54 protein-coding genes and 1 riboswitch (1 of these 55 cut by a window edge) are annotated in these 56140 nt (G+C 68.9%); of the genes, 38 read left to right on the top strand and 16 right to left on the bottom strand.

Going from position 1 to position 56140, the window contains the following annotated elements; translation table 11 throughout:
- On the bottom strand, nucleotides 1–101 hold the 5' end (the start) of the coding sequence (locus ACESK8_RS07885) for an MATE family efflux transporter (RefSeq protein WP_372968076.1). Its footprint begins 1219 nt before the window's first position; the window shows 101 of its 1320 coding nt (coding positions 1–101); its start codon is at nucleotides 99–101; its stop codon lies beyond the left edge, outside the window.
- A 74-nt stretch (nucleotides 102–175) separates the two neighbouring features.
- On the opposite strand from ACESK8_RS07885, the gene ACESK8_RS07880 reads away from it, so the two are divergent.
- From ACESK8_RS07880 to ACESK8_RS07865, 4 genes are all read left to right on the top strand, one after another.
- Nucleotides 176–736: a DUF1992 domain-containing protein gene (locus ACESK8_RS07880; RefSeq protein WP_372968075.1), complete on the top strand. Its 561-nt coding sequence runs from the start codon at nucleotides 176–178 to the stop codon at nucleotides 734–736.
- A gap of 49 nt (nucleotides 737–785) precedes the next feature.
- On the top strand, nucleotides 786–2750 hold the full coding sequence (locus tag ACESK8_RS07875) for a M13 family metallopeptidase (protein ID WP_372968074.1): 1965 nt from the start codon (nucleotides 786–788) through the stop codon (nucleotides 2748–2750).
- A gap of 112 nt (nucleotides 2751–2862) precedes the next feature.
- Entirely contained in the window at nucleotides 2863–3786 is a 924-nt protein-coding gene (locus ACESK8_RS07870; protein ID WP_372968073.1) for a serine hydrolase, read from the top strand.
- A gap of 14 nt (nucleotides 3787–3800) precedes the next feature.
- Nucleotides 3801–4196, top strand: a complete 396-nt coding sequence (locus ACESK8_RS07865) for a hypothetical protein (protein ID WP_372968072.1) — start codon at nucleotides 3801–3803, stop codon at nucleotides 4194–4196.
- Nucleotides 4197–4202: 6 nt separating this feature from the next.
- Here ACESK8_RS07865 and ACESK8_RS07860 read toward each other — a convergent pair whose 3' ends face one another.
- Together ACESK8_RS07860 and ACESK8_RS07855 are read right to left on the bottom strand one after the other, a co-directional pair.
- Nucleotides 4203–5645 carry an MFS transporter gene (locus tag ACESK8_RS07860; RefSeq protein ID WP_372968071.1) on the bottom strand — a complete coding sequence of 481 codons (1443 nt, stop codon included), beginning with the start codon at nucleotides 5643–5645 and terminating at the stop codon, nucleotides 4203–4205.
- Between the two features lie 35 nt (nucleotides 5646–5680).
- A complete protein-coding gene (locus ACESK8_RS07855; protein ID WP_372968070.1) occupies nucleotides 5681–7144 on the bottom strand; it encodes a peptide MFS transporter in 1464 nt (487 codons plus the stop codon).
- Nucleotides 7145–7227: 83 nt separating this feature from the next.
- On the opposite strand from ACESK8_RS07855, the gene ACESK8_RS07850 reads away from it, so the two are divergent.
- From ACESK8_RS07850 to ACESK8_RS07835, 4 genes are all read left to right on the top strand, one after another.
- On the top strand, nucleotides 7228–7926 hold the full coding sequence (locus ACESK8_RS07850; RefSeq protein ID WP_372968069.1) for a GNAT family N-acetyltransferase: 699 nt from the start codon (nucleotides 7228–7230) through the stop codon (nucleotides 7924–7926).
- 95 nt (nucleotides 7927–8021) lie between these two features.
- Nucleotides 8022–9407 carry a glycine--tRNA ligase gene (locus tag ACESK8_RS07845; protein ID WP_060928310.1) on the top strand — a complete coding sequence of 462 codons (1386 nt, stop codon included), beginning with the start codon at nucleotides 8022–8024 and terminating at the stop codon, nucleotides 9405–9407.
- 1 nt (nucleotide 9408) lies between these two features.
- A complete protein-coding gene (locus tag ACESK8_RS07840; protein WP_372968068.1) occupies nucleotides 9409–10194 on the top strand; it encodes a hypothetical protein in 786 nt (261 codons plus the stop codon).
- A 322-nt stretch (nucleotides 10195–10516) separates the two neighbouring features.
- A complete protein-coding gene (locus ACESK8_RS07835) occupies nucleotides 10517–12163 on the top strand; it encodes an ABC-F family ATP-binding cassette domain-containing protein (RefSeq protein WP_372968067.1) in 1647 nt (548 codons plus the stop codon).
- A 57-nt stretch (nucleotides 12164–12220) separates the two neighbouring features.
- On the opposite strand, the gene ACESK8_RS07830 is transcribed toward ACESK8_RS07835, so the two are convergent.
- The 4 genes from ACESK8_RS07830 to ACESK8_RS07815 all read right to left on the bottom strand — a co-directional run bounded on the left by ACESK8_RS07830 (nucleotide 12221) and on the right by ACESK8_RS07815 (nucleotide 15195).
- Entirely contained in the window at nucleotides 12221–12646 is a 426-nt protein-coding gene (locus ACESK8_RS07830; RefSeq protein ID WP_372968066.1) for a DUF1801 domain-containing protein, read from the bottom strand.
- On the bottom strand, nucleotides 12643–13215 hold the full coding sequence (locus tag ACESK8_RS07825; RefSeq protein WP_372968065.1) for an HhH-GPD-type base excision DNA repair protein: 573 nt from the start codon (nucleotides 13213–13215) through the stop codon (nucleotides 12643–12645). Before ACESK8_RS07825 ends, ACESK8_RS07830 begins: the two co-directional genes overlap by 4 nt.
- 30 nt (nucleotides 13216–13245) lie before the next feature.
- A complete protein-coding gene (locus ACESK8_RS07820) occupies nucleotides 13246–13743 on the bottom strand; it encodes a hypothetical protein (protein ID WP_372968064.1) in 498 nt (165 codons plus the stop codon).
- A 144-nt stretch (nucleotides 13744–13887) separates the two neighbouring features.
- Entirely contained in the window at nucleotides 13888–15195 is a 1308-nt protein-coding gene (locus ACESK8_RS07815; RefSeq protein WP_372968063.1) for a glutamyl-tRNA reductase, read from the bottom strand.
- 61 nt (nucleotides 15196–15256) lie between these two features.
- Here ACESK8_RS07815 and hemE point away from each other — a divergent pair, with 61 nt between their 5' ends.
- The 11 genes from hemE (at nucleotide 15257) to ACESK8_RS07760 (ending at nucleotide 24665) form a co-directional block, all read left to right on the top strand.
- Entirely contained in the window at nucleotides 15257–16279 is a 1023-nt protein-coding gene (gene hemE, locus ACESK8_RS07810; RefSeq protein WP_372968062.1) for a uroporphyrinogen decarboxylase, read from the top strand.
- 95 nt (nucleotides 16280–16374) lie between these two features.
- Nucleotides 16375–16713, top strand: a complete 339-nt coding sequence (locus tag ACESK8_RS07805; RefSeq protein WP_372968061.1) for a metalloregulator ArsR/SmtB family transcription factor — start codon at nucleotides 16375–16377, stop codon at nucleotides 16711–16713.
- Between the two features lie 58 nt (nucleotides 16714–16771).
- Nucleotides 16772–18358, top strand: a complete 1587-nt coding sequence (locus ACESK8_RS07800; RefSeq protein WP_372968060.1) for an NAD(P)/FAD-dependent oxidoreductase — start codon at nucleotides 16772–16774, stop codon at nucleotides 18356–18358.
- 145 nt (nucleotides 18359–18503) lie between these two features.
- Nucleotides 18504–18926, top strand: a complete 423-nt coding sequence (locus tag ACESK8_RS07795) for a hypothetical protein (RefSeq protein ID WP_372968059.1) — start codon at nucleotides 18504–18506, stop codon at nucleotides 18924–18926.
- 1 nt (nucleotide 18927) lies between these two features.
- Nucleotides 18928–19335, top strand: coding sequence for a phage holin family protein (locus ACESK8_RS07790; RefSeq protein ID WP_372968058.1), 408 nt, complete (start codon nucleotides 18928–18930; stop codon nucleotides 19333–19335).
- Nucleotides 19322–19603, top strand: coding sequence for a hypothetical protein (locus ACESK8_RS07785; protein ID WP_372968057.1), 282 nt, complete (start codon nucleotides 19322–19324; stop codon nucleotides 19601–19603). The genes ACESK8_RS07790 and ACESK8_RS07785 overlap by 14 nt, the downstream gene beginning before the upstream one ends.
- Before the next feature lie 103 nt (nucleotides 19604–19706).
- Nucleotides 19707–20384, top strand: a complete 678-nt coding sequence (gene hemQ, locus ACESK8_RS07780) for a hydrogen peroxide-dependent heme synthase (RefSeq protein ID WP_060926337.1) — start codon at nucleotides 19707–19709, stop codon at nucleotides 20382–20384.
- Nucleotides 20385–20391: 7 nt separating this feature from the next.
- Nucleotides 20392–21408 (top strand): hydroxymethylbilane synthase, encoded by a 1017-nt coding sequence (hemC, locus tag ACESK8_RS07775; protein WP_372968056.1) that lies wholly within the window; start codon nucleotides 20392–20394, stop codon nucleotides 21406–21408.
- Complete coding sequence (locus tag ACESK8_RS07770) at nucleotides 21405–22196, top strand: uroporphyrinogen-III synthase (protein ID WP_372968055.1); 792 nt, start codon at nucleotides 21405–21407, stop codon at nucleotides 22194–22196. Before hemC ends, ACESK8_RS07770 begins: the two co-directional genes overlap by 4 nt.
- Entirely contained in the window at nucleotides 22193–23170 is a 978-nt protein-coding gene (gene hemB / locus ACESK8_RS07765) for a porphobilinogen synthase (RefSeq protein WP_372968054.1), read from the top strand. The genes ACESK8_RS07770 and hemB overlap by 4 nt, the downstream gene beginning before the upstream one ends.
- Before the next feature lie 115 nt (nucleotides 23171–23285).
- Nucleotides 23286–24665, top strand: coding sequence for a glutamate-1-semialdehyde 2,1-aminomutase (locus tag ACESK8_RS07760; protein WP_372968053.1), 1380 nt, complete (start codon nucleotides 23286–23288; stop codon nucleotides 24663–24665).
- Nucleotides 24666–24760: 95 nt separating this feature from the next.
- Here ACESK8_RS07760 and ACESK8_RS07755 read toward each other — a convergent pair whose 3' ends face one another.
- Entirely contained in the window at nucleotides 24761–26203 is a 1443-nt protein-coding gene (locus tag ACESK8_RS07755; RefSeq protein ID WP_372968052.1) for a DUF222 domain-containing protein, read from the bottom strand.
- A 145-nt stretch (nucleotides 26204–26348) separates the two neighbouring features.
- Between ACESK8_RS07755 and ACESK8_RS07750 the strand changes: the two genes are divergently transcribed.
- The gene (locus ACESK8_RS07750; RefSeq protein ID WP_372968051.1) at nucleotides 26349–26798 is read left to right on the top strand and encodes a hypothetical protein; all 450 of its coding nucleotides are present in this window, start codon (nucleotides 26349–26351) and stop codon (nucleotides 26796–26798) included.
- A gap of 87 nt (nucleotides 26799–26885) precedes the next feature.
- Here ACESK8_RS07750 and ACESK8_RS07745 read toward each other — a convergent pair whose 3' ends face one another.
- The gene (locus tag ACESK8_RS07745; protein WP_372968050.1) at nucleotides 26886–28775 is read right to left on the bottom strand and encodes an ATP-binding cassette domain-containing protein; all 1890 of its coding nucleotides are present in this window, start codon (nucleotides 28773–28775) and stop codon (nucleotides 26886–26888) included.
- A gap of 121 nt (nucleotides 28776–28896) precedes the next feature.
- Between ACESK8_RS07745 and ACESK8_RS07740 the strand changes: the two genes are divergently transcribed.
- From ACESK8_RS07740 to ACESK8_RS07730, 3 genes are all read left to right on the top strand, one after another.
- Nucleotides 28897–29958, top strand: coding sequence for an enoyl-CoA hydratase/isomerase family protein (locus ACESK8_RS07740; protein ID WP_372968049.1), 1062 nt, complete (start codon nucleotides 28897–28899; stop codon nucleotides 29956–29958).
- Nucleotides 29959–30182: 224 nt separating this feature from the next.
- Nucleotides 30183–31910: an ABC transporter ATP-binding protein gene (locus ACESK8_RS07735; protein WP_372968048.1), complete on the top strand. Its 1728-nt coding sequence runs from the start codon at nucleotides 30183–30185 to the stop codon at nucleotides 31908–31910.
- Nucleotides 31907–34153, top strand: a complete 2247-nt coding sequence (locus ACESK8_RS07730) for an ABC transporter ATP-binding protein (protein WP_372968047.1) — start codon at nucleotides 31907–31909, stop codon at nucleotides 34151–34153. The genes ACESK8_RS07735 and ACESK8_RS07730 overlap by 4 nt, the downstream gene beginning before the upstream one ends.
- Nucleotides 34154–34301: 148 nt before the next feature.
- On the opposite strand, the gene ACESK8_RS07725 is transcribed toward ACESK8_RS07730, so the two are convergent.
- Entirely contained in the window at nucleotides 34302–35840 is a 1539-nt protein-coding gene (locus ACESK8_RS07725; protein ID WP_372968046.1) for a D-alanyl-D-alanine carboxypeptidase family protein, read from the bottom strand.
- Nucleotides 35841–35921: 81 nt separating this feature from the next.
- A riboswitch (TPP riboswitch) is annotated at nucleotides 35922–36031 on the top strand.
- Between ACESK8_RS07725 and ACESK8_RS07720 the strand changes: the two genes are divergently transcribed.
- From ACESK8_RS07720 to ACESK8_RS07685, 8 genes are all read left to right on the top strand, one after another.
- On the top strand, nucleotides 36025–36681 hold the full coding sequence (locus ACESK8_RS07720; RefSeq protein WP_372968045.1) for an ECF transporter S component: 657 nt from the start codon (nucleotides 36025–36027) through the stop codon (nucleotides 36679–36681). Its footprint overlaps the riboswitch before it by 7 nt.
- On the top strand, nucleotides 36678–38171 hold the full coding sequence (locus ACESK8_RS07715; protein WP_372968044.1) for an ABC transporter ATP-binding protein: 1494 nt from the start codon (nucleotides 36678–36680) through the stop codon (nucleotides 38169–38171). Before ACESK8_RS07720 ends, ACESK8_RS07715 begins: the two co-directional genes overlap by 4 nt.
- The gene (locus ACESK8_RS07710) at nucleotides 38168–38965 is read left to right on the top strand and encodes an energy-coupling factor transporter transmembrane protein EcfT (protein ID WP_372968043.1); all 798 of its coding nucleotides are present in this window, start codon (nucleotides 38168–38170) and stop codon (nucleotides 38963–38965) included. The genes ACESK8_RS07715 and ACESK8_RS07710 overlap by 4 nt, the downstream gene beginning before the upstream one ends.
- Nucleotides 38966–39153: 188 nt before the next feature.
- A complete protein-coding gene (locus ACESK8_RS07705) occupies nucleotides 39154–40206 on the top strand; it encodes a TerC family protein (RefSeq protein ID WP_372968042.1) in 1053 nt (350 codons plus the stop codon).
- 94 nt (nucleotides 40207–40300) lie between these two features.
- Entirely contained in the window at nucleotides 40301–41614 is a 1314-nt protein-coding gene (locus ACESK8_RS07700; RefSeq protein WP_372968041.1) for a hemolysin family protein, read from the top strand.
- A gap of 138 nt (nucleotides 41615–41752) precedes the next feature.
- On the top strand, nucleotides 41753–42508 hold the full coding sequence (locus tag ACESK8_RS07695; protein WP_372968040.1) for a hypothetical protein: 756 nt from the start codon (nucleotides 41753–41755) through the stop codon (nucleotides 42506–42508).
- Between the two features lie 39 nt (nucleotides 42509–42547).
- Entirely contained in the window at nucleotides 42548–42991 is a 444-nt protein-coding gene (locus ACESK8_RS07690; protein ID WP_372968039.1) for a hypothetical protein, read from the top strand.
- An 87-nt stretch (nucleotides 42992–43078) separates the two neighbouring features.
- Nucleotides 43079–43552: a hypothetical protein gene (locus ACESK8_RS07685; protein ID WP_372968038.1), complete on the top strand. Its 474-nt coding sequence runs from the start codon at nucleotides 43079–43081 to the stop codon at nucleotides 43550–43552.
- 924 nt (nucleotides 43553–44476) lie between these two features.
- Here ACESK8_RS07685 and ACESK8_RS07680 read toward each other — a convergent pair.
- Entirely contained in the window at nucleotides 44477–45202 is a 726-nt protein-coding gene (locus tag ACESK8_RS07680; protein ID WP_372968037.1) for a phosphotransferase, read from the bottom strand.
- A gap of 140 nt (nucleotides 45203–45342) precedes the next feature.
- Here ACESK8_RS07680 and ACESK8_RS07675 point away from each other — a divergent pair, with 140 nt between their 5' ends.
- The 3 genes from ACESK8_RS07675 to ACESK8_RS07665 all read left to right on the top strand — a co-directional run bounded on the left by ACESK8_RS07675 (nucleotide 45343) and on the right by ACESK8_RS07665 (nucleotide 47860).
- A complete protein-coding gene (locus ACESK8_RS07675; protein ID WP_372968036.1) occupies nucleotides 45343–45942 on the top strand; it encodes a hypothetical protein in 600 nt (199 codons plus the stop codon).
- Between the two features lie 237 nt (nucleotides 45943–46179).
- Nucleotides 46180–46941, top strand: coding sequence for an SDR family NAD(P)-dependent oxidoreductase (locus ACESK8_RS07670; RefSeq protein WP_372968035.1), 762 nt, complete (start codon nucleotides 46180–46182; stop codon nucleotides 46939–46941).
- 85 nt (nucleotides 46942–47026) lie between these two features.
- Nucleotides 47027–47860: an SDR family oxidoreductase gene (locus ACESK8_RS07665; RefSeq protein WP_372968034.1), complete on the top strand. Its 834-nt coding sequence runs from the start codon at nucleotides 47027–47029 to the stop codon at nucleotides 47858–47860.
- Between the two features lie 4 nt (nucleotides 47861–47864).
- On the opposite strand, the gene ACESK8_RS07660 is transcribed toward ACESK8_RS07665, so the two are convergent.
- From ACESK8_RS07660 to ACESK8_RS07650, 3 genes are read right to left on the bottom strand one after another with little or no spacing between them, the layout of a single operon-like run.
- Nucleotides 47865–48614, bottom strand: coding sequence for a sulfite exporter TauE/SafE family protein (locus tag ACESK8_RS07660; RefSeq protein ID WP_372968033.1), 750 nt, complete (start codon nucleotides 48612–48614; stop codon nucleotides 47865–47867).
- A gap of 24 nt (nucleotides 48615–48638) precedes the next feature.
- Nucleotides 48639–49277 (bottom strand): bifunctional 4-hydroxy-2-oxoglutarate aldolase/2-dehydro-3-deoxy-phosphogluconate aldolase, encoded by a 639-nt coding sequence (locus ACESK8_RS07655; RefSeq protein WP_372968032.1) that lies wholly within the window; start codon nucleotides 49275–49277, stop codon nucleotides 48639–48641.
- A 52-nt stretch (nucleotides 49278–49329) separates the two neighbouring features.
- The gene (locus tag ACESK8_RS07650; protein WP_372968031.1) at nucleotides 49330–49884 is read right to left on the bottom strand and encodes a ribosomal protein L7/L12; all 555 of its coding nucleotides are present in this window, start codon (nucleotides 49882–49884) and stop codon (nucleotides 49330–49332) included.
- Between the two features lie 70 nt (nucleotides 49885–49954).
- Here ACESK8_RS07650 and rlmN point away from each other — a divergent pair, with 70 nt between their 5' ends.
- Entirely contained in the window at nucleotides 49955–51244 is a 1290-nt protein-coding gene (gene rlmN / locus ACESK8_RS07645; protein ID WP_372968030.1) for a 23S rRNA (adenine(2503)-C(2))-methyltransferase RlmN, read from the top strand.
- Here rlmN and ACESK8_RS07640 read toward each other — a convergent pair.
- Nucleotides 51193–51843: an NAD(P)H-dependent oxidoreductase gene (locus tag ACESK8_RS07640; protein ID WP_372968029.1), complete on the bottom strand. Its 651-nt coding sequence runs from the start codon at nucleotides 51841–51843 to the stop codon at nucleotides 51193–51195. The two genes, rlmN and ACESK8_RS07640, sit on opposite strands and share 52 nt — an antisense overlap.
- Nucleotides 51844–51909: 66 nt before the next feature.
- On the opposite strand from ACESK8_RS07640, the gene ACESK8_RS07635 reads away from it, so the two are divergent.
- The 3 genes from ACESK8_RS07635 (at nucleotide 51910) to ACESK8_RS07625 (ending at nucleotide 55308) form a co-directional block, all read left to right on the top strand.
- The gene (locus ACESK8_RS07635) at nucleotides 51910–52479 is read left to right on the top strand and encodes a TetR/AcrR family transcriptional regulator (protein ID WP_372968028.1); all 570 of its coding nucleotides are present in this window, start codon (nucleotides 51910–51912) and stop codon (nucleotides 52477–52479) included.
- A gap of 87 nt (nucleotides 52480–52566) precedes the next feature.
- Nucleotides 52567–54216 (top strand): DUF4407 domain-containing protein, encoded by a 1650-nt coding sequence (locus tag ACESK8_RS07630; RefSeq protein ID WP_372968027.1) that lies wholly within the window; start codon nucleotides 52567–52569, stop codon nucleotides 54214–54216.
- A gap of 78 nt (nucleotides 54217–54294) precedes the next feature.
- On the top strand, nucleotides 54295–55308 hold the full coding sequence (locus ACESK8_RS07625) for an aldo/keto reductase family protein (protein WP_060926316.1): 1014 nt from the start codon (nucleotides 54295–54297) through the stop codon (nucleotides 55306–55308).
- A 78-nt stretch (nucleotides 55309–55386) separates the two neighbouring features.
- On the opposite strand, the gene ACESK8_RS07620 is transcribed toward ACESK8_RS07625, so the two are convergent.
- The coding region (locus ACESK8_RS07620) for a carbohydrate ABC transporter permease (protein WP_372968026.1) at nucleotides 55387–56140 on the bottom strand (754 nt) is incomplete at its 5' end.

Raw genomic sequence — 56140 nt, 5'->3', positions numbered from 1 at the left:
AGTGCCGCGTCGACGATGAGGAACGCGGGCTCGGCGATCAGCGCCCCGAGAGCGGGGACGGCGAGGCGCAGGATCTCGCGGTTGAGAGTGCGCTCGGTCATCCTCCGAGCCTATGGGCTGGTGACGCGAGGCGGTCGTACCCTGGAAGGGAACCCGGACGCGACGGAGGTGCATCATGACGGATCCCCGAGAGGCCGCGGCGAGGTATCGCGCGCGGCAGCGGAGCAGGAGCGCGGGTGAGGAGGATGCCGAGGAGACGGCCGAGCCCGGCATCGCGGCGGCCACCGACCGGGCGGCCTTCATCGAGACCGCGATCCAGGTCGCCATCCGACGCGGCGACTTCGACGATCTTCCCGGGGCGGGGAAGCCCCTCGAGGGGCTCGGCACCCACCACGATCCCGACTGGTGGATCCGGCGCAAGATCCAGCAGGAGAATCTGACCGGTCTCGGTCCGCCCGCGATCCTGCTGCGCACCGAGGACCGGGAGCTCGACGACCAGCTCGACCTGCTCGGCCGCGAGTCCGACGTGCGCGACGTGCTGGAGGACTTCAACCGTCGTGTGAAGGAGGCGCGTCGTCAGCTGCAGGGCGGTCCACCCGTGGTCACCTCTCCGCGCGACATCGACGCGGAGGTCGCGGCGTGGGCGGAGCGCAGGGCTGCGCGGTTCGCCGCACGGGCGTCGGAGGACCCGGAACCGCAGCGGCGCCGTCGGTTCGGCCTGCGCCGCCGAGCCTGAGCCGGGCACGATCCCTGCCGGATGTCGGAGGGCCGCATAGGCTGTTCGCATGACCGACGCGCTCCCCTCTGGCCTTGAGACCTCCGAGTTCAGCTCCGACATCCGCCCGCAGGACGACCTGTACCGCCACGTCAACGGCGCGTGGCTCGCGCGCACCGAGATCCCCGGCGACAAGGCGCGGTGGGGGTCGTTCCACCTGCTCGCGGAGCAGGCCGAGAAGGACGTCCGCGCGATCATCGAGGAATCGCAGGATGCGGAGCCCGGCACCCTGGCGCGCAAGATCGGCGACCTGTTCGCGAGCTTCATGGACACCGACCGCATCGCCGCGGCCGGTGTCACCCCGCTCGCGGAGACGCTCGCCGAGATCGAGGCGATCGACAGCATCCCCTCGTTCCTGCGCACCGTCGGCACGTTCGACCGCGACGGACGCGCGCACCTGATCGGGTTCTATGTCGACGGCGACCCGGGCAATCCGGAGCGGTACGTCCCCGTCGTCGTGCAGTCAGGCCTGTCGCTGCCCGACGAGAGCTACTTCCGCCTCGACACCTTCGCCGACACGCGCGCCGCGTACCGTGCGCACCTCGAGCGTCTCCTCGCCCTCGCCGGCATCGCGGATGCCGCAGCGACCGCAGAGCGCTCGATCGCGCTGGAGACCGAGCTCGCCGGACACCACTGGGACAACGTGCGCAGCCGCGATGCGGTCGCGACCTACAACCTCAAGACGTGGGCCGAGATCCAGGAACTCGCAGGGGTCGACCTCGAGCCGTGGCGCGACGCCGTCGCTCCCGCCCACCCCGAGGCGTTCGCCGAGGTCGTCGTCTCGCAGCCGAGCTTCCTCGAAGGCCTCGGCTCCCTCCTCGTCGCCGAGCGGCTCGACGACTGGAAGGCCTGGCTGCGCGCTCAGGTCGTGCATGCGGCCGCTCCGTATCTGACCGACGACTTCGTGCAGGAGAACTTCTCGTTCTACGGCACCGAGCTCACCGGCGTCCCCACGATCCGGGAGCGCTGGAAGCGCGGCGTCTCCGTCACCGAGGGTGCGCTGAGCGAGGCCATCGGCAAGGTGTACGTCGAGCGCCACTACCCGCCGACGGCGAAGGCGGCGATGGACGAGCTCGTCGATCACCTCATCGAGGCCTACCGACAGAGCATCACCGACCTCGAGTGGATGACGGCCGAGACGCGCGAGCGCGCCCTCGCGAAGCTCGACTCGTTCACGCCCAAGATCGGCCACCCCGCCGTCTGGCGCGACTACTCGAGCCTCGAGATCGACCGATCGGACCTGTTCGGCAACGTGCGTCGCGCGGCGATCTTCGAGCACGACCGCAACGTCGCGAAGGTCGGCAACCCGATCGACCGCGACGAGTGGCACATGCCCCCGCAGATGGTCAACGCGTACTACAACCCGTCGATGAACGAGATCGTGTTCCCCGCGGCCATCCTGCAGTACCCGTTCTTCGACGTGGCACGCGACGCCGCGGCGAACTACGGCGGCATCGGCGCGGTGATCGGCCATGAGATCGGTCACGGCTTCGACGACCAGGGCAGCCGATACGACGGAGACGGCAAGCTCCAGGACTGGTGGACCGATGCCGATCGCACGGCATTCGAGGAGCGCACCAAGGCTCTCATCGCGCAGTACGACGAGCTGGTGCCCGAGGGTCTCGACGCCGAGCACCACGTCAACGGCGCTCTCACGATCGGCGAGAACATCGGCGACCTCGGTGGACTCGGCATCGCCCTCAAGGCGTACGAGCTCTCGCTCGGAGGTGCCGAGGCTCCGGTCATCGACGGCTACACGGGAGTGCAGCGCCTGCTGCTGTCGTGGGCGCAGGTGTGGCAGCAGAAGAGCCGGGATGCCGAGACGCTGCGACTGCTCACGATCGACCCGCACTCGCCGAACGAGTTCCGCTGCAACCAGATCGTCCGCAACATCGACGCGTTCTACAAGGCCTTCGACGTGACGGAATCCGACGCGCTGTGGCTGCCGCAGGACGCGCGCGTGACGATCTGGTGACCAAACTCCGCAGTATGTAGGGCATCCTCACCTGCGAGGGTTACGATATCCGTGCTGCGGGGGATGGACCCCGCAGCATCCCGCCAATCCAACCCCCCTTTAAGGATCACGCGTGGGTGCTTCGGAGCCTGTCGATGGGCCGTCACTGGCCTCGCTGCGCCGGTCTCAGCGGACCAGCCGGCGCTTGCCGCGCCGCGCTGCCGCCGGGCGCCGGTCGTTCACCTCGACGCTGCGGGCGCTCGAGCAGTTGGCGGATGCCGGGGCTCAGGTGTCGGTGCACGTGGTCGACCTCGACAACCATGTGCACGTCCTCGCGGGCGACGACCACGTCACGATGCCCGTCGCGGGGCTGGGTGTCGTCCCGCTCCTGATCGAGGTCGCGGCGGCCTTCGACAACGGCACCCTCGATCCGCTCGAGATCGTCGATCGGGCCGCGGTCGAGTCCGTGTCGACGTCGGGGCTGTGGCGTCACCTGCATGCTCCGGCCCTTCCGCTCGAGGACCTCGCCGTGCTCGCGGCGACGGCCGGGGATCCGATCGCGGTGAACGCGCTGCTCCAGCGGGTCGGGCACGACCGCGTGCGGGAGCGGATCGAATCGCTGGGGCTGCGTCGCACCGCACTGCTGGACCGGTTCCGCGACGAGCGAGGGCCGGACGATGCGCCGCAGGTGGCCGTCGGGTCGGCGCGCGAGCTCGCCGGGCTGTTCTCGGCGCTGGTGAACTCGCAGGTCGTCGACCCTTCCGTGAGCGCCCAGGTATCGGAATGGCTCAGCCTGAACCAGGATCTGAGCCTCGTCGCCGCGTCGACGGGCCTCGATCCGTTCTCGCACGACCACGACGCTCACGGCCTGCTCTTCATCAACAAGACCGGTCGCGACCGGGGCGTGCGTGCCGAGGCCGGCGTCCTCGCCGGACCCCGTGCCGGCGTCGCCTACTCGCTGATCGTGTGCTTCGACGACCTGTCGATCACGCACCGCCTGCGCGCGCATGACGCCTTCCGCGTGCTCGGCGTCGAGCTCATGGAGTACACCCACTGATCTAGCATCGAGGCATGCCGCGAACCGACTGGACTCCCCATCGCCGCGACGACGGCGAGCTGCTCGGATGGATCCACCCCGACGGCGACGCCTGGGTCGCGGTCGACGTGCTCGGCCGTCGGGCGTCGGACGCCGTCGACTGGCTGGATGCCGAGGCGGCGCTGGAGGAGCACGGGATCGGCTGGCTGGCCGACCCGTGGATGCTGGAGGGCGAGGGCGACCGCGCGCTGCGCGTCCGCATCCTCGAGGTGACGCCGGATGAGGAGGGCGTGCCGGGACGCATCCTGGTGAAGGTCGACGACTTCGGAGACGTCACCCGACCGCAGACGCAGCAGTTCTCCCTGCCCTGGCCGATCCCCGAGCGCCTGCGCGCGCCGTCGGAGGGCGACCCCGACCCGCGCGTCTTCTGATCCCGCTCAGCCGGGCAGTGACGGGTGCTGCTCTGCGGAGCGCTGACGAGGGATGAACAGCGACAGCACGAGGGCGACGATCCCGGCGGCGATCGCCAGCCAGAAGCACAGGTCGAACGCCGCCCGCGACGGCACGGCGACCCCGTCGACGTCGATGCTCATGGCCGCGAGCACTCCTCCCATCACGGCGGAGGCGCTCGAGGTGCCCACGGACCGGAAGAGGGCGTTGAGGCCGTTGGAGGCGCCGGTCTCGTTCGCCGGGACCGAGCGCATGATGATCATCGGCATCGCGGCGAAGGTGAATCCGATGCCGACGCCGATCAGCAGGTTGCCGACCAGGATGTGCCAGACCTCGCTCGACCACAGCAGCACGAAGACATAGGCGAGCACGATCGCCGCCGCGCCGACGGTGAACAGCGGGCGGGGGCCGACGGTGCGCTCCAGCCATCCCGACAGCGGCGAGATCACCATCATCACGAGGCCCGCCGGCATGATCACGAGCGAGGCGGCGACCATGTCGAGACCGAACCCGGAGCCTGCGGCGACCGGCATCTCGAGGAGCTGGGGGAAGGTCACGTTCGACGCGAACAGCGCGAATCCCATGCCGATCGCGGCGATGTTCGTGAACAGCACCGCGGGGCGGGCGGCGACGCGCAGGTCGAGCAGCGGATCCTTCGTGCGCAGCTGGTACCAGCCCCAGACGAGGAGCACTCCGACGCCGCCGATGATGCAGGTCAGGGTCAGCGGTGCGGTCCAGCCCCATTCGGCTCCACGCGAGACGAACAGAAGGATGCCGGTGAGGCCGATCGCGAGGCCGATGGCGCCGATCACGTCCAGGCGCCCGGGGAAGCGCAGCACGTCTTCCGGGATCACGAGCAGCACCAGCGCGAGTCCGACGCCTCCGAGTGCGGCGGCGAGCCAGAAGAGCCAGTGCCAGTCGGCGTTCTCGGCGAGCAGCGCCGCGACGGGCATCCCGATCGCACCGCCCACGCCCATCGTCGCGCTCATCAGGGCCACGGCGGTGCCGAGTCGTTCGGGAGGGAGGACGTCGCGCATGATCGCGATGCCGAGCGGGACCACGCCCGTCACCGCGCCCTGCAGTGCCCGCCCGATGATGACTCCGACGATCGAGCCGGAGAGCGCCGCGATCAGCGATCCGACGATCAGCAGGGCGAGCAGCACGATCACCACGCGGCGCTTGCCGTACATGTCGCCGAGCCGGCCCGAGATCGGGGTGGCGACGGCGGCGACGAGCAGCGTGATCGTGACGACCCAGGTCGTGTCCTCGCGCGAGGCGTTCAGCAGTCGGGGCAGCTCGGCCTGCAGCGGCACCACGAGCGTGAACATGAACGACGAGCAGAGGCCGGCGAAGGCCAGCACCGCGACGATCGCCCACTTCGGCGATGTCCGGGAGAGCCGTCGGCGTGCGCGATCCTCGTTCTCTCCCATCCCTCCAGGCTATCGGCGCCCGCGACTCCCGAGGGTCAGCTCACACCCTTCATGAGTCGGAGGACGGGCTTGACCGAGAACAGCAGCCCTGCGCCGACCAGGATCGCGATGCCGCCGAGGATCGAGAAGTACGGCACCTCGTTCGTCGGGTCGTAGAACTGCACCAGCCAGCCGGAGATGGCCGTGCCGAGGGCGATGGACAGGAAGAACAGCGCGACCATCTGGGTGTGGAACGCCTTCGGGGCGAGCTTCGTGGTGACCGACAGCCCGACGGGGGAGATGAGCAGCTCGGCGATCGTGAAGACCAGCAGGATGCCGACGATCGCGAGGAGCGGCGTCGAGTTCGCGCCGCCGCCTGCGAACGGCAGGAACAGCAGGAAGGCGGCACCCATGACGATCGCACCGAGGGCGAACTTCACGGGTGTCGACGGCTGCCGCGTGCCGAGGCGGGTCCACACGGCCGCGAAGACGCCGGACAGGATGATGATGAACACCGGGTTGATCGACTGCACCCAGGGGACGGGCATCTCGAAGCCGAGGATGTTCCGATCCAGGCGCTCGGAGGAGTACAGGGTGAGCACGGTGAACTGCTGCTGGTAGAGCGACCAGAAGGCGACGCTCGTGATGAACAGCGGCAGGAATCCCCACACGCGCGAGCGCTCGGTGGCGTCGATGCGGCGGCTGCTCAGGATCACCGCGAAGTAGGCGATGGTGGCGGCGACCGTTCCGAGGATGACGATCGTCGACAGGTTGCCGGCCTGGATGACGCCGACGAGCACCAGCACGGCGATCAGAGCGATCGCCGCGACGGCGATGACCGCGACCACCGGATAGCGGCGCGCGGGCAGCGGGTTCGGGACGCGACGGGCCTCGTCCGGCAGCGCCTTGCGCCCGAACGAGTACTGCACGAGTCCGAGCGTCATGCCGATCGCTGCCAGCCCGAATCCGTAGTGGAAGCCCAGCGAGGACTGCAGGATGCCGGTGAGGATCGGGCCCATGAACGCGCCGAGGTTGATCCCGAGGTAGAACAGGGAGAACCCGGCATCCCGGCGGGAGTCGTCCGCGCTGTAGAGGGTGCCGACGACCGACGTCGCGTTGGCCTTGAGGCCGCCTGATCCGAGCGCGACGAGCACGAGTCCGACTCCGACTCCGACGAAGCCGGGCAGCAGCGCGAGCGCGACGTGCCCGGCCACGATGACGATGGCGCTGAGGAACAGCACCCGCTCCGAGCCGAGCATCCGGTCGGCGACCCACGCCCCGAGGATCGTGGAGAGGTACACAGATCCGCCGTATGCGCCGACGATCCCTCCCGCCACGGCCTCCGGCAGCCCGAGGCCGCCCTCGGTGGCCGAGTAGTAGAGGTACAGGAGCAGGATGCCCTGCATCCCGTAGAAGCTGAACCGCTCCCACATCTCGACGCCGAAGATGTGGACGAGAGCCCAGGGCTGGCCGAAGAACCGGGTGTCCGCTGTCGTGGCGGATGTCTCGCTGGATGCCATCCCTCCACGGTACGCCCCGTCGTCGCAGGCTTCAGACCGTGTTCGATTCCGCATTCGGCGGCGAGAGGGGCAGACTGGGGACCGTGCGAACCATCCGTGATCTCGACACCGTTGAACTCATCATCGATGCGCAGGGCCTGCTGGATTCGATCCGCGGCCCCGAGCGCGTGATCGACGCCGGCACCCTCAGGGCGCTGCAGCAGTCCGGCAACTACGTCGTCGGACTGTTCGACGCCGATGATGCCGATGGCGGCGAGGAGCGCATGGTCGGGGCCTCGATCGCCTTCTTCGGAGCGCCGGGTCGCCGGGCGATGCACTCGCACATCACGGCGCTGCTGCCCGAGTACCGGGGTCGCGGCTGGGGCAGGGAGCTCAAGGAGCACCAGCGTCAATGGGCCTTCTCCAACGATGTCGGACGCATCACCTGGACGTTCGACCCCCTCGTCGCGCGCAACGCGCACTTCTTCCTCACGGTGCTCGGCGCCAGGGCGACCGGTTACTCGGTGAACCGCTACGGCATCTTCGGCGGTGGGGATGCGGGTGACGAGAGCGACAGGCTCGACGTCGAGTGGGCGCTCGCCGACATCGCGAAGCCCCCGGCATCCGATGCCGTCGTCGAGACGCTGCAGATCCCCTCCGACATCGAGACGATGCGCGTCGAGGATCCGGAGGCGGCTCACGAATGGCGCACGCGGCTGCGCGCCCAGATGGAGGGGCTGCTCGGCAGTGGGCTGACGCTCTCCGGATTCGACGTCGAGCAGGGGTATCTCTTCACGGCGTGAGAGGGCCACGCTGGGGTCTTCGCGTGAACGGGTCGCGGATAAGATTGACGTACCCGTGATCACGGGTCCTCCCGCAGCCGACCATTGGAGCCACCGTGGCCGAACAGTCCCGTCTCGACAAGGTCATCGCCCTTGCCCGCCACCGCGGGTTCGTCTTCCAGGCGGGTGAGATCTACGGCGGTTCGCGGTCCGCGTGGGACTACGGGCCCCTCGGTACGGAGCTCAAGGAGAACATCCGCCGCCAGTGGTGGCAGACGTTCGTGCGCGGTCGCGGCGACATGGTCGGTCTCGACTCGAGCATCATCCTGCCCAAGCGCGTCTGGGAGGCGTCGGGTCACGTCGCCACGTTCACCGACCCGCTGGTGGAGTGCCTGAGCTGCCACAAGCGCTTCCGCGCCGACAACCTCATCGAGGACTTCGAGGCGCGCAAGGGCCGCAAGGCAGAGAACGGGCTCGCCGACGTGCCGTGCCCCAATTGCGGCACGAAGGGCCAGTACACCGAGCCGAAGTCGTTCTCGGGTCTGGTGAAGACCTACCTGGGCGTCGTCGATGACGAGTCCGGCCTGCACTTCCTGCGCCCGGAGACCGCGCAGGGCATCTTCGTGAACTTCTCCAACGTGCTGACCGCGAGCCGTAAGAAGCCGCCGTTCGGCATCGGCCAGGTCGGCAAGGCGTTCCGCAACGAGATCACGCCCGGCAACTTCATCTTCCGGACCCGCGAGTTCGAGCAGATGGAGATCGAGTTCTTCACACCGCCCGCCGAGGCGCAGCAGTGGTTCGAGCACTGGGTGGAGGCCTGCTGGAACTGGTTCATCGACCTCGGGATCGACCCCGAGAACATGCGTCAGTTCGACGTCCCGGAAGACGACCGCGCCCACTACTCCGCCGGCACGATCGACGTCGAGTACCGCTTCGGCTTCACCGGCAAGGAGTGGGGCGAGCTCATGGGTGTCGCCAACCGCACCGACTACGACCTGTCGAGCCACAGTGAGGCGTCGGGGCAGAGCCTGACCTACTTCGACCAGGCCACCGGCGACCGCTACACGCCATACGTGATCGAGCCCTCGTTCGGCCTGACGCGCGCCATGATGGCGTTCCTCGTCGACGCCTACCGGGAAGAGGAGGTGCCGAACGCCAAGGGCGGCACCGACGTGCGCACGGTGCTCAAGCTGGATCCGCGCCTCGCGCCGATCAAGGCCGCGGTGCTTCCGCTGAGCCGCAACGAGCGCCTGTCGCCCCTCGCGCGCGAGGTCGCCGACACCCTCCGCAGCTCGTGGGCCGTCGACTTCGACGACGCGGGCGCGATCGGTCGCCGGTACCGCCGACAGGACGAGATCGGCACGCCGTTCTGCGTCACGGTCGACTTCGACTCCCTCGACGACCGTGCGGTCACCGTGCGGGATCGCGACACGATGGCTCAGGAGCGCGTGTCGATCGACGAGCTCCACGCCTACCTCGCGGAGCGTCTCCAGGGCGCCTGAGATGTCGATCTCGGGCGGAGATCGCGCACGAGCACCGCACGGTGCCTCGCACGACGGTTCGCGTGGCGCCTCGCACGACAGTTCGCGTGGCGCCTCGCACGACGCCGCCGCGGTCCGGCCCGTCGCGGCTGTCGTGCTGGTCGCGGTCGCGCTGGCCTGGCTGCTCCTGACGGTCCTCGACCTGCGCGAGAACGACGGCATGGCCCCTCTCCTGGCGATGTTCGGCCTCCCCGCGCTCGCCTCGGCGATCGTCATCCAGCTCGTGATCACCCGGATGTCCGAGCGTCGTCACGTGCCGAGACCGGTGCTGTGGTGGATGCTCGCGGTGCTTCCGACCGGCATCCTCGCGGCCTTCGTCGCTGCGATCGTGCGGGACCCCGAATACTTCATCGGCGACGACGGGCCCTGGATGCTGGTCTGGGTACCGATCTTCGTCGTGGTGGGCATGCTGCTCGGAGCCCTGCTCTGGTTCTTCTTCGTCTTTCCGCTGGTGAACCTGGGGACGGCGATCGGCAGGATCGTGCGCGGTGAGGTGAGCGCCGGCGTCGTCGTGATGCCGCTCGTCCTCCTCGCGATCGGGGTCCTCTGCGTGATCGGCGGCCTGTCGGTCGACACCGACGGCAGCGGGCGCGCGTCCTGGGGCGCGATCATCGCCTCCTTTTTCGGGATCCCCGGCGCGTACGACGTGATCTGGGAGCCGGGCCTCTGGATCGTCCGGGGCATCGTCGCGGCGATCGTGCTGGTGTTCGCTGTGCCAGCCCTGGCAGGAAGACTCCGTCCCCGCTGATCCGTCTGGTGGTGCCTCGGGGCGTCTGGTATCGTCCTGCACCGTGGGTACTCTGATTCGCTAGATCGGGACGCCGCGTCGAGGCTCTTCCTCCGCGGTGGGTCCTGAGCGAACGCGCCGCCTCCGGCGTGCTCGAGGTCCGTGTCCGTGTCGTCTTCGACGACGCCCGTCCGCGGCGTCACGGCGCCGCAGGAGAGGACTCTCCATGCTTTCCGCCCACCCCTCAGACAACCCAGCCCCGTCTTCCCCCGTCTCCAGGCGGTCCAGATCGCATCGGATGTGCGAGCTGCGCTCTGCGACCGTGCGGTTCGGTGATCGCATCGTGCTCGATCGCATCGACCTCGTCGTCGGGCCCGCAGATGTTGTCGCCGTCATCGGCGACAACGGCGCTGGCAAATCCACCCTGCTGCGTCTTCTCGCGGGCCACATCGGCCCGACGGCCGGAGAGGCGAGGGTCACCATCCCCGGCGGCATCGCCCTCGCCGAACAGAATCCGGTCTTTGTGCCCGGCACGACGATCTCGGAAGCTATCGACCTCCTGCTTCGAGACCTTCGTGCTCTGGAGCGCGCGCTCCAGAGCGCGTACGTTCGACTGGCCGAATCGGCGCCGGCGGAACGCGACCCCCTGATGACCGAAGTCGCCCGACTGCAGGATCTCTTCGAGGCGCGCGGCGGATACGAGGCAGATCGGCGGGTCGATGCCGCCTTGGACCAGCTCGGTCTGAGTTCGTGGGACCGCACCCGTCCGGTCGCTCACCTCTCCGGCGGTGAGCGGTCCCGACTGGCGCTCGGGGTGGCTCTGTCGGCGAACGCCGAGCTCCTGCTCCTCGACGAGCCCACCAACGACCTCGACGATCAGGCGCTGTCGTGGCTGGAGGAGCGCATCGCCCATCGCCGAGGAGCGCTCGTCGTGGCGACTCACGATCGTGACTTCCTCGACAGTTTCGCAACCGACATCGTGCGGATCGAGGGAGGCGGCGTGCGCCGCTACGGGGATGGCTACTCAGGCTTCCTGCGTGCGCGTGCCGCCGAACGGCGACGGGCGATCGAACGGCATGAGGAGTGGAAGGTGGATGTCGCCCGCAACGAGGCGCTCGTATCCGCGAACGCATTCCGGATGGCGGCTATACCTCGAAAGCTCGAACTCGACGGGTTCGGGCACGGCGCTTTTCGTGCACGCAGCAGGGAGCACGGCGCCGCCAGTCGCATCCGCATGGCGAAGGAGCGACTGGCCCGCCTGCGAGCGAACCCGTGTCCGCCGCCGCCGGAGCCCTTGCGCTTCCGCCTCGATGTCGGATCGGATCGGTGGCCCGAGCCGGCCACGCGCCCGAACCCGGCCGCTCTCGCGGCGTCGGGGACGGAGCGCGAGCGACCGCTCGTGCGGGTCGACGGGCTGGAGGACGAGCGCGGCGGACACAGCCTTCGTGTGGACGGCTGGGTCGTGCGCGCCGGAGAACGCTGGCTCATGACCGGGCCGAACGGCGCAGGAAAGACCACGCTGCTCTCACTGCTCACGGGGGAGCGGGAGGCCGCGCACGGCACGGTCGTCCGGGCCGACGGTGTGCGGATCGCCCAGCTGCGGCAGGACACCGGCCCGGGCGCCGCCGTCACGGCTCTCGACATGTTCGCGCGGGCCACTCGGTCCGCACGGGACGATGCCGCGGAGATCCTCACCCGCCAGGGGCTCCTCGCCGCAGCGGACTTCGACAGGACGACGGCGTCGTTGTCGGTCGGTCAGCGCCGTCGCCTGGACCTCGCCGTCGTGCTGGCATCTCCGTCGGACGTCCTGCTCCTCGACGAGCCGACCAACCACCTGGATCCCGAGCTGATCGAGCAGCTGGAGGATGCTCTGGAGGAGCATCCGGGTGCGGTCGTCGTCGTCACCCACGATCGGCGTTGGTCTCGCAGGGCTGCCCATCGCGGAGCCCGCCGAGTCCGGATCGACGCGGGGGTGATGGCCGTGCTGTGACGCTGTCGTCTCCGATGCCGCGTCCTCGTCGGCCGCCGCTCCCGAGCATCGCTCCGATCAGTCGGTGACGGTCAACTGCATCTGATCGGTGCCGCCGGCCTCCACCCAGGCGAGCGACCGCTCGAGGATGCCACGCAGCACGTCGAGGTCGACCTGCTCGAGGTCCTTGATGTACAGGCAGCCGGCCCCGGCGGTGTGCGGGCCGAGCTTTTCGAGTGCGTCCGCGTGCGCATCCACGCCATCGAGGAGGTAGATGGTGGTCGCGGACTTCCTCGGTGCGAAGCCCAGCAGGCCGCTGTCGCCCTCGGTGCCGGTCGGATAGCGGTAGTGGCAGGTGCCGAAGCCGATGATCGTGCCCCAGGTCTGCGGAGGGCGGCCGGTGATCTCCTGCATCATCGCGGTCAGGGTCTCGGCATCCCGACGGCGGGCCGCCGGGGAGGAGCGGGCGATGAGGCCGGCGACGTCATCGCCGGTCGGCTTCATGCCTTCGCTTTCGCCGCGGCCTTCATGGCCTTCTTGTGTTCGCGCACCTTCGTGAGCGATTCGGGCGAGACGATGTCGGCGACGCTGCGGTACGAGCCGTCGGTGCCGTAGTCACCCGCCGCTTCGCGCCATCCTGCGCCGGTGAAGCCGTACTGCTTGCCGAGGAGCGCGACGAAGATCTTCGCCTTCTGCTCTCCGAAGCCGGGGAGGTCCTTGAGCCGCTTGAGCACTTCAGCGCCGGTGGGGTCGCCTTCGGTCCAGATCGCCGAGGCATCGCCGCCCCACCGATCGACGATCTCCTGACACAGCGTCTGCACGCGGGTGGCCATCGAGCCGGGGAACCGGTGCACGGCAGGCGTCGTCTTGAAAGCCTCGAGGAAGTCGTCAGGATCCATCGCCGCGATCGTGGCGGCGTCGGACGCTCCCGTCCGCTGTTCGATCTTGAGGGGACCGGCGAAGGCGGTCTCCATCGGGACCTGCTGGTCGAGGAGCATACCCACAAGCAGGGCGAGCGGGTTCTCGGTCAGCAGGTCGTCTGCGGCGGTGTCTCCGGTGATGTGAAGGGCCATGTCTCCAGTCTGGCATCCCGGGTGCTCGAATCAGATGCGCTGCAGTTTCGGGAGAGGACCTTCGAGGCGTGCGATGGAGACGCGCACATCGGCGATGTCGCCTTTGAGTTCGGTGCGGAGCTCGGCGATGTCGCCCTTGAGTTCGGCCCGGAGTTCGGCGATGTCGCCTTTGAGTTCGGTGCGGAGTTCGGCGATGTCGCCTTTGAGTTCGGTCTTCAGGTCGGCCATCTCTGCTCGGACCTCGGCGATGTCGCCTTTGAGTTCGGTGCGGAGTTCGGCGATGTCGCCTTTGAGTTCGGTCTTCAGGTCGGCCATCTCTGCTCGGACCTCGGCGATGTCGCCCTTGAGTTCGGTTCGGAGATCAGCCAGCTCCGTCTCGACCTTGGTGAACCGCTCATCGATCCTGTCGAAGCGGATGCCCAGCGCTCGACTCTGTCCCGCGAGCATGCGCGAGACGCCGCCGAGCACGGTGGCCGTGAAGGCGAAGAGGGCGATGATGATGCCGATCACATCCGGGTCCACGAGCATCCTCCCAGTCTGCGCCGACCACGGGGCGCTGTCATGGGTTCGACGATATGAAGCAGCGGCGACCAGCGGTCGTCACGACGGGACTCATCCCGAACATGGGGGAGAGGCGCCCGAAGAGGGCTCCTGTGCAGAAGGAGCGGGGACTCAGGCGCTCGCGACGTCGTCGACGTCATCCGCACCGACGGCATGCGTCGGCTCGATGCCGTACAGCGTCGTCAGGGCTGCGGCGAACTCGTCCGCGCGCCCGCCGGCGGCGAGCTCGTGCGCTCGCGTGGTCGGCGTGTGCAGCAGGACGCCGGTGAGGTGGCGGAGCGCCTGCTCGACGCGACCGTCCTCATCGCCACGCGCGCGGGCGCGGCCGATCTCGGACTCGAGCAGCGAGAAGATGTGCGACCGCAGTGCCACGACCGACGGCGTGACGCTCTGGCGGCTGCCGACGACGTGGAACGTGTCGGCCGCTTCGCGCACGACGGTGCGTGCGGCATCCGTCGCCTGCAGCTCTTCGAGGGGGGCGTGCAGGCTGATGGTCTCGAGATCCAGCAGCGCGACGCCCTCGAGCGCGGCGACGGTCGGGTCGACATTGCGGGGCATCCCGAGATCGACGACCAGCTGGCTGTGCGAGCCGACGGGGCATCCCTCGGCGACGATCCCGGTGGGTGCCTGCAGGTGCTCAGGCGTGAGCACCGGGGCGGCGGCCGTCGTGCAGGTGATCAGCAGGCTCGAGCGCGAGGCGACGCGGGCGTAGTCGTCTGCGGCGACGGCGCGGATGCCGTGCTTCGCCGCGAACTTCTCGGCACGGCCGGATGGCGAATAGACCGAGATGTTGACCGCGCCGCGCTCGCGCAGGGTCGCGAGGGTGACGGCGGCGTATGCGCCCGTGCCCACGAGCAGCACGCGCTCGGTCGACCAGTCGGCGATGCGGCTGTCGGCGAGTTCGAGAGCGAGACGCACCAGCGAGCGCCCCGCACGTCCGAGGGCCGTGACGTTCTTGACCTTGCGCTGCGCCTGGCTCGCGCGCTGGAAGAGACGCTCCAGCTCGGGGGAGGTGGTGCCCTCCTTGCGTGCCGACTTCAGGGCGCGGCGCACCTGGCCCGCGATCTCCCCTTCGCCCGAGACGACGGATTCGAGACCGGAGGCGACGGAGAAGAGGTGCTCGGCCACCCGACGACCGGAGTGGACGTCGTACGCGCCCTCGAGCTCGGAGGCCGAGATTCCGGTGGAGGCTTCGACGGCCTCGAGCACCGCTTCGACGCCGATCGCGCCGGCGGCGGTGACGGGCTCGTCCATCTCGACGTACGCCTCGAACCGGTTGCAGGTAGCAAGAACGACCGCACCCTGCACGCAGGACGCCATGTCCACCACGGTGGAGGCGACGTCATCGGGGGTGCGGCTCAGGCGTTCGAGCAATTCGAAGGAGGCGGTCTTGTGACTCGCCGTGACAACCAGCAGCACGTATCGATTCTACCTGAGGCTTCGTGCAGGTCGGCCCAGAAGCGGATGGGAGGATGGATGCATGGCCCTCTCCGACGCTCCGCTGCTGCGTGCCCTCACCGGACCCCGCCCCGAGCACGCCCCCGTCTGGTTCATGCGTCAGGCGGGCAGGTCGCTGCCCGAGTACCGGGAGCTGCGGGTCGGGACGCGGATGCTGGACGCCTGCCTCACGCCCGAACTCGCGGCCGAGATCACCCTGCAGCCGGTCCGCCGGCACGGGGTGGATGCGGCCGTGTTCTTCAGCGACATCGTCATCCCGCTGCGTCTGGCGGGTGTCGACGTGGAGATCGAGCCCGGTCGTGGGCCGGTGTTCGCGAACCCGGTGCGCTCTGCGGCGGACGTCGACCGCATCACCGCCATCGATCCGCTGTCGCTCGACGGCACCGCGATCGCCGAGGCGGTCGGCATCGTCACCGCCGAGCTCGGCGACACCCCCCTCATCGGCTTCGCCGGGGCTCCCTTCACTCTGGCCGCCTACCTCGTCGAGGGAGGCCCGTCCAAGGAGCATCTGCGGGCCCGCGCCATGATGCACTCCGACCCCGAGTCCTGGAATCGCCTCGCCGGCTGGCTGGCGCAGGTCTCGCGCCGCTTCCTTGAGATCCAGCGCGACGCGGGAGCATCCGTCGTCCAGCTGTTCGACTCGTGGGCCGGATCGCTGAGTGTCGCCGACTACCGGGCCTTCGTCGCACCGCACTCGCGGGTCGCGCTCGACGCGATCGGCGTCCCGAGCATCCACTTCGGCGTGGGCACCGGGCCGTTCCTCGCGGACATGCGCCTAGACGGCATCGCCGACGGCGTGGGCGTGGACTGGCGGATGCCACTCGACGAGGCCGCCGCGATCCTCGGAGACGACGTCTCGGTGCAGGGCAACATCGATCCGGCGCTGCTCTCCGCTCCGTGGCCGGTGCTCGAAGCGCATGTGCGCGATGTCGTAGAACGGGGCCGCGCGGCCCGAGGGCACATCGTCAACCTCGGACATGGGGTGCCGCCGGAGGCCGACCCCGACCAGCTCACTCGGATCGTCGAGCTGGTGCACTCGCTCTGACGGCACGGTGGCGCCAGCGGGCAGTGCGGAGCGGGTCCGGCGATCGCTGCACGGACGCCAGGGGCCGTATGTAGCAGCAGTGCTATATTGCAACCATGGCAGACAGCGCGTCAGACATCTTCGCCGCGTTGGCCCACCCTACGAGGCGTCAGATCCTGCAGGACCTGAAAGAGGGAGAGCTCGCGGCGGGGGAGATCGCATCGCGGTTCTCGTCGAGCGGTCCCACCATCTCGCGGCATCTCAGCGTGCTGCGTCAGGCGGGGCTCGTCAGCGAGCGACGCGACGCCAACCGCATCCTCTACTCACTCGTCGGCGAACGACTGGCCCTCTCGGTCGGGGACTTCCTCTCGACCGTGTGCCCCGAGCAGATCGTGCTGCGCGAAGTGCGCAAGCGCGGTACGGATCGCGGAGCATCCGCTGCGGTCGACGCCTGACGCGTTTTCTCCCGCCCCGCAGTGCGCGAGCGCGGACGCCGGGTGAAAGGATCGACGTATGACGTCAGCCCCCGCGAACAGTGATGGCTCCTCCGCCGACCGGACCTCCGGCTCTGCTCGGCCCGAACCCGCAGCGCTCGCGGCGAAGGCCGCAGAGCAGCACATCGTCGTGGTCGGCGGCGGCATCGGCGCACTGATCGCAGCCAGGGAGTGCGTCAAGGTGGGGATGCGCGTCACGGTTCTCGAGCAGTCGGATGCGGTCGGCGGCGCGATCCGCCGGGCTGAGCTCGACGGCATCGTGATCGACGCCGGTGCGGAGAGCTATGCCACGAGGGGCGGCCGCGTGCGCGCCCTGCTCACCGAGCTGGGACTCGAGGACCGGATCGTCGCCCCCGCGGCAGGGAGCGCCTGGCTCGCGGGGATCCCCGGGGTCGGCGCCGCCCCACTGCCGGTCGGCGGCATCCTCGGCATCCCCGGCAATCCCTTCCAGGAGGACGTGCGTCGGATCATCGGCTGGTCGGGAGTGTGGCGCGCCTACCTCGACCGGGTCCGTCCGCCGCTGACGATCGGCCACAGTCGCAGCCTCGGCGCCCTGGTCTCCTCGCGCATGGGCGCGAAGGTGCGGGATCGCCTCGTCGCTCCGGTGACGACCGGCGTCTACTCGGCCTCACCTGAGGATGTCGATGTCGATGTCGCCGCACCGGGCCTCAACGCCGCACTCACGAGCGTCGGCTCGCTCTCCGGAGCGGTGCAGGCGCTTCGCCAGGAGGCGGCGGACCGCGCGACGAGGGCGACCGGCGGTGGCGACGGCGGGACCCCGGCTCGAGCGCCGGGGGCCGCGGTCGAGGGCATCGCCGGCGGGATGACGGTTCTCGTCGACGCCCTGGTCGCCGACATCGAGAAGCTCGGCGGTGTCGTCCGCACCGGCGCGCGGGTGACGAGCGTGTCGAGGGGCGACGACGGCTGGACAGTCGTCGTCGAGGCCGGCGCGGATGCTCACGCGGCTGCCGATCCGGACGCTGACCCCGACGCGACGGAGTACACGGCGGACGGTCTCATCGTCGGAACGACGGAGCGCGCGGCGCGGGTGCTGCTGGAGTCGACCGCGCCCGCTCTCGCGGAGACGGAGCCGGCCGATGCTCCGGAGATCGAGATCGTCACGCTGCTGCTCGCGGCGTCTGCGCTCACCGGAGCCCCCCGCGGCACCGGTGTGCTGACCGTGCCAGGCAGCCACACGGCCAAGGCGCTGACCCACTCCACCGCCAAGTGGGAGTGGCTGCGTGCCGCCGCCGGCGACCGTCACCTCGTCCGTGTCTCGTTCGGCGCGCAGGGGGAACCTGCGGCGACGGCGGCGCTCGACGACGACCAGGCCGCACGGCTCGCGCTGCGCGAAGCATCCGCTCTGCTGGGGGTGCCGCTCGCCGACCGCGACCTCATCGCCGCGCACCGAGCGCGCCACGTGCAGTCCCAGCCTGCCTCGATCATCGGCTCCGCCGGACGCCGCGATGCAGCGCGTGCCGCGATCAGGGCCGTTCCGGGCCTCGCGGCCGTCGGCGCATGGCTCGCGGGCACGGGTCTCGCGCAGGTCATCCCGGACGCGCGGGACGAGGCCGACCGTCTCCGTCGGGAGCTCCTCTGGGAGTGAGAACCCGAAGATCGCCCATCTGTCAACCCTCTGCGGCTGTAGATGCCGAATCGGGCATACGGGGCTACGCTGGACACCTGGCAGGCGGCGCCGAGCCGCCGGTTCGCCCCAGGCGTTCACACCCGGAACAACGTGAGGAGACCCCATGAAGGGGAAGATCGGACTCGTCGTAGGACTCGGCGTGGGATACGTTCTCGGAACGCGCGCAGGACGCGAGCGCTACGAGCAGATCAAGACGCAGTGGCTCAAGGTCTGGAACCTCGACCCGGTGCAGGAGCAGGTCGACAAGGTGAAGGGCTACGTCGGCGACAAGGCGGCCGCAGTCCCCGGTGCGATCTGGACCGGAGTGCAGAAGGTCGTCAAGTCGGCATCCGGCGGTGACAAGACCGCCGGTCAGCGACTGGACTCCGCCGTCGCCGCGGGCAAGAAGGCCGCGGACGACATCGTCGACGCGACGGAGGACGCTCTCGACGAGGCCAAGGATGCCGCGAAGTCGGACGACGCGAAGAAGCCGGCGGCCAAGAAGCCCGCCGCCCCGCGCTCGACCACCGCGAAGTCTGGCAGCTGACATGCCCCGCGGATATCGTGACCGCGCGGAAGACAGCCTGCTGTCGCTCATCGGCGACCTCCCCGAGCTGATCAGCAGCCTCGTCAAGGCGGAGATCAATGCGGCCAAGACGTGGGTGTCGAGGACGGCGAAGGATGCCGGCATCGGCTCCGTCTGGTTCCTGGTCGCCCTGTTCTTCCTGTTCTGGGCCGTGCCGGTGATCCTGGTCTTCGCGATCGCCGGACTGTCGTCGTGGTGGCCGGTGTGGCTCTCCGCGCTCGCTGTCTTGGGCATCCTGATCCTCGCCGTGCTGCTGTTCGCGCTGCTCGGCATCCTGAAGTTCCGCAAGGTGCTCGCCCGCAAGAACCCCGCACAGGCGGTGGGCGAGGACATCCGACTCGTGAAGGAGGCCGGCGATGACGAACTCTGACATCACGAGGTCACTGCCCAAGACGGCGGTGCCCGCCGGCATCGTGGACCCCGTCGAGTCCGCTCGAGCGGAACTCAAGGCCGCTCTCGCGGCGATCGAGGCGAAGGGCAACTTCCCTCGACGCATCGACAAGGCATCCAAGCGCGCTGCCGCTCAGGCCCGGGTGTTCGCCGACCGCAACCCTGCGGCCGCCATCGCCGGCGCTGTCGGCATCGCCGTCGTCGTGGGCGGAGCCGTCTGGGCGATCGCCCGCGTGCTCTCCCGCTGACCGCGTTCTCCCGCTGACCGCGCGTTCTCCCGCTGACCGAAGGCCGACCTCTCGCAACCCCACTCCGTTCGCGAGCTCTCCACAAAGGGGGCAGACTGGATCCATGTCCGAAGTGCGCGAAGAGAACCCGTCCGGCTTCACCCTCTGGGCCGTCTGGCGACGAAACCCTGATGTCCCTGTCACCGAGTCCGACTCCACGGAACTCGAGACGATCGTCTCGTACATCGAGGACTCCGGGGTCACGGTCCGCGGCTTCTACGACGTCTCGGGCCTGAAGGCCGACGCGGATCTGCTCGTCTGGTTGCACGGCGACACCGCCGAGGAACTGCAGAAGGCGCTACGGCGCCTCCGCCGCACCGAGCTGCTGCGCTCGCTCCTGCCGGTGTGGAACGTCATGGGCGTGCACCGCGACGCGGAGTTCAACCGCGCGCATGTGCCCGGCTTCCTGCGCGGCGTCGAGCCGAAGGACTGGCTGTGCCTGTATCCGTTCGTGCGGACGCCGGAGTGGTACCTCGCGCCGGAGGAGGAGCGTCGCAAGATGCTCGCCGATCACGGACGCAAGGGGGCGGCGTTCACCGGCGTCATCGCCAACACGGTGGCCGCATTCGCACTCGGCGACTATGAGTGGATCCTGCCGCTCGAGGCCGACGAGGTCACCGAGCTCGTCGACCTGATGCGCGACCTCCGCTATACCGATGCGCGTCTCTACGTGAAGGAGGAGGTCCCGTTCTACACGGGACGCCGCCTCCGGTTCGACGAGATCGCGGACGTGCTGCAGTAGGTCGACCATGAGCACTCCGATCAACCGGTCCACCCCGATCCGACTGGGCACCCGCCGCAGCGCGCTGGCGCAGGCCCAGTCCGGCCACGTCGCCGCAGCGCTCGAGAAGATCTCGGGGCGTGCGGTCGAGCTGGTCCCGATCACCAGCGAGGGCGACACGAATCGCGCCTCGCTGTCGGAGATCGGCGGACAGGGGATCTTCGCCACGCGCCTCAGGGAGGCGCTGCTGGCCGGCGAATGCGACTTCCTCGTGCATTCGCTCAAGGACCTGCCGACCGCGATCCCCGACGGGCTCGTGATCGCAGCGACTCCGGTGCGGGAGGACGCCCGCGATGTCGTCATCACGCGGGGCGGAACGCCGCTGCACCAGCTGCGCACCGGCAGCACGGTGGGAACCGGGTCTCCTCGCCGCATCGCGCAGGTCAGGCGCCGGGCCCCGCACGCCGAGGTGGTCGACATCCGCGGCAACGTCGACTCGCGGCTGCAGCGGGTCGCCACGGGCGAGCTGGATGCCGTCATCCTCGCCGCCGCCGGTCTGTCGCGTCTCGGATCGGATTCGCCGCTGCGCCGTGAGGAGCTGGGTCTTGCGGAATGGCCGACCGCGCCCGGGCAGGGGTCGCTGGCCGTGGAGACGCGGACGGATGCGCCAGGGGAGCTGCTCCGCGCTCTCGGCGCCCTCGACGATCCGGACACTCGCGTCGCCATCACCGTGGAACGCGGTGTGCTCGAGGGGCTGGATGCCGGATGCCAGGCTCCGATGGCCGCGCACGCCCAGGTGGAGGGCGACGAGATCCGCGTCAGGGCGGTCGTCTACGCCCCGGACGGGGACCGACGGATCGGCCTCGACGTCACCGAACCTCTGAACGGGGAGTATATTCGTCGGAACGGCAGCGGCAACGGAGCGGATGCTGCCGATGGTGCATACCCGATGCGCGCAGCACGCGAGCTCGGGTTGGTTGTCGCCCATCGGCTGCTCGAGCAAGGGGCGGCCGACCTCGTCTCCCGAGAGCATTCCTCATCATGACCAATTCGAAGCAGGACCGACCGCTGGACGGCTGGCGCATCCTCGTACCCCGCGGAGGCCCGTGGGGCGACGGCGTCGCCGCCAGCCTCCGTTCCCGCGGTGCGGTGCCCGTCGTCGCGCCGCTGATCAACTTCGCCGCCACCACGGACCAGGCGGCCCTCGACCAGGCACTGGCACGTCTCGCGGCCGGCGAGTACGACTGGCTGACCGTCACGAGCGCGACCACCGTCGACGTGATGTTCGCGCACCGCGCCGTCGTGCCGCGCCGCACGAAGATCGCTGCGGTCGGCGAGACGACCGCCGCCGCACTGCAGGCCGTGGGCTACGAGGTCGCGATGGTCCCGGACGAGGACAACTCGGCCGGCGGTATGGCCGAGCAGCTCATCGCCCTCGAGACGGAGCCCCGCCGCATCCTCGCCCTGCGCAGTGAGATCGCGAAGCCCGTGCTCAGCGTCCTTCTGCAGGAGGCAGGGCACGACGTCGACAGCGTGGTGGCGTACCGCACGGTCGGCGTCCCGGTCACCGAGCGCATCAAGCGCGATGTCGAGAACGGCCGTATCAACGCGATCCTGATCACCAGCGGCTCGGTCGCCGAGCAGGTGCGCGAGCAGTTCCCGCAGATCCCGGATGAGACGCTGCTCGCGGCTATCGGTCCTCGCACGGCGAAGGATGCCGACAGGGCCGGGCTTCCGATCACTGTCGTCGCCGACCGCCAGACGGTCGATGCCCTCATCGATGCGGTCTCGAGCTTCACCCTTCCGCACGCGGCGGACGAGCTGGCGCCATGAGCTTCCCGGAGGTGAGACTGCGTCGGCTGCGCCAGTCTCCGGCTGTGCGAGGTCTCGTGCGCGAGACGTCATTGGAGCCGCGGCAGCTGGTGCTTCCGCTGTTCGTGCGCGAGGGGCTGACCGAGTCGATGCCCATCGGGTCGATGCCGGGGGTCGCCCAGCACTCGCTGGATTCGCTGCGCGCGACGGCGACCGAGGCGGCTGAGGCGGGAGTCGGCGGCGTCATGCTGTTCGGCGTCCCTGCGGTCCGTGACGCGCGGGGCTCCGGTGCGGATGACCCCGAGGGCATCCTCAACGTCGCCACCGAAGCCCTTGCCGCCGAGGTGGGTGACGCGCTCGTGGTGCAGACCGATCTCTGCCTCGACGAGTTCACCGACCACGGCCACTGCGGAGTGCTCGCGGCGGACGGGTCGGTCGACAACGACGCCACCCTGGAGCGCTACACCTCGATGGCGCTGGCCCAGGCCCGCGCGGGGTCGCAGCTGCTCGGACTCTCCGGCATGATGGACGGCCAGGTCGCCGTCATCCGTCGAGCGCTCGACGCCGAGGGGTTCACCGACACCTTGCTTCTCGCATACGCCGCGAAGTACGCGAGCGCCTTCTACGGCCCGTTCCGCGAGGCCGTCGACTCGCAGCTCACGGGCGATCGCCGCACGTATCAGCTCGACCCGGGCAATCGCCGCGAGGGTGTGCGCGAGGCGGTCGTCGACGAGGAGGAGGGCGCGGACATCGTCATGGTCAAGCCGGCGATGGCCTTCCTCGACGTGCTGCGCGAGGTCAGGGACACCGTGAGCATTCCGGTGTGGGCCTACCAAGTGTCCGGCGAGTACGCGATGATCGAGGCGGCCGCCGCCAACGGCTGGATCGATCGCCGCGCCTCGGTCCTCGAATCGCTGCTGTCGATCCGGCGCGCGGGCGCGGACGTCGTCCTCACGTACTGGGCGACCGAGGCCGCGCGCTGGCTGCGCGGCTGACGGTCTCTCGCACGACCGCCGGGAGAGCAGCCGGCATCTGAGTCCTGTGCTCAGCTGTGCGGGATAGCCTGGAGGGGATGCCGGGAGAGGTCCGCGCATCGTTGAGGAGTGTGCTGTGACCGACCGCAATGACGACCTGTTCTCCGCTGCCCGCGCGGTGATCCCCGGCGGCGTGAACTCACCGGTGCGCGCGTACGGCTCGGTCGGCGGGACGCCGCGGTTCCTCGCCTCCGCGTCGGGTGCGACCGTGACGGATGCGGCTGGCAACGAGTACGTCGACCTCGTCGCGTCCTGGGGTCCTGCGCTGCTCGGTCATGCGCAGCCCGAGGTCGTCGCCGCCGTGCAGGAGGCTGCGACTCGAGGTCTGTCGTTCGGCGCCCCCACCGAGGGGGAGGTCGAGCTCGCGTCGCTGATCGCCGACCGCGTGCGGGTCGGAGAGGCGCGGCCCGTGGAGCGCGTGCGCCTGGTGTCGACCGGGACCGAGGCCACGATGACGGCGATCCGGCTCGCGCGCGGCGCGACGGGGCGCGACCTGCTGGTCAAGTTCTCGGGCCACTACCACGGCCACTCGGACGGGCTTCTCGCCGCGGCGGGTTCGGGTGTCGCGACGCTCGCACTTCCGGGTTCGGCGGGTGTTCCCGCCCCCATCGCCGCTCAGACGCTCGTGATCGACTACAACGACCCGGATGCGCTCGCAGCGGTGTTCGCGGAGCACGGTGAACGCATCGCTGCCGTCATCGTCGAGGCCGCGGCGGCCAACATGGGCGTCGTGCCGCCGCTGCCCGGCTTCAACCGCCTGCTCGCCGACACCGTGCACGCCCATGGCGCACTGCTCATCCTCGACGAGGTGCTCACGGGCTTCCGCGTGCACCCAGCCGGCTTCTGGGGTCTCCAGGCGGAAGCGGGGGAGGAGTACCTGCCTGACATCATCACCTTCGGCAAGGTCGTCGGAGGAGGGATGCCGCTGGCTGCGCTCGGCGGCCGGGCCGACGTCATGGATCTGCTCGCGCCGACCGGCCCGGTGTATCAGGCGGGCACGCTGTCGGGCAATCCGCTCTCGGTCGCCGCAGGTCTCGCGACCCTGCGTCTTGCGACGCCGGAGGTCTACGCCACGGTCGACGCGGCCGCGGCCCGTGTCTCCCGCGCCCTCGACGAGGCTCTCACCGATGCAGGCGTGACTCACGCGGTCGCGCACGCGGGGAACCTGTTCAGCGCGTCGTTCCGCGCGACGGCGCCGCGGACGTACGCCGAGGCCCAGGATCAGGAGTCGTTCCGGTACGCGGCGTTCTTCCACGCGATGCGGGAGCAGGGCGTCGCGCTGCCGCCGAGCGTCTTCGAGGCCTGGTTCCTCACCGCCGCGCATGGCGAGGAGGAGCTGCAGCGCATCGAAGCCGCTCTGCCCATCGCAACGCGCGCTGCGGCTTCTGCCACGCCCGATGCTGCCGCTTCCGCAGGGGCGTCGACTGAGCCGTCTGCTTCGGATGTCGCCCAGTAGGACGAAGCACTGACCAGGATCCGCAGCGCTCCGTCTGCTTCGGATGTCGCCCAGTAGGACGGAGCACCGACCAGGGTTCGCAGCGCTCGCCTGCTTCAGACGAACATGACCCGTCGCTTGGCGTCGTCTCGATAGGTCCGACCGAGAGGGCTCGTCCAGTCGATCGTCCCGTTTGGAAGCTGGATGGCCGTCCACCGATGGTCGTCCGCGATATCAGGATGCTTCAGCGCGTGATGTCCGGCACACAAGTGAGCCAGATTGTGGATCTCGGTCCGGCCGCCCTTGGCGTGGTCGAAGGTGTGGTCGATCTGACACCGGTGCACCGGCATCCGACATCCGGGGAATCGGCAGTGCTGGTCTCGGGCGCGGAGGTGTCTGCGCATCGCTTCGGTCGGCGAATAGCTGTCGGTCTCGACGACGAGGCCCGTCGGATCGAGGAACAGCCGGGACCATCCGCGCATGCGCCCGGCGAGGTCTCGAGCGACGTCCGGGTGCAGAGGGCCGTGCCCGTCGAGCTCGGCGGGACGGTCGTCACACCCGCTGAGCGTCGTCGCCGCGACGGTGACGTGGATCCGACCGCGGATGTTGTCGAGTCCTGAGCCGTTCTCCGCGCTGGGCTCCGCCGCGAGGAGTAGATCGATGAGAAGGTCAGCCCTCACCTGGTCGATCGTGCGGCTGTCTGCCGGGACATGCTCGACGGCGGGACCTGTCGGGAGACCTGTCGTGGGATCAATGGTGGGATCCGTGGTGGGGTCCGTCGTGAACGTCCCGTCTCCGAAGATCGCATGGTCGTCGCGGGAGGCTGAGTCGTGAGCGATGTCGTCGGGGTAGAGGGGGCTGTCGCCGTCGTCCATCGGCTCGAGCACCGGTTCGCGGTCCGCGCGTGCGGCGATGACGGCGCGGGCGAGCTGGGTGAGTCGATCGATGACCGCTGCGGCGAGGTAGTCGGGAAGCACGGCTGTCAGAACGGCGAGCCCATCACCCGCGGGACGCACGGTGACGGTGCGTTCGGAGGCCGCTCGCGCGTGGCGCTCCTTGGTCGTGGAACCCGCGAGCACCGCGGCCGCAGCCGTGAGGAGGGCCTTCGTGCGTGCCGGGGTCTCCTTCTCGGCGACCGTCACGGCGACGACGTCGTAGCGCTGCAGCGCGTCGGCCTCCGCCTTGCCGTTGTTGACAGCTTCGTGGACGACCCCTGCCGCCCGCACGATCTCGCGCACGTGGGCCGCCGAGACGACCCCGGCGCGGAACGCCTGCTGCACATGGGGGTGGCCCTTGTCGAGGAAAGCAGCGTCGGTGAACGCGTACTCGATGCTCCCCTGGGCGATCCGACCGGCCGCCGAGTACTCCGCGACCATTGATCGGTACATGGCGTCTCGATGGTGCGGATGCTCGTCGCCGTCGGTTCTGCCGAGGCGCATGCGGCGTGCGAGAAGCTTCGACGCCTCCGCCTCGAGACAGGCGATCTGCCGACGCGTCTCGACCCATGAATCGAGCAGCTCGATGCGTTCATCGAGGTCGTCATGGGTGGTGGAAGGCATGCTCCGAGTCTAGTAGATTTGTTCGAAAGTCGAGCAGAACATCGGTATGGAAGAGGAGCGGAACAGTGGGACCCGACAACGGATCGTTGCCTTCCTGTGAGCAAGACACAGACAACTCGGAGAGCGCCGCTGGCAGACTGGACGCATGGTGACGTTGCTGCTGGACCAGACGCAACTCGAGATCGTGCTCTCGCCGATCGAGCGCGCAGCGAGCTTCCACCGCGACAACCTGCGTCTCGCCAGGGACACCATCACCAAGGTCCAGCTGATCGACGACGCATGGACCTGGCTCCGCGGGGTGCCGAACCCCGGGACGCACATTCCGGGCGTGCTCGCCGCCGGAACCTGGAAGGCCGCGGGAAGCGTCGACTTCGTGCTGATCCGCAGGCGTCGACCCAGCGTGGTCATCGACCTCACCGGTGACGACCAGTACCGCCGTCTGATCCTCACGACCCGCCACGGACTCGCACTGACCCAGGCCCTCCGCCTCGACGTCACGGATGAGCCCGCCGACGTCGAGGAGATCGTCGCCACCGCACCCACGCCCGCGTCGAAGGGGAGCCGGCGCCCAGTGATCCGACCGCGCCCGGCGTGACGCCCGCCACCGCGGGCTCCTGACGAAGAACGCCCTCCGCTGCCACATGGCGCGGGAGGGCGTTCTCGTCGAGAGCGCGAAGAGCGGTCAGGAGTGGTGGTGCTCGCCCTCGTGGTGCTCGTGCTGGTCGCCCTCGTGGTGCTCGTGCTGGTCGCCCTCATCGTGCTCGCTGTCCGGGGCCCCGGCGGAGTCGTTTGCAGCGCCGGGAACCTGGTCGATCACTCCGGTGCTCGCGACGGACCAGTGCGCGGCATCCGCATCGCCATCCTCCGCATCGCCATCCTCCGCAGTGGCATTCTCGCCGAGCGGGTAGTCCCGCGGCTCGTCCTCGTAGTAGGCCCGTGCGGCGGCCGCGAGCATCGAGCTGACGGCAGCGGAACGGGGATCGTCCGGATCGCCTTCGCTCGCGGGCTCCGCATCGCCGGCGTCGACATCCGATTCCGGGGATGACTCGTCGGCGTCCTGCAGCTCGGCGAAGAACTCGACCCCGGATGCATCGTCGCTGGATGCCTCGTCGACCGGAGCTTCGTCGGCGGACGCCTCGTCCGCAGCCGACTCGTCGACCGGAGCCTCGTCGACCGGAGCTTCGTCGGCCGATACTTCGTCGCCCGATACCGCCGCAGGTGCGCCGAAGAGGATCTCGTCGAATGACGGACTCTGTGCAGACTCCGGTGCGGGCGCGGAGTCCGAGGCGGGCGCCGGATCCGAGGCCACGCCGTCCTCGATCGGACCATCCTCGACGTGTGTGTCCGCAGCCTCGGAGACGACGTCAGCCGCGTCCTCGGCATCGTTCGCGTCCGAGGCGTCGGCGGCATAGCCGAGCTCGGCTGCCGCGTACTCGACGTCTGCTGCGGCGTCCGCGGCATCGGCGTCCGCATCCGCCTGGACCTCGGCCGCATCCGCCACGGCATCGGCATCCGCATCCGACACGGCATCGGCGTCCGCATCCGACACGGCATCGGCGTCCGCATCCGACACGACACCGGCTTCGGCGACACTCGCACCGACACCCGCCGACACGGGCGCGGCCAGGGCCTCGGGAGCCACGGTCGGGGCCGTCGAGGTGAGGGCGCCGGCGGAGAACCGCCCGCCGCGCATGAGGTCGATGAAGACGTCTTCCAGGGTGGGTCCGCGCTGCACCAGGGTGCTGAGCGCGATGCCCGCGGATGCCGCGATGGCGCCGACCGTGCCGGCATCGCTTCCGCGCACGGTCAGCCCGGAGCGCAGCACCTCGACCTCGAGCCCTGCGGCCGACAGCGCGGCGGTCAGTGCTGCGCGGTCGTCGGCGTCGACGACGACCGCCCCGGTCGACGGATCGGCGAGCTTCTCGATGTCGCTGGAGAGCACGAGGTGCCCCTTGGAGAGCACGAGCACATGGTCGGCGACCTGCTCGATCTCGCTCAGCACGTGCGAGGAGACGAGGACCGTGCGTCCCTCGTCTGCGAGTCGGCGCATCAGCAGACGCATCCACCGGATGCCCTCGGGGTCGAGGCCGTTCGCCGGCTCGTCGAACACGAGCGCGCCGGGGTCGCCGAGCAGTGCGTGGGCGACGCTCAGCCGCTGCCGCATGCCGAGCGAGAAGCTGCCGATACGGCCTTCGCTCTCGTGCTCGAGGCCGACCAGTGAGAGGACCTCGTCGACACGGGACAGAGGGATGCCGTTGGCTTTGGCGGCGATGGTCAGCTGCCGCGCAGCCGAGCGCCGGGGGCGGTAGACGGTCTCCTCGAGCACCGAGCCGATCGTGCGCAGCGGGTGGCGCAGGTCGGGGAAAGCGGTGCCGCCGATGGTCGCCGTGCCGCTGGTGGCGCGCACCTGACCGAGCAGGATGCGCAGCGTGGTGGTCTTGCCGGCGCCGTTCGGGCCGAGGAAAGCGGTCACGACACCGGGTTCGACGCGCGCGGAGAAGTCGGACACCGCCGTCACGTCGTTGAAGCGCTTCGTGACGCGCGTGAATTCGAGCACCTGTCCGTCGGGCATCTGCGACCTCTCGTTGCAGTGGGCAGTTCTGTCTATCCTGCCGGAAAAGCCGTCGGATCGTGCATTTACCGCACAAACGCACCAGGATGCAAGGGTCAGTCGACGGGGTAGCCTGGCACGCGTGACCGAACTCAACGCCGCCCCACGGGTCCTCGTCCGCACCGAGGGCGCTCTCGGTCGACTCACTCTCAACAGGCCGGAGGCGATCAACGCCCTCGATGTCGGGATGATCCGTTCGCTCACCGAGGCCCTGGAATCGTGGCGCGATGACACCGACGTCCAGATCGTGCTCATCGACGGCGAAGGGGAGCGCGGCATGTGCGCGGGCGGCGACGTCCGGGGACTGCACGCTCAGATCGTCGCCGGACGCGCCGACGAGACGGCAGAGTTCTTCCGCGCCGAGTACGCGCTGAACGCGATGATCGCGGAGTACCCGAAGCCGCTCGTGACGATCGCCGACGGCATCACCATGGGTGGGGGTATCGGCCTCGCGGGGCACGCCGCGATCCGCGTCGTCACCGAGCGCTCGAAGCTCGCGATGCCCGAGACGCGGATCGGCTTCACTCCTGACGTCGGCGGCACCTGGCTGCTCGGCCGTGCTCCGGGCCGTTTCGGGGAGTACTTCGGCCTGACCGGGTCGACGATGAACGCAGCGGATGCCGTCCTCCTCGGCTTCGCGGACCACGTCGTTCCCTCCGACCGCCTCGACGCCCTGCGGGAGGCGCTCGCCTTCCGCGCCGATCCCACCGGTCCGTCGGAGATCGTGCTGCTGTTCGACGAGACGCCCGAGCCGTCGACGCTTCCCGCGTCCCGGGACTGGATCGACGCCGCCTTCTCGGCCGACTCGGTCGTCGAGATCGTGGCCCGGCTGCGCGCGCACGGGGCGGCGGATGCGGATGCGACCGCCGATCTGCTCGAGGGGCTGGCACCGACGGCGCTCGCTGTGACGCTGGACGCCGTGCGCGAGGCGCGGGCGATGCCAGGACTCCGCGCCGCACTCGAGGGCGAGTACCGACGGGTGATGTGGTTCGTGACGCAGCATCCCGACCTCGTCGAGGGGATCAGGGCGCAGCTGGTCGACAAGGACCGCAATCCGCAGTGGGACCCTGCGACGCTCGCCGACCTCCCCGCCGATGCCGGCGCAGCAGCCAGGGAGTTCGTGCCGGAGCATCCGCTCTTCTGACGAGCATCCGGCCGTGGCGTCACCCCGCCGTGGGCGCACGCCAGTTCTTCGCCGCGGTACACAAACCGCTGGCCCGCGCCCGAAAAGGTTCGCTGTGAGCGAAGGTCCACCCGCAGGGGGATACGAATGTCGCCGGTTCGTGGCACTCTTGCATGTGCGCGATCGTCGGCCTGCGTCCGCCCGCCGAGAGATCTGCCACTTCATCCTTCCTAGAAAGTCCGCCTGTGCTGGGAAAAATCCTCGTCCGATATCTCGCCCGCTATAAGTGGTTGCTCGTGGCCGTGCTGGTGTTCCAGTTCGCCAGCGCGATCGCGACTCTCTACCTGCCGCGCCTGAACGAAGACATCATCAACAAGGGCGTCGCGCAGTCCGACACCGACTACATCTGGCGCACCGGCCTGCTCATGCTCGCCGTGTCCCTCGGCCAGATCATCGCCTCGGTCATCGCCACCTACTTCGCCGCGCGCGCCTCCATGGGGGCCGGCCGCGACATCCGCGCCGACGTGTTCGGCAAGGTGAGCGGCTTCTCCGAGCGCGAGGTCTCGCAGTTCGGCGCCGGCTCGCTCATCACGCGCAACACCAACGACGTGCAGCAGGTGCAGATGCTCGCGATGATGGGCGCCACGATGCTCGTCACCGCCCCGCTGCTCGCGATCGGCGGCATCATCTTCGCCGTCCAGACCAACATCGGCCTGAGCTGGCTGATCGCCGTCTCGGTGCCGCTGCTGCTGATCGTCGCCGGTCTCGTCGTGAGCCGCATGGTGCCGCTGTTCCGCAGCTACCAGGGCAAGCTCGACACCGTCAACAGGGTGATGCGCGAGCAGCTCACCGGCGTGCGCGTCGTTCGCGCCTTCGTGCGCGAGCGCATCGAAGAAGAGCGCTTCCGCGGCGCGAACACCGACATCATGGTGGTCGGCCGCAAGGTCGGCTCGCTCTTCGTGCTCCTCTTCCCGCTGTTCATGCTGATCCTCAACGTCACCATCGTGGCCGTGGTCTGGTTCGGTGGCATCGAGGTCAACAGCGGCACGGTGCAGGTCGGCACGATCTTCGCGTTCATGCAGTACATCGGTCAGATCATGGGCGGCGTCATCATGGCGAGCTTCATGGCGATCATGATCCCGCGCGCCGCGGTCTCCGCCGAGCGCATCGGCGAGGTCCTCGACGCGGAGTCGAGCATGGAGCGTCCGCAGAACGGCGTGACCGACTTCCCGACCCCGGGCTCCGTCGCGTTCGACGGCGTCGAGTTCACCTACCCCGGCGCCGATTCTCCGGTGCTCACCGGCATCAGCTTCGCCGCCGAGCCGGGGGAGACCGTCGCGATCGTCGGGTCGACCGGTGCGGGCAAGACGACGCTCGTCTCGCTGATCCCGCGACTCTTCGATGCCTCGGGCGGTGCGGTCTTCGTCGGCGGCACGGATGTCCGCGCGGCGGACGTCGAATCCCTGTGGGCGACGATCGGTCTCGTGCCGCAGCGTCCCTTCCTGTTCACCGGAACCGTCGCGTCGAACCTGCGGTACGGCCGCGAGGACGCGACAGACGAAGAGCTCTGGCACGCGCTCGAGATCGCGCAGGGTCGCGACTTCGTCGAGGAGATGCCGGAGGGTCTCGAATCCCGCATCACCCAGGGCGGCACCAACGTCTCGGGCGGTCAGCGCCAGCGCCTCGCGATCGCCCGCGCGATCGTGCGCCAGCCGCAGATCCTCGTCTTCGACGACTCGTTCTCGGCTCTCGACCTCACCACGGATGCCCGCCTGAGGCAGGCGCTATGGCGGGAGCTGCCGCACGTGACCAAGATCGTCGTCGCGCAGCGCGTCTCGTCCATCACGGATGCGGATCGCATCGTCGTCCTCGAGGGAGGCACCATGGTCGGCGTCGGCACGCACGAGGAACTCCTCGAGACGAGCACGACCTATCGGGAGATCGTCGAGTCGCAGCTGGGGGTGGACGCATGAGCGAGCAGGACACGCGCAAGGCGCGCCGCGATCGGGCGGCCGGGCAGGATGCCGCCGGCACCACGACCGTCGAGCCGGAGTTGACCGACGAGGAGAAGTACGAGGCGGAACTCGCCGAGAAGGCTCGACAGAACGGCGGCGGCTGGGACAGCGTCGCACCGGGCAAAGCCGACAACTTCGGCAAGAGCTTCAGCCGCATGATCGGACTCCTCAAGCCCTCGGCGGTCTGGTTCATCCTCGTGTCGATCGCCGGCGCCGTCGGCGTCGTGCTCACCGTCGCAGCACCGAAGGTGCTCGGCGAGGCCACGAACCTCATCTACAAGGGCTTCATCTCGGTGCAGCTCGGCCAGCCGAACGGGGACTTCCCCGGGTTCCCCGACGGCACGTCGAAGGACGACGTGGTGTCCGCCCTCCGCCAGGGCGGCCAGGACGACTTCGCGAACCAGGTCTCGGCTCTCGGGAACTTCCGCGTCGGCGACGGGGTGGACTTCGAGGCGCTGCGCTGGGTCATCATCGCGGTGCTGGCCATCTACGTCACCGCGGCGTTCCTGAGCTGGATCCAGGGCTACGTCATCAACGTCATCATGGTGCGCACCATGTGGCGGCTTCGCGAGCAGGTCGAGGCGAAGATCAACCGACTGCCGCTGTCGTACTTCGACAAGGTGCAGCGCGGTGACCTCATCTCCCGCGTCACCAATGACATCGACAACATCACGCAGACCATGCAGCAGTCGCTGTCCGGCGCCATCACGGCCGTCCTGACGGTCGTCGGCGTGCTCGTGCTGATGTTCTCGATCTCCTGGCAGCTCGCGCTCGTCGCGCTCGTCGCGCTCCCACTCATGGGCGTGATCTTCGGCATCATCGGCCCGCGGTCGCAGAAGGCCTTCGGCACGCAGTGGCGCAAGGTCGGTCGTCTGAACGCCCGCGTCGAGGAGGCCTTCTCCGGTCACGCACTGGTCAAGGTCTTCGGCCGCGAGCAGGACGCCCTCGACAAGTTCAAGGACGAGAATGAAGAGCTGTTCCAGGCGAGCTTCAAGGCGCAGTTCCTCTCCGGCATCATCATGCCGGCGATGACCTTCGTCGGAAGCCTCACCTACGTCGGAATCGCCGTGCTCGGCGGTCTGATGGTGGCCAGCGGGCAGCTGCGGCTCGGTGACGTGCAGGCGTTCATCCAGTACTCGCAGCAGTTCACGCAGCCTCTGTCGGAGCTCGGCGGAATGGCGGCCGTCGTGCAGTCCGGCACGGCGTCGGCCGAGCGGGTCTTCGAGCTCCTCGACACCGAGGAGCAGGAGGCAGACGCCCCCGACGCTCCGAAGCTGGTCGACGGCCAGGGCGTCGTCGAGTTCGAGAACGTCGCGTTCTCCTACAACCCCGAGCGTCCGCTCATCACCGACCTGTCCTTCCGTGTGGAGCCGGGCCAGACCGTCGCCATCGTGGGACCGACGGGTGCGGGCAAGACGACCCTCGTCAACCTCATCATGCGGTTCTACGAGCTGAACGGCGGGCGCATCCTGCTCGACGGTCAGGACATCTCTCAGATCACCCGCGACGAGCTCCGCTCCCGCACGGGCATGGTGCTGCAGGATCCCTGGCTGTTCGCCGGCAGCATCCGCGAGAACATCCGATACGGCCGCTCCACCGCGACCGATGAGGAGATCCTCGAAGCCGCGAAGGCGACCTACGTCGACCGCTTCGTGCACGCGCTCCCCGAGGGGTACGACACGGTGCTCGACGAGGACGCGTCGAACGTCTCGGCGGGCGAGCGTCAGCTGATCACGATCGCACGCGCTTTCGTCGCTCAGCCGTCGATCCTCATCCTCGATGAGGCGACCTCGGCGGTGGACACCCGCACGGAGGTCCTGCTGCAGCACGCCATGGCGGCTCTTCGTCAGGGGCGCACGTCGTTCGTCATCGCCCACCGTCTGTCGACGATCCGCGACGCCGATCTCATCCTCGTGATGGAGCACGGAGACATCGTCGAGAAGGGCACGCACGACGAGCTCATCGCCGCACAGGGCGCCTACTGGCGTCTGTACCAGTCGCAGTTCGAGCAGGCGGCGACCGACCTCGATGCCGAGGACGCGCTCACGGGGTCCACGCCCGTGGTCGTCAGCGGCGACGCGGACGACGAGGCGGCGGCAGCGCAGGTCGGTGCATCCGTGGGACCGCAGGTGCCGACGGCCGAGGCCGCCGCCGCACAGGCGATCATCGAACGACCGGATGCCGGCGGCCCGCAGGCCTGATCGGCATTCGCCGCTGAACCGTCACAGGATCCGCAGCGGCGACGCAACGGAAGTCAGACGCCCCATCCCGGTCGAACCGGGGTGGGGCGTTCTGCGCTGCGGTCTCCGCCACCACCGCCGGCACCGGCACCGGCACCGACCTGACAGGTCACTCCTCGGGTTCGATGACCCCGAACAGCTCGAGCGGGTGGGTGAGACGCCACCAGGGGCTCGGGGCATCGACGTCGTCCGCAAGCGACAGCGACGTCGTGATCGTGTTGAGCGGGCCGACGCTCGTGAGCGTGCCGATCTCGTCGCCCTCCTCGCGGTTCTCACCCAGACGGAAGGTCGCCGACGACTCGGCGAACGCGCCGTTCCACAGCACGACGTCGGCATCGGCATCCGTCACCACCTCGGTGGTGGTTCCCCAGAGCGTCGTGACCGTGCCGACCACCGTGCCCTTCGCGACCGCCGGCGCCTGTTCGGCGAGCGCCGTCTCGACCTGGGTGAACAGCGAGCGTGTCTGCGCGAGGCGCTGGTCGTCGTCCGCCTGACCGAGCACCGCCGCGTAGAGGCGCACCGTGGTGTCATCCACCGTGATGTCCTTGGCGGTCAGGAGGTTCCAGCTGTCCCCGAGGGTCCCGGTCTTCACCCCGACGACGCCGGCATCCGCGAGCATCCCGTTCGTGTTGCGCACCGTTCCCGCACCGGGCAGATCCACCGACGGGGTGCCGACGATTCCGGCGAACACGGGATTCTCCATCGCCACCTCGGCGAGCGCCACGAGAGATTCGGGGGTGGCCTTGTTGCGGGCGTCGAATCCGGACGGGGTCGCGATCGTGATGCCGTCGAGTCCGCGATCGCTCAACCACTCCGCTGCGGCGTCGGCGAAAGCGGACTGCGATCCCCAGATCTCCTCCGCGAGACGATCGATGTAGTTGTTCGCCGAACCCAGGAGGGTTCCCTGCAGGAGCTGGTACTCGGTGAGCGATCCGTCGACCGGCACGTCGAGAGCAGACTGATCGGAGCGACGGTAGTCCCAGTACTCCTCGGAATCGGACCACGTGAAGGAGAAGCTCGGCCCCTGCTCGCCCACGGCCAGGGGCATGCGGTCGAGCACCATCATGCTCGAGACGACCTTGGTGACGCTCGCGATGACCGCCGGATCGAGCGACGATGAGCTCGTGCCGATCCCGCCCACGCCCACAGCCGCGCTTCCCTGCGACGGCCAGGTGATCACGGCTGCGGGTGACGCGGTCGGCTCGAACTCGACGGACTGCACCGTCGGCGCCACCTCGTGCAGCGGCCAGAGCATGGTCGTGCCCGCATAGGTGGAGAGGAACGCGACGAGCATCCCGAGCGGGACCAGGACCCCTGGCCGCGCGATCGCGGGTCGCAGATGCGCGTCCTTCAGCAGTTCTCCGCCGCCGGTCGTCACCTCCGCCGCTTCGTCGGGCGGGAGGAGGGTGGTCTGCTGTGCGACCGCGATGGGATCCACCCAGGTCAGCGGGGTGCCGCCGCTCGTTTCCTCCGCCCACTGCGGGTCCGGGCCGTTGGCCGCATCGGCCGCGTCCGTTGCATCCCTGTCATCCGCAGGATCGATGACACCGCTGCTTTCCGCGACATCCGTCCGCTCAGGGGTGACCGCGGCATCCCTCGGGAGCGGGGCCTCGGAGTCGGCGGCCTCGACGGAATGGGGAGCGGTCACCTCCTCACGGTACCGAATCCCGGCGGAGATCAGCGGCGCTGCACCGGGATCGCGCGGGAGTGTCGCCACTGGGTAAGATCGGAAGACAACCACGGGAGTCCGGCGAGCCGGGCTGAGAGGGAGCGAATCGCGCTTCGACCGTCGAACCTGATCTGGGTCATGCCAGCGCAGGGAGGAGCTACTGATGAGTACATCCACGTCCGGATCCACCACCGAATCGGCATCCACCGCAGTCACGTCCGGAGGCCTCGGCCGACCGGAGCTCTGGCGCTGGCGAGTCGTCGACATCGTCGTCGCCAGCGTCATCGCCGTCGCCTGCGCGCTGATCTTCCTGCTCTGGAACGTCGGCTACGAGGTGCCGAGCAGCATCCTGAAGCCGCTCCTGCCCGGCGTGCAGGGTCTGCTGGCCGGGCCTTGGCTGATCGCGGGCGTGCTGGGCGCGATCATCATCCGCAAACCCGGTGCTGCGCTCTACACCGAGCTCGTCGCCGCCATCATCTCCGCCCTGGTGGGCAATGCGTGGGGGCCGCTCACGATCGTGTCCGGACTCGTCCAGGGCCTCGGCGCCGAGCTGGTCTTCCTGCTCTTCCTCTACGGCGTCTGGCGGCTGCCCGTCGTGATGCTCGCCGGCGCCGGCGCCGGGCTCGCGTGCGGCATCAACGACCGCATCCTCTGGTACGCGGGCGCCGACACGCTCTTCACCACTGTCTACATCGTCTCCACCACCATCTCCGGCGCGGTCATCGCGGGTCTCGGAGCCTGGCTGATCGCGCGCGGACTCGCGGCCACCGGTGCGCTCGGTCGGTTCGCCGCCGGCCGCGAGGTCACCGCACGGGTGTGAGCACGGCCACGGACGCGGCCCCGAACGCGCCCGCCACTCTCGAAGCCCGGGGCTGGGGGTGGCGGTACGCGACGAGGCGACGCTGGGCGATGCGCGGAGTCGACCTCCGCATCGAGCCCGGCGAGCGCGTGCTCCTGCTCGGGGCATCGGGGTCGGGCAAGTCGACGCTCCTGCAGGGACTCGGCGGTGTGCTGGGCGGTGCCGACGAGGGCGAGACCCAGGGCTCGCTGCTCGTCGACGGGCAGTCTCCGACCGCCGCTCGAGGTCGGGTCGGGATGGTTCTCCAGGACCCGGACACCCAGACGATCCTCGCTCGGGTCGGGGATGACGTGGCGTTCGGATGCGAGAACCTCGGCGTCCCCCGGGACGAGATCTGGCCGCGCGTGCGCGCCGCGCTGGCGGCCGTCGACCTGGACGTCGATCTCGATCGCTCGACCGCCGCACTCTCCGGCGGGCAGAAGCAGCGCCTCGCGCTGGCCGGCGTGCTGGCGATGAGCCCCGGCGCGATCCTGCTCGACGAGCCGACGGCCAACCTCGACCCCGGTGGCGTGGAGGACGTGCGGGATGCCGTCGCCGCCGCCCTGGACGCCACCGGCGCGACCCTCGTCGTCATCGAGCACCGGATCGACGTCTGGCTGCCCCTCGTCACCCGGGTGATCGTGCTCGGGACTTCGGGTGGGGGCGCGGCGTCCGAGGGAGAGACCGTGGTGCTCGCCGACGGCACTCCGCAGCAGGTCCTTGGAGCGAGGGGGGCCGAGCTCGCGGCATCCGGTGTCTGGGTGCCGGGGCATCCGCCGGCGCTGCCGCCGTCGCCCTCTCGGACACCGGGGGAGACGCTGCTCGAGGCCCGCGGTCTGACAGTCGCCAGGAAGCGCGGACTCGCCGTCGCGGGGCCCTTCGATCTCGCCGTGCGCGCGGGGGAGGTGCTCGGCATCACGGGGCCGAACGGTGCGGGCAAGTCGACGCTCGGGCTGACGCTCGCCGGACTCATCCCCGCGGAAGGCGGTCGTGTCTCGGCGCTCCCGACATTGGCGGCCGGCGAGAAGAACGATCCGTTCCGCTGGTCGTCGCGAGCGCTGCTCACCCGCATCGCGACCGTGCTGCAGACGCCCGAGCATCAGCTGCTCGCGAAGACGGTCCGCGACGAGCTGTCCGTCGGGCCGCGGGCGCTCGGGGTCCCCGAAGCCGAGATCGCCGTCCGCGTCGACGACCTCCTCGAACGACTGCGGCTCTCCGCCCTCGCCGCCGCGAACCCGTACACGCTGTCCGGGGGCGAGAAGAGGAGGCTCACGGTCGCCGCCGCTCTCGCCACGAGGCCTCGGATGCTGGTGCTCGACGAACCCACCTTCGGCCAGGATGCCAGCACCTGGGCCGAGCTCGTGGGGCTGATCGCCCGGCTCCGTGACGAGGGGACCGCCGTCGTCGCGATCAGCCACGACGAGACGGTGCTCGCCGCGCTTCACGCGCGCCGCGTGGAGGTCGGCCGATGATCGACACGCTGACGGCTCGCATCGACCGACCCGGTCCCATCGCCCCCCGGTCGGCGCTCGCGAAGCTCATCGCCGCGCTCCTGATCGCCCTGCCCCTCGTGCTGACGATCGACGTCGTCTCGGCATCCGTCGCCCTGCTCCTCGAGATCCCGCTGCTGCTGCTCGCCGGCCTTCGCGCGCGCGAGTTCTGGACCCGCACGGCGGTGCTGTGGATCGCCGCCCCGCTCGGCGCGGTGACCATCGCGCTCTACGGCGCCACGAGCGGCGTGGTCCATTTCGAATGGCTGGTCATGCGCGTCAGTGACGGCTCGCTCGCCCTGGCGGCGGCGACGGCGGTCAGGGTCCTGGCGATCGGGCTCCCCGCGGTCGTGCTGTTCATCACGGTCGATCCGACCGACCTCGCCGACGACCTCGCGCAGCGCGCGAAGCTGCCTGCACGATTCGTCGTGGGAGCTCTCGCCGGGATGCGGATGCTGGGGCTGCTCGTCGAGGACTGGCGAGCGCTCGCCCTGGCCAGGAGGGCGCGCGGGGTGGCCGACGAAGGCCGAGTGCGCCGTGCGTTCGGGATGGCCTTCGCGCTGTTCGTGCTCGCGATCCGTCGCGGGTCATCGCTCGCGACCGCCATGGAGGCTCGCGGATTCGGCGGACGGCAGCCGAGGTCGTGGGCACGGGAGTCGGTGTGGGGTATCCGCGACACGATCTTCGTGACGCTCGCCGCGCTGATCCCTGCGGTCGCGATCGCCGTCGCCGTGCTGACCGGCAGCTGGAACTTCATCCTCGGTCCGGTCGCCTGACCACTCAGCGTTCTCATAGCTGGCGTGCCGATCCATTCGCTAGCATCGAATGAACCCAAGGGGAGTACTCCACCACGGGCGGCTCGTCATTACGGATGTCACTGCATCCCGGGTCCCCGGTCCTCGATCTCGAGGATGGAGAAGACCTTGGCGTCGACCTTCTGTCACGCCATGTCTCGGAGTCCCTTGTGAACATCACCCCTCTCGTGTGGATCATCACGATCGCCGTCACGATCGCCTTCTTCGTGTACGAGTTCTTCGTCCACGTCCGCAAGCCCCACGAACCCACCATCGGGGAGTCCGCCCGCTGGTCGGCGTTCTACATCGGCCTGGCGCTGCTGTTCGGTGTGGGCATCGGCGCCGTGTCCGGATGGACGTACGGCGGTGAGTACTTCGCCGGCTACCTCACCGAGAAGGCGCTGTCGATCGACAACCTCTTCGTGTTCCTCATCGTGATGACCGGATTCGCGGTGCCGAGGATCTATCAGCAGAAGGTGCTGATGATCGGCATCGTGATCGCGCTGATCATGCGCGGAGGGTTTATCGCCCTCGGTGCCACGCTGATCGAGAACTTCTCCTGGATCTTCTACCTGTTCGGCGCCCTGCTGCTGTTCCTCGCCTACCGCCAGGCCTTCGCGCACGGCGAGTCCGACCCGGCGAACGGTCGATTCATGCGCTTCGTGCGCCGCATCCTCCCGGTCAGCGACGAGTACAACGGAGACCGGCTCACGGTCGCCCGTGACGGCAAGAGATACTTCACGCCGATGTTCCTCGTGATCATCGCCATCGGCTTCGTCGACCTGATCTTCGCCGTCGACTCGATCCCCGCGATCTACGGTCTGACCGAAGAGGCCTACATCGTCTTCACCGCCAACGCCTTCGCGCTCATGGGGCTGCGCCAGCTGTACTTCCTCATCGGCGGACTGCTGCAGCGCCTCGTCTACCTCGCCCAGGGGCTCGCGGTCATCCTCGCCTTCATCGGCGTGAAGCTCGTGATGCACGCCCTGCACGTGAACGAGCTGTCGTTCATCAACGGTGGCGAGCCGCTGATGTGGGTGCCCGAGATCCCGATCTGGTTCTCGCTCGTGTTCATCGGCGCCACCATCGCGGTGGCCACCGTCGCGAGCCTGATGAAGACGCGACGCGACGACAAGCGCGATGCGCTCGACCCCGCTGCTCCCTCCTCCGGCACCCTCACCACCGACACCCGCACCACGGAAACCCAGAAGGAACACTCGTGAACCAATCGCGCCGCTCCGACGCGTCCGCAGACCCCGACAGACCCGGCGCCCGAATGACCTCGGGCGCCCCCGCACCTCGTGAGGTGACCCGCTGATGGGCGACCTCGCGGTGAACATCGCCCTGGTGTTCGTCTTCGTCCTGGTGGGCGGCGTGTTCGCGGCCACGGAGATGGCCCTCGTCACTCTGCGCGAGAGTCAGATCAACGCGATCGCCGCTCGTGGGCGGCGAGGGGAGAAGGTCGCGAGCCTCGCTCGCAACCCGAACACCTTCCTCTCGGCGGTGCAGATCGGTGTGACGGTCGCCGGCTTCGCCTCGGCCGCGTACGGTGCGACCTCGATCGCCCCGTCGGTCGCTCCGCTGCTGGAGGGATTCGGCATGGCGCCGCCACTCGCCATGACCCTGGCGACCGTGCTGCTGACCCTCGTGATCGCGTATCTGTCGCTGGTGCTCGGCGAGCTGGTGCCCAAGCGGCTGGCGATCCAGCGCAATGCGCAGTTCGCGTACGCGGTCGCGCCGGTGCTCGACGGCTTCGCGACGATCATGCGCCCGGTGATCTGGCTGCTCTCGGTGTCGACGAACGCAGTGGTGCGCCTGCTCGGCGGCGACCCGCACAAGGCGGCGGACGAACTCAGCGAGGAGGAGCTGCGCGACATCGTGGCGACGCATCAGAGTCTCCCCGACGACGAGCGTCGCATCCTCGACGACGTCCTGTCGCTGCGCGGACGTCAGGTCAGCGAGGTCATGCGTCCGCGTCCGGAGGTCGTCGCGCTCGACGGGGCGGCGACGCTCGCCGAGGCCATCACGCACGTGAGGGAGCTGCCGTTCTCGCGGTACCCGGTGATCGACGCGTCACTCGACGACATCGTCGGCTTCGTGCACGTGCGCGACCTGTTCGAGGCGGCGGCGGATGATGCGACGCGCCGGGTCTCGGGACTCATGCGCCCGGTCGAGTACGTGCCGTCGACGGCGGGTGTCCTGCCGACCCTCACCCGCATGCGGGCCGCCGGCCACCAGATCGCCGTCGTGGTCGATGAGTACGGCGGCACCGACGGGATCGTGACCCTCGAGGATCTCGTCGAGGAGGTCGTCGGCGAGATCTTCGACGAGTACGACACGGAGGACCGGATGCCGGACGCCGGCGGCGCACTCGACGGCCGCCTCAACCTGCAGGACTTCGCCGAGATCACCGGCATCGCTCTGCCTCGCGGGGCGTCGGACACGGTCGCGGGGTTCGTCACGGAGATGCTCGGCCGCCTCGCGGTGGTCGGCGACTCTGTCGAGGTGCCCGGTGCGACCCTTCGCGTGACCGCGGTGGATCGCCGCCGCATCGCGGAGATCCGGGTGGTCGTGCACGAGGAGGCCCGCGCGGATGTCGCCGGGAGCGACGGATCCGTCGTGAACGGCTGACTCAGGTCTCGTTCCGGAGACGGCGGTAGTACTCGAGGCGTTCGCGAGGAAGCAGCCGCCGGCGTGTACTTTCGGATCGAGCGGATGGCACAGTGTCGTGCGCTACGACCGGATGGCGTGATGCGAGACAGTGATGTGATGCGAGACCTGGTGAATGAAATCAGGTCGTTGCGTACCGGAGCAGGGTCTGCGCCGGTGCTCGAAGCACTCCTCGCCGGAAGAGCTAGCGCCGCTGCGGAAGCGATGGCTGCCGTCCGCGAGGCTGCGTCGCTCGAGTACGCGATCTTCGAGGTCGGCGCACGTCTGTGGAGCGAGGATGGTCAGGAGCTCCTGGCGCTGGAGATCTTTCGAGAAGCAGCACGCCGAGGTTCTCGCGAGGCCGAGGCGGCGCTGGGTGATGCGCTGGTATGGATGGGTGCCTACGAGGATGCCATCACCGTGCTGCAGTCCTCCCGAGCGAGCAGAAAGGGCGATCAGGCGAAGGTCTCGGGCCTTCTTGGCAAGTCGCTATTCGCTCTGGGAGACCAGAGCGCAGCGGTCGAGGAGCTATTGCGTGAGGGGGCTGCCGAGTACGAAGAGTTCGGTCTCGATCATGCGATGATCCTCCTGCACCGAGGCTCGCAGGGCGAAGCGGTGACAATTCTCCGAGCGCTCACCGAGTCAGGAGTATTCGGCTCCGCGTTGCTGCTGGGGAACATCCTCGACGATGACCTGGACGATTCTGAAGGTGCGCAGACCGCGTACATGAAGGGAATCCAGTCGGGCGACGCGCACAGCGCATACAATCTGGCCGTTCTGCACTACCGCCACGATCGGGTGGCGGAAGCACGCCACTATCTCGCTGTTGCGCGGCGGATGGGAGACTTGTCCGAGTTCCCTGACCTGGATCCCTGATTCGGGCAGGGCTCAATCGATGGAGAAGATCGGGCGCATGTGGAGACGGTGAAGATTCCTGCGGTGGGGGCTCGAGTGGGCAGCCTTGCGTGGGGTACCGCCTGGAGTGGGCTCATCTTCGTGTTGAGTGGGGGATCTTCTGTTTGGTGGATCGGTGTGCCTGTGTATGCCTTCGCCGCGGTGGCCTTCATTCGATCGCTCTTCCTCGGCGTATCGGTCGAGCCCGGTCTGGTGGTCGTATCCTCGTGGTTTCGCGCCTACCGCTTCCGCGACGGTGAGGTCCTGGCGGTGAACAAGCAGCGGTATTTCGGGATGGGTGGTGCAGGGGTCGGGTGGTTGCCGATCGCGGGGGCCATTCGCATGATCGAGCTCGAGCTCGCCGACGGGCGTCTCGTGCATCTCCCGGCTACTGTCGGACGTCGAAACGCGATACTCCGTCTTGCGAGGCGGATGCGCGAGGCGCTCGGTCTGAATCCTCGCTGACCTTCATCATGTTCAACTACTGCTGGTGATGTGATGGTGGATTCGAGTTGTATCCCCTCGGGGTTTTCGTACCTTCTAGGCTTCGGGATGGGGATCGCTGCAACCGTTCTCAACTCCTGGTTGATACTGCTTATGCGCGCCGTCTACCGAGATGACGGCGGCTTCCGGAGGAGCCTTGCGAACGCGATGCCTCTTTGGGTCGCCGGTGTCGCCGGCGTGGCGGCTTTGCTTGTCAGCGGGAATTGGCTGCTGGGGTGGGCGCAGAAGTGCCTCCCGGACGATGACTGGAAGGTTCCCGGAGTCTTGGTCGTCGCGACCGGCGTTGCTCTGGCATTGACCGCGGCGGTTCGGCTGATAGTCGGCCGCGTGCGCGTGGGACGCGAAGATGAGGCTCTTGAGAACTACGACGACATCAGCGGTCAACACTCGTCGACAAGTCCCGAGACTGTAGAAGAACGTCTGCCGAAGTTGCCACCGGAGCGCCGGCGAGTGATCGTCGAGTATGTCCTCACATACGGCGTTGCGGTCGCCGTCATCCTCGTCGGTGTCGGGCTTCTGTAGGGTCGGGCAGATTGCGTGCGAGGTGTCGGCTTGACCGGCAGAGCTGTCACGAACGGCTGACTTAGGCCTCGTTCCAGAGGCGGGGTGCTGCTCCCGGGATTGCGTCGAGTAGCCTCCCGCTGCTGACTCTGTATCGGCGGCATGACAGGTGATAGCGCAAGTCCAAAGGTGAGTACATTTGACGCGCAACTGAATACTGGTTGCGTGTCGGCGTAGGGCTAAGCTCGCGGCATGTTCAACCGGCTCGCGGCTTTGGGCTTGATTGCTCTGGGGGCTACAGGGATCATCCTCAGTGTTCAGATATGGCAGCCCTGCTTCGAGTCCGCCGTCTCCGAGCAGTGCCGTGACGCCATGAGCGCTCGCGCTCACTGGCCGACCGCTTCGGATTCTGGGCAGCGGGCGTCGGGCTCGCGATCGTCGGTGCTTTGTCGCGGGCGGGCCGCTGGGCGTCTCTCGCTGCAACAGTGCTTTTGCTCGTGGCGGCCCATCCGGCCTTCGACCCCGGGATCGGCACGTGGGATACGGCAGATGCTGTTCCGGGCTCAGGGGTAATCTCTGCGTCGTGGTTGGTCCTTGCAGGGGCGATCATCGGTGTAGGGGGAATCGTTGAGCAGAGACGAATTGTCAAGCAAGACGGCGAGAGGGAGCCCGTGCTCTTAGACCGCTAAACCTCCCGACCCATCTACCCACCACGGTTCGTTCCGACTCCTTGGGAGGAGCCACTCAAGGCCCGGCGAGGACCGATTCGATGGTGGGAGACGTCGTGATGCTGCGCTACATGTCGATCTTCATCTAGAGATGTCGTCGAGCGGCGCTGGCAGCTCGGACATGTCCAACCAGCATCCACGTCTTGTCGAGTTCAGCCGAATCGAACGCCCACTTGGTGAATGTGGTTGATCGCGGCGTCTATAGCAACGGTCTGACTCAGGTCTCGTTCCAGAGACGGCGGTAGTACTCGAGGCGTTTGCGATCGGGCTCGATGCCGTAGGCCTCGATGAGCGCGTCCTCCCATCCAGGGCCGAAGTTCCACTCCGTACTCATCGACGCGACGGCGATGTCGGCCCAGCGGTCGGCGACACCGAGGGCGGCGAGATCGACATGCGCGACCGCGCGGTCATCGTCGTCGAGCAGCGTGTTGGGCATGCAGGCGTCGCCGTGACAGACGACGAGCCGGTCGACGGGTGGCGGCGTGCGCAGATCGGCGGGCACGATGACGCCACGCTCGGCGGCGTTCACGATCCGCCACTCGGGGTCCCAGGTCCACGGGCATGCGTCGACGGGCAGCGCGTCGTGCATGCTCCTCAGGGCCGCGCCGACGGCGCGCACCGCTGTCGCGGGGTCGTCGCTCCAGCGCGGATCCACGGCACTGCGCCCCGGGATCGCCGCAGTGACGAGCCACTCGTGCGTGGCATCCTGTCCCTGATCGAGGACCTCGGGAACCGCGATCCACCGGCGCGCCCAGCGCATCCGCTCTGCCTCATCGCGCATGTTCGCCTCGGCGTCGTGCGGACCCCACTTGATGAAGCGGCCGTCATCCGTGCGGAACGTGAGTCCGCCGATGCCGTTGAGCCAGACCGGAGCGAGCTCGGCATCACCCGCGAGCGCGCGCACGGCGGCAGGGATCTCGACGGCCGCGGACGGGATGCTCATTCTTCAATCCTCTCGCGTCCCGCGAACGTATATCGATATGCATGTATTCTCCCGGTTCGCGCGGGGCGCACGCGGTTAGTGTCGGACGCGGTCGCCGTCGGCGACCGCGTCACACACTCCTTCTCGAGACCGAGGTCTTCGTGCGCGCTTCAGTTCGGTCACAGTGGTGGCGGAGGCAAGGCAGCGATGCCGACGCCGCAGCGGCGCCCGCTTCGACGACCCTGCCCAAAGCGCCGGCGATCTCCTCGGCAGAGCCGGATGAGGGAGACCTCGACCGGTTCGTCGAATGGATCAGCGCCGACGACGACCGAGCCTCGGTCATCTCCGACGCTGTCGTGAACGCACGCACGACCATGAAGGAGCACGACGACATGAGTTCACTGGACGACGTCCTGCAGCAGCTGCTGGCCATCGAAGGCGCAACGGGCGCCGCGATCGTCGACTACGGGAGCGGGATGGCTCTCGCTCAGGGCGGAAACCCCTCGTTCGATCTCGGTGTCGCCGCGGCGGGCAATTCGAACGTCGTGCGGGCGAAGCTCGCCACCATGCGCGACCTCGGAGTCACCGACGACATCGACGACATCCTGATCAGCCTGAGCACGCAGTACCACCTGATCAACGTGCTCGACGCGCAGCGGGCGGGTGGCCTGTTCATCTACCTCGTGCTCAACCGCGCTGCGGCGAACCTCGCGCTCGCCCGCCACAAGCTGAAGGGCATCGCCGCGCAGATCGAGGTGTGATCGCACCGAGTCGCGACGAAGGGGGAGGGTCGTGGGGATCCTCTCCCTTCGTCGTGCGTGCGCCGGATGCGCTGTTGCGACGGTTCGCGAGAACGGTGGGGGCCCTTCCTCTCCGTCGCGCACGGCGTAGGCTCGGAGTCGATTCCGCCGTCGCTCCCCGGCGTCTCCCGTGAGGCGATTGGGACTGGGAATCAGCTAGGCTGACACTGAGTCGCACACGTTTCGAAGGAGAACCGCATGCAGATCCAGGGCTCGAGTGCTCTCATCACGGGCGGTGCGTCCGGGCTGGGCCTCGCCACCGCTCGCACGCTCGCCGCCGCGGGCGCCGTGGTCACGATCCTCGACCTGCCCTCGTCGGCAGGTGCGGAGATCGCCGACGAACTCGGCGGAGTGTTCGCCGGCGGTGACGTCACGAGCGCGGAGGATGCCGCGGCGGCCGTCGCCGCCGCTCAGAACACCGCCCCTCTGCGCATCGTCGTGAACTGCGCCGGCATCGCCCCTCCGGCCAAGGTGCTCGACCGGGAGGGCAACCCGGCAGTGCTCGCCGACTTCGAGCGCATCGTTCGCATCAACCTGGTCGGCACCTTCAACGTCCTGTCGCAGGCATCCGCAGTCATCGCGAAGAACGACGCCACCGAGAGCGGTGATCGCGGCGTCATCGTGAACACCGCCAGTGTGGCCGCGTTCGACGGTCAGATCGGCCAGCCCGCCTACTCCGCATCCAAGGGCGGCGTGCACGCCATGACGCTGCCGGTCGCGCGCGAACTCGCGCGCTACGGCATCCGCGTCTGCACGATCGCGCCCGGGATCATGGAGACCCCCATGCTCATGGGGCTGCCGCAGGCGGCGCAGGATTCTCTCGGCCAGCAGGTGCCGTTCCCCTCGCGGCTCGGCCGTCCGGACGAGTACGCCTCGCTCGTGCGGCAGATCGTCGAGAACAGCTACCTCAATGGCGAGACGATCCGCCTCGACGGCGCGATCCGCATGGCCCCGAAGTGATCCGACCGGCGTTCGAATCGCGCACCCGACCCGATTCGACCCGGACACACCGCACCCCACGCGATTCGAAACGAGAAGGTGGCTGATGAGCACACTGGCAGGCAAGACCATCCTCATGTCCGGCGGAAGCCGTGGCATCGGCCTCGCGATCGCGTTGCGCGCGGCCGCCGACGGGGCGAACATCGCGATGCTCGCGAAGACCGACACCCCGCATCCGAAGCTCGAAGGCACTGTGCACTCTGCGGCGGAGCAGATCCGGGCGGCCGGCGGTCAGGCGCTCCCGATCGTGGGCGACGTGCGCGATGACGACGACATCACCGAGGCCGTGCTCAAGACGCAGGGCGAGTTCGGTGGCATCGACATCGTCATCAACAACGCCAGCGTCATCGACCTCTCGCGCTCGCTCGACCTCGGCGCGAAGAAGTACGACCTGATGCAGGACGTGAACGTCCGCGGCACGTTCATGCTGTCGCGCGCGGCCGTCCCGATCCTCAAGGATGCCGGGAACCCGCACATCCTGTCGTTGTCGCCGCCGCTGAACCCGAGCCCGAAGTGGCTCGGCGCCCACACCGGCTACACCCTCGCGAAGTTCGGCATGACGATGGTCACGCTCGGCCTCGCGGCGGAGTTCGGCCGCGACGGGATCGCTGCCAACACGCTCTGGCCGCGTACGACGATCGCGACCGCGGCGGTGCAGAACCTGCTCGGCGGAGACAGGGTCATGGCGGCGAGCCGCACCCCGGACATCTACGCGGATGCCGCGTACGCGGTGCTGCTCAAGCCCGCTGCCGAGTACACCGGTCAGACACTGATCGTCGAGGACGTGCTCGAAGCCGACGGTGTGACCGACTTCTCGGCCTACGCCGCGGTGCCGGGAACCCCCGACGACCGTCTGTTCCCCGACATCTTCCTGGACTGAGGCGTCAGAACAGCAGGTACACCGCACCGGCGATCGTCAGCACGATCACGATGCGGTCGAACAGCACCTGGTCCATCCGCTTCGCCAGTCGGATGCCGGCGAGGGCGCCGATCACGACGAGCGGCGCCAGCACGGCATCCATCAGCAGCACCTGCCCCTCGAACAGGCCGAGGCCGGCGAGGAACGGGATCTTCACGAGGTTGATGACCGCGAAGAACCACGCCGAGGTGCCGAGGAACACCTGCACGGGCGTGCGGGTCGCGAGGAAGTACATCGACATGACCGGGCCGCCGGCGTTCGCGACCATCGTGGTGAACCCGCCCAGCGTGCCGTAGACACCCGAGAGCACGAGGCCGCCGGGCGCGGGAGCCGTGGCATCCGCGCGATTCTGCCGCCAGCGCCGCCACAGTGTGACGGCGATCATCGCGAGCAGGATGACGCCGATCGCCCGGCGTACGATGCCGTCACCGGCGAGCGCGAGGAAGGCGAAACCGGCGAGAAGGCCGGCCAGCACGGCGGGCGCGAGGCGCAGCAAGGTCGGCCAATGCGCGTGACGCCGATAGGTGATCAGCGCGAACACGTCGCCGACGATGAGCAGCAGCAGCATCGCGGCGGTCGACGTGCGGGCGGGCAGCACGGTCGCGAACAGCGCGATCGCGAGGATGCTGCCGCCGGGCAGAGCCGTCTTCGAGATGCCGATCGTGACGGCGGCGAGGCCGAGCGCCGCCCAGGCGAGGGGTGCGAGGTCGATCACCGAGCCCTCACCGCGCTCGCAGGCTCACGAGCGGGCGGAGGCGAGCGCGGCGGCGAACCGGGCCGAGCGCTTCTCGATGTCGGCCCAGTCGGATGCCGCGAGGGACGCGCCGTTCGCGAGGTCGCCGCCTGCGCCGACAGCGACGGCGCCGGCGCGGAACCAGTCGGAGACGTTGTCGGGTGTCACGCCGCCGGTCGGCATCAGCGGCGCATCGGGGAAGGGACCGCGGAGCGCGCCGAGATACGAGGGGCCGCCGAGCGAGGCGGGGAAGATCTTGACGACGTCGACGCCGAGCTCGAGCGCGCCCATCACCTCGGTGGGCGTCATCGCGCCGGTCATCACCACGCGGCCGGTGTCGAGCATCGCGCGGGTCAGGGCGGGAAGGGTGCCGGGGCTGACGAGGAACTCGGCGCCGGCGTCCGCGGCGAGAGCGGCCTGCTCGGGGTTCGTGACGGTGCCGGCCCCGATGTAGGCGGAGTCGCCGTGCCGGGCGATCAGCTCACGGATCACCGCAGGCGCGTCGGGCGTCGAGAACGTGACCTCGATTCCGGTCACCCCACCGCGGATGATCGCCTCGGATGCCTCGAGGGCGACCTCGGGCGACGGTGCGCGGAGGACGGCGAGGACGCCGGTGGCTCGGGCGCGCGAGAGACGGTCGGGCATCGGGGCTCCTTCGGTGGGGGACCGCTCCATTCTCCCCGACCGCATCCTGTCATTACAACCGGCGGGGGCCGGGCCAGGCCTCGACGATGTCCTTCGCCTGCTTGAGGCCGAAGCCGGTGTGCTCGCGCACGAGCTTGATCGCGTGGATCTTCTGGTCCCCGGCGATCAGCCGGTCGACCTCGGAGACCACCGACGCGGGCAGCGCGCCACGCACCGACGAGGGTGTGGCGGTGATCGACGAGGAGGCCGCGGCGGCGTGCGAGACGGCGGCGAGGTGCGGGGCGGTCGTGCTGACCGACCAGTGGTCGATCCGATCCTTCGCCTCCTGCAGTCGCGCGCCGGTGTGCTGGCGGTACAGCTTGATGGCCTGGATCTTCTGGCCGGCCGCCACGAGTCGATCGACCTCAGCGATCGCCGAGGGGGTGAGCTGCGACGCCGAGGCCGTCGAGGTCGACGTGGATGCCACCGAGCGCGCCATCGTCGGCGACGGAGTGAAGACGTGCGGCTCCGGAGCCTTCGGGCGCATCGATCGCAGAGCGGCGCCGATGATCACCACGCCCACGACGACAGCTGCGATGACTGCGCCGACAGCGATGATGATGTCCATGCGGTCAGTCTAGGCACGCGGCGCCCCGTGCCCCAGGGCCTTCCCACCCGGCACCGCGTACCCTGGAGGTATGACCGAGACTCCCCGCACGCGCGAGACGCGCCCCGCCACGGCACCCGCGTCGTCCCGTTCGGGGGCCGTCCGCTCCACCGGCACGCCACAGGTGCGCCCGGCGACCGAGGGCTGGACGCAGCAGAAGGATTCCGAGGGGCGGCCGCTGCTGCAGTTCGCGAGCCCCAAGCGCGGCAAGCCGCCGGTGCACCTCGCCGACCTGACTCCCGCCGAGCGCATCGAGAAGGTCAAGGAGCTCGGGCTCCCCGGGTTCCGCGCGAAGCAGCTCTCCACGCACTACTTCCGGCACTACACGTCGGATCCGGCCGAGATGACCGACCTTCCGGCCGACACCCGCGAGCAGCTCGTCGCCGGAATGCTGCCGCCCCTGCTCACCGAGGTCCGGCGCCTGGAGACCGACCGCGGCGACACGATCAAGTTCCTGTGGCGCCTGCACGACGGCGCGCTCGTCGAGTCGGTGCTCATGCGCTACCCGGGGCGCATCACGCTGTGCGTCTCATCGCAGGCCGGATGCGGCATGAACTGCCCGTTCTGCGCCACCGGCCAGGCGGGGCTGACCCGCAACATGTCGACGGCCGAGATCATCGAGCAGATCGTCCGCGCCAACCGACTGATCGCCGACGGCGGCCTCGGCGGCAAGAAGGCCGACGACCACTCGATGGAGCGCGTCTCGAACATCGTCTTCATGGGCATGGGCGAGCCGCTGGCCAACTACAAGCGCGTCATGGATGCCGTGCGCTCGATGGTCGCCCCGCAGCCCGACGGCCTCGGGATGAGCGCTCGCGGCATCACGGTCTCGACGGTCGGACTGGTGCCGGCGATCAAGAAGCTCGCCGACGAGGGCATCCCGGTGACCTTCGCGCTGTCGCTGCACGCGCCTGACGACCACCTGCGCGACGAGCTCATCCCGGTGAACTCCCGCTGGAAGGTCGACGAGGCGCTCGACGCCGCGCGGTACTACTACGAGAAGACCGGCCGCCGTGTCTCGATCGAGTATGCGCTGATCAAGGACATGAACGACCACGCCTGGCGTGCCGATCTGCTCGCCGAGAAGCTCAACGAGCGCGGTCGCGGCTGGGTGCACGTCAACCCGATCCCGCTGAACCCGACGCCGGGTTCGATCTGGACCTCGTCCGAGCCGTCGGTGCAGAACGAGTTCGTGCGCCGGCTCAACGACGCCGGCATCCCGACGACCCTCCGCGACACCCGGGGCAAGGAGATCGACGGCGCGTGCGGTCAGCTCGTCGCGACGACCGAGGACGAGGCAGCCTCCGCCGCGATGGCCTGAGGCTCGCGGTCGCTGATGCCGGTGCGGGCGGCGTCACGGACGCCGTCGCGGTGACCGAGTGATTCGGCGCGAGCGAGCCACGAGGCGATGCGCTCGGGCTTCGCGTCCTTGACGCCCAGCATCCGGGTCGTGCGCACCGAGCGGATGCCGCAGAATCGCAGCGTCCCGCGCGCCACGTGCGTCTGGGCCGGCAGCCCCGTGAACGGGGTGAGGAACCACGGGGTGTCCGCCAGGAGGAACAGGCGTCCGTTCGCCGCGGTGAGAAGTCCCTCGGGGAGCCCGGCCTTCGAGTAGCGGTACTCCTGCTGGGGGAGCAGCGCGCGATCGAAGAAGCCCTTCAGCACGGCCGGCACCGATCCCCACCAGAGCGGCGTGACGACCACGACGGTCGCCGCCTCCCGCAGCGCCTGCTTGGCGTCGATCAGATCGGGCTCCAGCTCCATGCGCTCGCGGTACCCGAAGCGCAGCGACGGGTCGAAGTCGAGGTCGCGCAGCGCGAGGATGCGGGCATCGCCGTGCGCTGCGGCATAGCGACGAGCGAGCTCTGCGGAGAGCGAGCGGGCGTCGGGGTGGCCGTCGATGATCAGGGCGGAAGGCATTCGAACTCCTATGTTGACAGTGTCAAGTAGTGGTGGACACTGTCAAGATAGGCAACAATGTTGCTTGTGTCAAGTTCTCGATCCGGCTATCACCACGGCGACCTCGCCCACGCTCTCGAGGCGGCCGCGATGCAGCTGCTCGTCGAGAAGCCCGCGGGGGAGATCAGCCTGCGCGAAGTCGCCCGCGCGGCGGATGTCAGCCACAACGCCCCGTACCACCACTTCTCCGACCGGCGCGGGCTGCTCAAGGTGCTCGCCGAGCGCAGCATGGCCGACCTCGTCGCTGCCGTCCGCGAGGCGATCGAGGGTGCGGGCGACCCTCGTGCCGCGGTGATCGAGGGCGGCGGTGCGTACATCCGCTACGCGGTCGAGCATCCGCACGGCTTCGACGTCATCTACGACCCCACCGTGTGCATCCCGGGGGAGCCGAGCGAGACCATGGCGCCGCTGATCGACGAACTCGAGGAGCTGCTGTCGGAGGCATCCGTCGCGGCGGGACTCGACGGCGGCACCGGCGTCATCGGCGTCTGGGGTCTCGTGCACGGTCTCGGGACGCTGTGCGCCGCCGGCCATTTCACGCTCGACGCCGCGCTCGCCGCGAGTGCCGATGCGCTCACGCGCATGCTCCCGCGCTGATCTCGCCGCCGTGGCCGAGCGCTGTGACAGGCAAGGACACAGCGTTCGTCCACGTTTTCCACAGGCGACATTTCGTAGATTGTCGGGATGCCCTATTCCGCTCACCGTCCAGGACGGTTCGATTCGCAGGGTCGGATCATCCTCGACAGCGACCCGAACGCTGACACGGACGACCTCGACTTCCTGCGCGAGTACGAGCCCACCGGCGCCGACCTGACTCCGCCGCGTGCGCAGGACGAGCGGCGGATGTCCGACGACGAGCCGGACGCGGATGCCGCCGCATCCTCACAGTCGTCCGCGGAGCAGGAGCCCCGGCGCGAACCGAAGCCCCGCCGGCAGCCACGCGAGCGGAAGCCCCGCGTGCCGGGGTCCGGGTTCCGGCGTCTCGCGATCCTCGGCGGTGCGGACGGCGAGATCCTCGACCGCGTGCCCGGCGAGACGCCGCGGTTCGTGCAGATGTTCTTCGTGCTCGCCGGCACCGCCCTCGTCTCGGCGATCTCGATGCTGTTCGCGCTGACCACCGGCGTGCAGGCCGTGATCTGGCTCGCCGTGCCGCTGGCGATCGTCTGGGCGCTGATCATCTTCAACCTCGACCGCTTCCTCACCTCGACGATGACGTCGACGCGCAACGTCTGGAAGCTGATCGGCCTCGCGATCCCCCGAGTCGTGATGGCGGCGATCATCGGATTCGTCGTCGCAGAGCCGCTCGTGCTGCAGATCTTCCACAACGACATCGCCCGCGAGGTCGCCTCCACCAACATCACCCAGGCGCAGGCCGACCAGGATGCGCTCGAGACCGGTCCGGAGAAGAAGGCGCTGGATGCAGCATCCGATCGCGTGGCCGAGCTCGAGAACCAGGCCGCGACAGGCATCGTCGCGGGCACCGACTCGTCGTCGGCCAGCGAGTCCGCCGCTCAGGCCACGGTCGACGATCTGACCGCGAAGATGACCGATCAGCAGGCCGTGATCGACCAGGCGCGCACGCTCTATCAGTGCGAGCTCACCGGAGAGGGTGCGGGAACCGTGCCCGGATGCACCGGCGTCAACGGTGAGGGCGCGAGCTCCGATGCCGCGAAGGCGCAGCTGGCCGAGGCGCAGCAGACCTACGACGCGCTCGCCGCCCAGCTGCGCACCGCCAACGAGGAGCTCGCCGACGCCGGCAGCGCCGCGAAGGAGAACACGAGCACCTCGGAGGCGCAGAACCGCGAGGAGGCGAAGTCGCAGCTGCCCGCAGCCCGCGACAGCTACGACACCGCGCTCGCGGCGTACAACGCGCGCGCCGAATCCGTCGCCTCCGGCAACGCGGGCGCCATCGGGCTGCTGAGCCAGATCAGCGGGCTGAACAGGCTCAGCGAGAAGGAGCCGACGATCCTGTGGGCGCACATCCTCATCGCCGCGCTGTTCTTCATGATCGAGCTGCTGCCGGTCCTGGTGAAGGTGCTCACCTCCTTCGGCGACCCGTCGCTGTACGAGAAGGCCGCGGCGATCCGTCGCCAGGTCGCGCTCGACAAGGTCACCGCGGAGGGCTTCCGCGACCGCGCGGCGATCGTGAGCGTGCAATCGCAGGGCATCCAGGCGGATGCCGGGTCCGGCGAGCCGCAGACCCGCGCCGAGCGCAAGGAGGCGGCGCAGGCCGCCGAGCAGCGGGAAGCTGCCCAGGAGCGCGAGCTCGCCGAGAAGCGCGCGCAGGCGCAGACGCTCGAGGAGCAGGAGCAGCTGGTCGAACCGCGCGTCTGAGACCCCTGCGGACACGCAGTCTGAGACCGGTCACGGCGATCAGGCCCCGACGTCGTCGACGGCCGGTAGCGTTGTTCCATGGTCAACTATCGCTATCTCGGCAACAGCGGTCTCAAGGTCTCTGAGATCACCTACGGCAACTGGGTCACCCACGCATCACAGGTCGAAGACGACGCGGCCGTCAAGACCGTGCATGCGGCGCTCGACGCCGGCATCACCACGTTCGACACGGCCGACACGTACGCGAACACCGCGGCGGAGGTCGTGCTCGGCAAGGCGCTCGAGGGTCAGCGCCGCGAGGGCCTCGAGATCTTCACCAAGGTCTACTTCCCGACCGGTCCCAAGGGGCCCAACGACACCGGGCTCAGCCGCAAGCACATCCTCGAGTCGATCAACGGATCGCTGAAGCGCCTCGGCACCGACTACGTCGACCTGTACCAGGCGCACCGCTTCGACTACGAGACGCCGCTGGAGGAGACCTTCCAGGCGTTCGCCGATGTCGTCCGTCAGGGCAAGGCCCTCTACATCGGGGTCTCGGAGTGGACCGCCGAGCAGCTGCAGGACGGCCACGCGCTGGCGAAGGAGCTCGGCGTGCAGCTGATCTCGAACCAGCCGCAGTACTCGATGCTCCACCGTGTGATCGAGGGCAAGGTCGTGCCGACGTCGCAGGACCTCGGCATCTCGCAGATCGTCTGGTCGCCGATGGCGCAGGGCGTGCTGTCGGGCAAGTACCTGCCGGGTCAGCCGGTGCCGGAGGGGTCGCGCGCGACCGATCCGCACAGCGGCGCCGACTTCATCAAGAGCTTCCTGCAGGATGACATCCTCACCGCCGTGCAGAGGCTCAAGCCGATCGCCGAGGAGGCCGGACTGTCCATGCCGCAGCTGGCGATCGCCTGGGTCCTGCAGAACCCGAACGTCGCGGCGGCACTGGTCGGAGCCTCGCGCCCCGAGCAGCTCGCCGAGACGGTCAAGGCCTCGGGCGTGACGCTCGACGCCGACACGCTCGCCGCGATCGACACGGCGCTGGGCGACACGGTCAACACCGACGCCGAGGCGACGTACTCGGTCTCCCCGAAGGCCCGCCTGGTCTGACGGATACATGCGTCTGACGGATGCATGACGAGGGCCGCCGTCCCTGAGGGGCGGCGGCCTTCGTCATCTCCGGATGCGCTACTCCTTGACGGCTCCGGCGGTGAGACCCTGCACGATCCAGCGGCTCGCGAGAGCGAACATCGCCATGGTCGGCAGGATCGTCAGCACGGCGGCCGCCGACATGGATCCCCAGTCGATGTTGAAGGTCGAGATGAACCCGTTCAGCGCCGAGGGCACCGTGCGGTTCTCATCCGTGTTCATCAGGACGACCGAGAGGAACAGCTCGTTCCAGCAGTTCACGAAGTTGAAGATGAACGCGGCGATGATGCCGGGGGTCATCACCGGCACGAGCACCCGGAACAGGGCGCCGAAGCGGGAGCATCCGTCGATCATCGCCGCCTCCTCGAGAGCGTCGGGGACGTTCTCGAAGAAGCCCCGGAGCATAACGGTGGAGAACGGGATGCAGACCGCGATGTACACCAGGATCAGACCGGGCTTGGTGTCGACCAGGCCGAGGTCGGTCATCATCGAGTACAGCGGACCCAGCGCGATGAACGCGGGGATCATCTGCGTGAGCAGGAAGGCGACCAGCACCGTGCCCTTGCCGCGGAACTCGAAGCGCGCGATCACATAGGCGCTGAGCAGCGCGATCAGCGTCGCCACCGCACCGGCGATCGTCGCCACCAGCGCCGAGTTGCCGAGGAACACCCCGAACGAGCTCTGCTCGAACAGGCTCACGTAGTTGTCGAGCGACGGCTCGCTGGGCCAGTACTCGATCGGGAAGGAGTTGATCGTTCCCGGCGACTTGAACGACGTCAGCGCGATCCAGTAC

Source organism: Microbacterium sp. (assembly GCF_041641055.1).
Lineage (GTDB): Bacteria > Actinomycetota > Actinomycetes > Actinomycetales > Microbacteriaceae > Microbacterium.
The sequence above is the reverse complement of the archived record's forward strand: the minus strand, read 5'-3'. Positions and strand labels throughout refer to the sequence as shown.

What these genes read in the sequence shown, in the direction of transcription:
- hemB (WP_372968054.1), top strand. Translation starts at nt 22,193, where the DNA reads ATGAGCTTCCCGGAGGTGAGACTGCGTCGGCTGCGCCAGTCTCCGGCT.
- ACESK8_RS07875 (WP_372968074.1), top strand. Translation starts at nt 786, where the DNA reads ATGACCGACGCGCTCCCCTCTGGCCTTGAGACCTCCGAGTTCAGCTCC.
- ACESK8_RS07680 (WP_372968037.1), bottom strand. Translation starts at nt 45,202, where the DNA reads ATGAGCATCCCGTCCGCGGCCGTCGAGATCCCTGCCGCCGTGCGCGCG.
- ACESK8_RS07800 (WP_372968060.1), top strand. Translation starts at nt 16,772, where the DNA reads ATGACGTCAGCCCCCGCGAACAGTGATGGCTCCTCCGCCGACCGGACC.
- hemC (WP_372968056.1), top strand. Translation starts at nt 20,392, where the DNA reads ATGAGCACTCCGATCAACCGGTCCACCCCGATCCGACTGGGCACCCGC.
- hemQ (WP_060926337.1), top strand. Translation starts at nt 19,707, where the DNA reads ATGTCCGAAGTGCGCGAAGAGAACCCGTCCGGCTTCACCCTCTGGGCC.
- ACESK8_RS07670 (WP_372968035.1), top strand. Translation starts at nt 46,180, where the DNA reads ATGCAGATCCAGGGCTCGAGTGCTCTCATCACGGGCGGTGCGTCCGGG.
- ACESK8_RS07830 (WP_372968066.1), bottom strand. Translation starts at nt 12,646, where the DNA reads ATGAAGCCGACCGGCGATGACGTCGCCGGCCTCATCGCCCGCTCCTCC.
- ACESK8_RS07795 (WP_372968059.1), top strand. Translation starts at nt 18,504, where the DNA reads ATGAAGGGGAAGATCGGACTCGTCGTAGGACTCGGCGTGGGATACGTT.
- ACESK8_RS07860 (WP_372968071.1), bottom strand. Translation starts at nt 5,645, where the DNA reads ATGGGAGAGAACGAGGATCGCGCACGCCGACGGCTCTCCCGGACATCG.
- ACESK8_RS07665 (WP_372968034.1), top strand. Translation starts at nt 47,027, where the DNA reads ATGAGCACACTGGCAGGCAAGACCATCCTCATGTCCGGCGGAAGCCGT.
- rlmN (WP_372968030.1), top strand. Translation starts at nt 49,955, where the DNA reads ATGACCGAGACTCCCCGCACGCGCGAGACGCGCCCCGCCACGGCACCC.
- ACESK8_RS07720 (WP_372968045.1), top strand. Translation starts at nt 36,025, where the DNA reads ATGAGTACATCCACGTCCGGATCCACCACCGAATCGGCATCCACCGCA.
- ACESK8_RS07770 (WP_372968055.1), top strand. Translation starts at nt 21,405, where the DNA reads ATGACCAATTCGAAGCAGGACCGACCGCTGGACGGCTGGCGCATCCTC.
- ACESK8_RS07840 (WP_372968068.1), top strand. Translation starts at nt 9,409, where the DNA reads ATGTCGATCTCGGGCGGAGATCGCGCACGAGCACCGCACGGTGCCTCG.
- ACESK8_RS07820 (WP_372968064.1), bottom strand. Translation starts at nt 13,743, where the DNA reads ATGCTCGTGGACCCGGATGTGATCGGCATCATCATCGCCCTCTTCGCC.
- ACESK8_RS07640 (WP_372968029.1), bottom strand. Translation starts at nt 51,843, where the DNA reads ATGCCTTCCGCCCTGATCATCGACGGCCACCCCGACGCCCGCTCGCTC.
- ACESK8_RS07865 (WP_372968072.1), top strand. Translation starts at nt 3,801, where the DNA reads ATGCCGCGAACCGACTGGACTCCCCATCGCCGCGACGACGGCGAGCTG.
- ACESK8_RS07700 (WP_372968041.1), top strand. Translation starts at nt 40,301, where the DNA reads ATGGGCGACCTCGCGGTGAACATCGCCCTGGTGTTCGTCTTCGTCCTG.
- ACESK8_RS07855 (WP_372968070.1), bottom strand. Translation starts at nt 7,144, where the DNA reads ATGGCATCCAGCGAGACATCCGCCACGACAGCGGACACCCGGTTCTTC.
- ACESK8_RS07650 (WP_372968031.1), bottom strand. Translation starts at nt 49,884, where the DNA reads ATGGACATCATCATCGCTGTCGGCGCAGTCATCGCAGCTGTCGTCGTG.
- ACESK8_RS07755 (WP_372968052.1), bottom strand. Translation starts at nt 26,203, where the DNA reads ATGCCTTCCACCACCCATGACGACCTCGATGAACGCATCGAGCTGCTC.
- ACESK8_RS07745 (WP_372968050.1), bottom strand. Translation starts at nt 28,775, where the DNA reads ATGCCCGACGGACAGGTGCTCGAATTCACGCGCGTCACGAAGCGCTTC.
- ACESK8_RS07630 (WP_372968027.1), top strand. Translation starts at nt 52,567, where the DNA reads ATGCCCTATTCCGCTCACCGTCCAGGACGGTTCGATTCGCAGGGTCGG.
- ACESK8_RS07825 (WP_372968065.1), bottom strand. Translation starts at nt 13,215, where the DNA reads ATGGCCCTTCACATCACCGGAGACACCGCCGCAGACGACCTGCTGACC.
- ACESK8_RS07750 (WP_372968051.1), top strand. Translation starts at nt 26,349, where the DNA reads ATGGTGACGTTGCTGCTGGACCAGACGCAACTCGAGATCGTGCTCTCG.
- ACESK8_RS07730 (WP_372968047.1), top strand. Translation starts at nt 31,907, where the DNA reads ATGAGCGAGCAGGACACGCGCAAGGCGCGCCGCGATCGGGCGGCCGGG.
- ACESK8_RS07790 (WP_372968058.1), top strand. Translation starts at nt 18,928, where the DNA reads ATGCCCCGCGGATATCGTGACCGCGCGGAAGACAGCCTGCTGTCGCTC.
- ACESK8_RS07655 (WP_372968032.1), bottom strand. Translation starts at nt 49,277, where the DNA reads ATGCCCGACCGTCTCTCGCGCGCCCGAGCCACCGGCGTCCTCGCCGTC.
- ACESK8_RS07785 (WP_372968057.1), top strand. Translation starts at nt 19,322, where the DNA reads ATGACGAACTCTGACATCACGAGGTCACTGCCCAAGACGGCGGTGCCC.
- ACESK8_RS07805 (WP_372968061.1), top strand. Translation starts at nt 16,375, where the DNA reads ATGGCAGACAGCGCGTCAGACATCTTCGCCGCGTTGGCCCACCCTACG.
- ACESK8_RS07695 (WP_372968040.1), top strand. Translation starts at nt 41,753, where the DNA reads ATGCGAGACCTGGTGAATGAAATCAGGTCGTTGCGTACCGGAGCAGGG.
- hemE (WP_372968062.1), top strand. Translation starts at nt 15,257, where the DNA reads ATGGCCCTCTCCGACGCTCCGCTGCTGCGTGCCCTCACCGGACCCCGC.
- ACESK8_RS07685 (WP_372968038.1), top strand. Translation starts at nt 43,079, where the DNA reads ATGGGGATCGCTGCAACCGTTCTCAACTCCTGGTTGATACTGCTTATG.
- ACESK8_RS07625 (WP_060926316.1), top strand. Translation starts at nt 54,295, where the DNA reads ATGGTCAACTATCGCTATCTCGGCAACAGCGGTCTCAAGGTCTCTGAG.
- ACESK8_RS07880 (WP_372968075.1), top strand. Translation starts at nt 176, where the DNA reads ATGACGGATCCCCGAGAGGCCGCGGCGAGGTATCGCGCGCGGCAGCGG.
- ACESK8_RS07710 (WP_372968043.1), top strand. Translation starts at nt 38,168, where the DNA reads ATGATCGACACGCTGACGGCTCGCATCGACCGACCCGGTCCCATCGCC.